This window comes from Thioalkalivibrio sp. ALE23, assembly GCF_000378545.1.
Taxonomy (GTDB): Bacteria; Pseudomonadota; Gammaproteobacteria; order Ectothiorhodospirales; family Ectothiorhodospiraceae; genus Thioalkalivibrio.
The window spans coordinates 228927-284331 of sequence record NZ_KB900034.1; the positions used below are offsets into that span (position 1 = coordinate 228927).

Below are 55405 nucleotides of genomic sequence, written 5' to 3' on the forward strand. Positions count from 1 at the left end.
GGGCTGTTCCCTGTGCTGCTGGAGGCCCTGGCCGGGCGCGAGGGGTGGCGCGTGGAGTACCGGGGCTGCCAGTGGGCCGAATGCCTGGCGCAGCTGGAGCAGGGCGAACTGGATCTGATGCCGGATGTGGCCCTGACCGGGGAGCGCGAGCATCGGTTTCGTTTCCACGAGGTGCCGGTGGCGCAGTCGTGGAGCCAGGTGTACGCCCCGCGCGAGGCTTCGGTGCGCTCGCTGGAGGATCTGGTGGAGCGGCGGGTGGCGGTGCTCGAGGACTCGGTGCACGAGGACTGGCTGTCGTCGGCGGCAGAGGGGGCACGTCTGGTGCGGCGCGAATCCCTGGACGGGGTGCTGGCAGCGGTGGGCGAGGGGGCCGCGGATCTTGCAGTGAGCAACAATTTCCACGGCGGACGGCACGCGGCCCGGCATGGTCTGTTCGAAACGCCGCTGTCCTTCGACCACACCGGGCTCTATTTCGCCGCCTCGCCCACGCTGGACCCGGCCGTCCTGGAGGCCGTGGACGGCCATCTGGCGACCTGGAAGGGTACGCCCGATTCGCCCTATCACCGTGCCATGGCGGAAACGCTCAGCCCCGAGGTGCGGGGTGTGTTGCCGGCCTGGGCCCTGCCGATGCTGGGTGTCTTCGCGGGCGTGGCGGTGGCCCTCGGGGGGCTGGTGCTGACCCTGCGCTGGCAGGTGCAGCGGAGCACGCGCGAGCTGGAGCGCGCAAGCCGGCGCTTCCGGCACCTGCTGGACAGCTCCCCGGTGGTCATCTATTCGCTGCCTCCCGACACGCGCGACCTGACCTGGGTCAGCGGCAATCTTGCGTCGCTGTTCGGGTGTTCGCCGGAAGAGGCCCTGCAGCCCGACTGGTGGCGCGAGCATGTCCACGCGGAGGACCGCACGCTGGCCCGGCGGGCGCGCGAACAGGCGCGGGAACAGGGGCATGCAGTGGTCGAGTACCGGTTGTTCGATGCACAGGGGCGGGTGCGACGCGTGCGCGACGAAATGCAGCGGGTCCCTGTGCACAACGGGCGCGGGGAGGCCCGCGAGGAGATCATCGGCAGCTGGACCGATCTGACCCAGACCTTCGAACAGCGCGAGCAGCTGCGGCTGCTGAGCCATTACGACAGCCGGACCGGTCTGCCCAACCGGGCCCTGCTGCATGACCGTATCGGGCACAGCATCGAACTGGCGATGGGCCTGGACGGTGCGACCCGGTTGCTGGTGCTGCTGGATCTGGACCGGTTCAAGGGACTGAACGAGACCCTTGGCACGGCGCTGGGGGACCAGCTGCTGCTCGGCGTGGCGCAGCGGCTGTCGCAGTATGTGGCGGCGCAGGATACGGTGGCGCGCTCCGGGCCCGACGAATTCGGTCTGTTGCTGGAAGCCCCGGCCGCGGGCGCGGCGCGGGAAGAATGGCTGAATGGTCTGCTGGCCGAGCTGCGCCGGCCCTTCGAGCTGGCCGGGCGTGCGCTGCGGATCACGGTCAGCGCGGGCTGCGCCGAATTTCCCCGCGACGGCGCGACCACCGAGGAGCTGTTCACGGCCGCGGAACTGGCGCTGGACGAGGCGCGGCGTGGCGGCGGGGATCGCTGGGAGGTCTATGTCACCGGGCTGGGCGAGCGGACTTCGCGACGCACGCTGCTGGAGCACGACCTGCGCGAGGCCCTGGTGCGCGAGGAGTTCGAACTTTTCCTGCAGCCGCAATACGGTCTGGATCCGTTCGTCCTGACCGGGGTCGAGGCCCTGGTGCGCTGGGAACATCCGGAGCGGGGAAGGCTCTCGCCCGGCGAATTCATCCCTCTGGCCGAAGAGACCGGGCTGATCGGAGCGATCGACCGCTGGGTACTGGACCGGGCCTGTGCGCATCTGGCCACGCGCGATGCCGAGGGAAGCCACGTGCCGCGCATCGCCGTCAACCTGTCGGTGATGGAGCTGGAGGGCGGCGAGCTGACGCCGGTGGTGCGCGAGGCGCTGGAACGCCATGGCCTGCAGCCCCATCGGCTGGAGCTGGAGGTCACCGAGACCATGCTGATGACCAGTCCGGAGGCCGCGATGGCCGAGCTGGGCCGGCTCAAGTCCCTGGGCGTGGCGCTGGCGATGGACGATTTCGGCACCGGCTATTCCAACCTGGCGCTGCTCCACCGCATGCCGCTGGACCGGCTCAAGCTGGATCAGTCGCTGGTGCGGGAAATCGGCCGTTCCGCTTCCAGCGAGGACATCATCCGCGCCATCATCGCACTGGCGCGAACCCTGGATCTGGAGGTGCTGGCCAAGGGCATCGAGACCGAGGCGCAGCGCGATTTCCTGCTGCGGGTCGGGTGTCGCGAGGGGCAGGGGTATCTGTGGTCCCCTCCGGTGCCGGCCGAGCAGTGCCCCTGCCGTGACTGAGCCAGCCCGCGCTGGCTTGTAATGGGGCCGGGAAGGCCGTATGGTGGCGGATTACCGAACGCCCCGCCCGTCAGCGTCCGTTCACTTGATCGTTTCGATCCCCCCGATGTCGTCTTCCCCGATGGGTGCCCCTTGGCCGAGCGTTGAGCGGCGGGTTGCGCTGGAGCACTCATGTCTGACCAACCGACTTTTGCCGGCCTGAATCTGGCCGAACCCCTGCTGCGCGCGCTTTCCGCCGCCGGCTACACCCATCCCACGCCGATCCAGGCCGGGGCGATCCCCGAAGTGCTGGCCGGTCGTGACCTGCTGGCCGCGGCCCAGACCGGAACCGGCAAGACCGCCGGCTTCACCCTGCCGATCCTGCAGAAGCTCGCGGAAAATCCGCCGGCGCGCGCCGGCAACGGCCGTCCGCGCGCCCTGGTGCTGACCCCGACGCGGGAGCTGGCTTCCCAGGTTCACGATTCGGTGAAGACCTACGGCCAGCATCTGGAGCAACGCTCCATGACCATCTTCGGCGGGGTGGGCATGAATCCGCAGATCCGCGCGCTGCGCAGCCGCATGGACGTGGTGGTGGCCACGCCCGGGCGCCTGCTGGATCACGCGAACCAGAAGACGATCGACCTGTCCGGGGTGGAGATCCTGGTGCTGGACGAGGCGGATCGCATGCTCGACATGGGCTTCATCCGCGACATCCGCAAGCTGATCGCGATGCTGCCGAAGAAGCGGCAGAACCTGATGTTTTCGGCCACCTTCTCCAATGACATCCGCAAGCTGGCCGATGGCCTGCTGACCGACCCGGCCTGCGTGGAAGTGGCGGCACGCAACACCGCCTCGGAAAGCGTGGAGCAGAAGGTCCACCTGGTGGAAAGCCATCAGAAGCGGGATCTGCTGAGCCATCTGATCCGCAGCAACGACTGGGAGCAGGTGCTGGTGTTCACGCGGACCAAACACGGGGCCGATCGCCTTGCGGACAAGTTGACCAAGGACGGGGTGCAGTCCGCCGCGATCCATGGCAACAAGAGCCAGAACGCCCGCACCCGGGCACTGGAGCAGTTCAAGTCCGGCCGCGTGCCGGTGCTGGTCGCCACCGACATCGCCGCGCGCGGGCTGGACATCGACCAGCTGCCGCAGGTGGTGAATTTCGAACTGCCCAACGTGCCCGAAGACTACGTCCACCGCATCGGCCGAACCGGCCGCGCGGGCTGTGAAGGCTCGGCGCTGTCGCTGGTCGGCGGCGACGAGCTGAAGCTGCTGGCCGGGATCGAGAAGCTGATCCAGCGCCCGATCGAGCGCATGGAGACCGAAGGCTATGCCGCGCCGCAGCCGGTGGCGGATGACCAGCCGCGCCGCGGCCGCGGCAAGGGCGGTGGTGCTCCCCGTGGCAAGGGCAACGGAAATGGCGCCGGCAACCGTTCCGGACGCGGCGGCGGTGGCCCGCGTCAGGGGCAGGGCCGCCGTGCCGAAGGTCGGGGTCGCGGTCAGGCCGCCTCCGGGCGCCGCTGACACGGCTTCCCCGGTGTCGCGGCGCGGCACCGGGGAATGCGGGGCGAGCGTCTTCCGTCCGCTCCCGAAGAAATGTGAAGTAGTACACGAAACGCACCTCCCGGGGTGCGTTTTTTCGTGGGCCTCAAGGCGGCTGGAGATTGGCCGTCAAAGGGATCAGGAACCGGAGGATGACGATGAAGATAAAGGGCCTGCGCCTCAAACTGATCCTGCTGGTGATCGCGGTCAGCACCATCCCGCTGTCCATCATGGGCGGGGTGACCTTCCACAGCATGAAGGGCCAGCTGCAATCCAGCCTGGAACAGACGCTGGTGAATGTCGGCGAGCAGGTGCAGGCGGCAGTCGACCGGCGGGTGCTGGATTATGGTCGGGCCCTGCGCAGCGTGGCCCGGGCGGATATCGACGATCCGGCCGATGCACAGGCCGCGCTGGAGGGCATGCGCGAGGAATATTCCGGCTTCCGCTGGGCCGGCCTGCTGGATGAAGACGGCGAGGTTCTGGCGGAAACCGGTGATGCGGGCGAGCTTCCGGGGGTTGGCAGCGAGGGTACCCGCGACGAAATCCTTGCCGCGGCGCGGGCCGGTGAACGTCTGCTGGATGTGGACGTCGAGGCGGATACGGCCGACGGGCGCTTTATCACCTACCTGGAGTCCCTGAACGACGGTCGGGTGCTGGCGGCCCAGCTGCCGATGGACGTGATCCGCGAAGTCTCCGATCGGGTCACGATCGGCGAGACCGGCCGGGTCACGCTGTTCAATGGCGACGGACGGCTGATCGGGCACCGCGACATGGGCCGCTTCGGCTATGACATGAGCGACTACGCCATCATGGAGTCGCCGGTGCACCACCGCGAAGGCGACCCGGGCGGGGAGTTCCTCAGTGGCGACGGGGACCGCAAGTGGGGTCTGACCGTGATGCTGCCGGAGATGGCGCAGGAGTATGACGTCCACTGGGGCCTGATCGTCGACCAGACCCTGGGCGAGTTGTACGCCCCGGTGAACATGCTGTGGTGGCTGTTGTGGGGGCTCTGGGTGGTGGCCTTCCTGGTCGCCCTGGCCATTGGCTGGATCTATGCCGGGGTGCTGACCCGGCCGCTGGAGCGCCTGGCCACCGGCCTGGAAGCGGTAGGCAGCGGTTCGGCGGATCTGGGGTATCGCGTGGATATCGCCACGCGCGACGAGATCGGCCGCACCGGCAGTGCGTTCAACCAGGTGATGGAACGGCTGTCCGCCCTGATCGGCCAGGTGGCGGACGCCGCCGACGGCATCGCCGCGTCGGCGCGTCAGCTGGAAGGCCGCAGTGCGGAACTGAGCCGGGCGACCGGTGAGCAGCGCAGCGACGTGGAGCAGGTGGTCACCGCGATGAACCAGATGTCGGCCACCGTGCAGGAGGTCGCGAACAACACCCAGAGCACCGCGGAGCAGGCCGATCAGGCGACTCAGGCGGTGCATGGGGGGCGCGATGTGGTGACCGCCACGCAGGAGACCATCAATGCCCTGGCCGGGGAGATCAATCGTTCGCGCGATGTGATCGACGATCTAAAGGGGGACAGCGACAACATCGGCACCATCCTGCAGGTGATCGAGGAGATCGCCGACAAGACCAACCTGCTGGCGCTGAACGCCGCGATCGAGGCGGCGCGGGCCGGGGAGGCCGGGCGCGGCTTTGCGGTGGTGGCGGACGAGGTCCGGCATCTGGCGCAGCGCACCAACGACTCCACCGGCGAGATCCGCGCGATCATCGAGAAACTGCAGGGTGCGGCGGGGCGTGCGGTGGAGGCGATGGATGCCAGTCAGCGGCAGGCCGAGTCCAGTGTCAGCAAGGCCGACGAGGCCCGCAATTCACTGGACGCCATCGACCAGTCGGTCAGCACCATCGACGACATGACCCGGCAGGTGGCCAGCGCCACCGAGCAGCAGAGCCAGGTCGCCGAGGAAATCAACCGCAACGTGCACCATATCAACGATCTGGCGGCCCAGAGTGCCGATGGCGCGAGCGACATGCAGCAGGCGGTGGAGGCCCTGGAGGGCCTCGCCCGGCAGCTGCAGCAGGAGGTCGCCGGCTACCGCCAGCAGGGCTGACGGGCCGCTACTCCGCCCCCAGGGCCCGGGCGTTCTCCGGGCCCCAGCCCAGCCTCACGCGGCCGGCGTGTTCGATCACCGGACGGCGGATCAGGGTCGGTTTCTCCAGCATCAGGGCCAGTGCGCTGTCCTCGTCGAGGGCCTCGCGCTGTTCCTTCGGCAGCTGGCGCCAGGTCGCGCCGCGGCGGTTGATCAGGGCCTCCCAGCCCAGCTCCATGGCCCATTCCCGCAGCCGTTCGGGATCCAGGCCGTCCTTGCGGAAATCCACGAAGCGATAGTCCACGCCGGCCGCCTCCAGCGCCCGGCGTGCCCGCCGCACGGTGTCGCAGTTGGCGATGCCGTGGAGGACGACTTCAGACATCGCGCAGCAGTTCGTTGATGCCGACCTTGGCCTTTGTCTGCTCGTCGACGCGCTTGACGATGACCGCGCAGTACAGCGAGTACTTGCCATTCTCCGCCGGCAGGGTGCCGGGGACGACCACGGCACCGGCGGGAACACGGCCGCGGATGATCTCGTCGTTCTCGCGGTCGTAGATGCGGGTCGACTGGCCGAGGTAGACACCCATGGAGATCACCGCGCCTTCCTCGACGATCATGCCTTCGACCACTTCGGAACGTGCGCCGATGAAACAGTTGTCCTCGATGATGGTCGGGTTCGCCTGCAGCGGTTCCAGCACGCCGCCGATGCCGACGCCGCCGGACAGGTGCACGTTCTTGCCGATCTGTGCGCAGGAGCCGACCGTGGCCCAGGTATCGACCATGGTGCCTTCGTCCACATAGGCGCCGATGTTCACGTAGGAGGGCATCAGCACCACGTTGGGGCCGATGTAGCTGCCGTGACGGGCGGTGGCCGGCGGCACCACGCGTACGCCGCCTTCGCGGAAGTCGCGGCTGGAGGTGTCGGCGTATTTGGACGCGACCTTGTCGTAGTAGTTGGTGAAGCCGCCCTTGATGAACTCGTTCTCCGAGATGCGGAAGGACAGCAGCACGGCCTTCTTCAGCCATTCGTTGACCACCCACTCGCCATCCTTCTTCTCGGCGACGCGGGCGCGGCCGCTGTCGAGCATGTCCAGCGCCTCGTTTACGGCGTCGCGCACGCTGGTCTCGACGTTGCGCGGGCTGATCTCGGTGCGGCGCTCGAAGGCGGTTTCGATAGTGTTCTGCAGGTCCGACATGGTGACGTTTCCTTGTGGTCGATCGTAGGACGGAAAATTGTGATGCGAAAATCCTGGTGCGAAAGGGGGCCGTGACGGGCTCGGCGATCCGCCTCAGCGATACAGCGCGACGATTCGCTCGGCGGCCTCGACACAGGCCTCAGGTTCGGCGACCAGCGCCATGCGCACATGGCCGGCGCCCGGGTTGTAGCCGCTGTCCGCGTGGCTGCGGCCGAGATAGCGCCCGGGCAGCACGGTGACCCCGGCCTCGGCATACAGCCGGCGGGCGAAGGCCTCATCGTCGCCGTCTGGTACCCGCGGCCACAGGTAGAACCCGGCTTCCGGCGTGCTGACCTCCATCACCTCCTGGAGCTTCGGCACCACGCGGGCGAACTTCTCGGCATAGAGGTCGCGATTGGCCTCGACGTGGGCCTCGTCCGCCCAGGCCGCGCGGCTGACCGCCTGGGTCGGGGTCGGCAGGGTGCACCCGTGATAGGTGCGGTACAGCGCGAAGCGTTCGAGTATTCCGGCGTCGCCGGCCACGAAGCCCGAACGCAGCCCCGGCAGGTTGGAGCGCTTGGACAGGCTGTGGAACGCGATGCAGCGCCGGAAGGTGTCGTTGCCCATGCGCACGGCGGCGCCCAGCAGCCCCGGCGGTGGATGGCCGCGCGGATGGTAGATCTCGGAATAGCACTCGTCGGCGGCGATCACGAAGTCGTGGCGCTCGGCGAGTTCGATCAGGGTCTGCAGCTGGTCCTCGGGGATCACCGTGCCTGCGGGATTACCGGGGTTGCAGATATACACCAGCTGCACCGATTTCCATAGCGATTCCGGTACCTGCGAGAAGTCCGGAAGGCAGCCGCGCTCGGCATCCAGGTCGTAGAACGCCGGTTCGGCCCCGGCCAGCAGGGCCGCGCCCTCGTAGATCTGGTAGAACGGGTTGGGCATCAGCACGCGGGCCCCGGCGCGCGGATCGACCACCGCCTGGGCGATGGCGAACAGCGCCTCGCGGGTGCCCGCGACCGGCAGGATCTGGCGCTCCGGGTCGACCCCGTCGGGCAGGGTGAAGCGCTGCTGCAGCCACAGGGCGATGGTCTCGCGCAGGGCGGGCGCACCACGCGTGGTGGGGTAGTGGTTGTAGCCGCTGACCGCTGCCTGCAGCGTGGGTTCGACGAAGTCGGGCAGCGGGTGCCGCGGTTCGCCGATGGACAGCGCGATCGGATCCACGCCCCCGGGCAGCTCCAGATCGGCGAACAGTGCCCGCAGGCGTTCGAACGGATAGGGCTGGAGCCGGTCGAGGTCAGGATTCATCGCTTGCTCGCAGTGGGCCGGAAAACCGGTCAGTATACGGAATGAGGCCGGCACGTCCCAGTATTCCCCGCACCGGCCGGGGCCGGGTCGGGCGGGATCAGTAGACGGGCATGTTCACGTCCACCTCGCGGGCCCAGGCGTCCACGCCGCCGCGCAGGTTGATGACGTGCGGGAAGCCGGCCCGTTCGAGAAATCCCGCCACCTGCTGGCTGCGTACGCCATGGTGGCAGATGACGACGATCTCGGCCTGCGGATCCAGTTCGTCCCGGCGCGACGGGATCTGGCCCATCGGCAGCAGGCGTGAGCCCTCGATATGGCAGTGCTCGAATTCCCAGGGTTCACGCACGTCCAGCAGCAGCGGCGGCGGGTCCGCCGTGGCGAGGTAGTCGTTCAGTTCCGGCGCGGTCATCTGGCGCATGCGGTCTCCGCTATGGTTCCCGGCTTATCGGGGTGTTACGCGCAGGGTGTCCGCTCCCAGGGCCTGCATGCGACCGTCCACACGGATGGTCAGGGTGCTCTCGCCGGCTTCCAGCGCGGGGGCGCTGGCAACTCCTTCGGAGCGTGCCATCATCGGCTGCGGTCCGTGACTGCGCTGGCGGGTCAATTCCATCTCCAGCGGCCGCAGATGCGAGGCGCCGATGCTGCGCGCCATCGCCCGGGCCTGATCCGTCAGGTCGTCCACCGCATCGTCGATCATCTCGCGGCGTGCCTCCCGTTCGCGCTCGGCGGACACGCCGAAACGGATGCCGCTGACGGTGAGCTCGTGTTCCTGCTGCAGCTCGCCGACGCGCTCGGTGAGGCTGTCGAAGTCGCCGCCGCGCAGTTCCAGACTCTGGCGCACCTGCCAGGCGGTGATCCGGCTGCGGTCATTGCGGTCCTGGATCGCGCGGGTGCTGTAGTCGAGGGTCCGGGTGTCGATGTGTTCGAATGCCTCGAGGTGCGCCAGGGCCCCCTCCATTCGCTGATTGACCTCGGCGGCGGCATCACGCGCTTCGGGCGCGCGGGCCTCGGCCACGAAGGTAGCGATCATGCGGTCGTTCTCGACCTGACGCTCGGCGGTGCCGGAGAGCTTGAACACCGTGGCCCCGTCGCCGCCCGCGGCGGCCGGCGTGGCGGTGGCGGCCCCGGCAAGGACCAGGCCGCAGAGCAGGGTGGTGATGCGGGTCGGAACGGAAGTCGGGGCAGGCATGGCGGTTCCCTCTCGGACATTCGTCCGGTCGTTGTCAATCCGTGCGCTCGCGCACCAGGCGCACTCCGGCGAACACGTGGCGCTTCTCCGGGGTGAAGAAATTGCGCAGGCTGGGCCGGCACAGGATCGGATCGCTCCATTCGCAGCCGCCGCGCAGGACCCGGTGTTCCCCGTCGAACCACGGCACCGAGAACCCCTCATAAGGATAGGCCCGGAATCCCGGATAGGGAAAGAACGCGTTGTCGCACCATTCCCAGACCTGGCCGGTGGCCTGCAACGCACCTTCCCGCGCGGCGCGTTCCCATTCATGTTCGTGCGGCAGGCGGGCGCCGGCCCAGCGGGCGTGGGCGCGCGCGGCAAACCAGCACAGGCCCATCGCTGGCGCATCCGGGTCCAGCGGGGCCTCGCCATCCGGACGGGTCTGCCACCATTGCCCATCCCCTGCCCGCCACCATCCCAGCGGGCCGCGGGTACCCGATTGTCGGAGCCACTCCAGGCCGGCGCGATCCCAGAATTCGGGGCGCCGGTAGCCGCCCTGTTCGATGAACGCCGCATGATCGGCGTTGCTGACCGGGCGGGCGGCGATCTCGAAGGGTCCGGTGGTGGTTTCGTGGACGCCGCGTTCGTTGTCGAAGGCGTCGACGCCGGCGTAGCCGACGGTGTGGCGGGCGGCGTCGAACGGGATCCAGTCGCGGTCCGGCACGCGGGTGCCCGTGTCCGCGCCCGGCCGCGGCGGGGCGGGTGCCCGTCCTGGGTGGGCGCCATGCAGCCGTGCGAACCAGCGGACCTGTTCCAGGGTTTCCAGATGCATCGCATGGTGCTGGGCCAGGAAACCGGCGAGATAGTCGCCGACCATCAGCGGATGGTCCTGGATCGCGGGGTCCGCCAGCCATTCGCGGTGCAGGGTCTGGCGCTCGTGGCCCCAGGCCCGCAGCCGGCCCCGCGGGGGCAGACGACCGCCCCGGCGCCATTTGGGGCTCAGTTCGGGGAGGTACAGGTCGTGCCAGTCGCGCTGCGCCTCGGGCGGTTGCTGCGGCAGGCGCTCGCCCAGCCAGACCGCCTCGATGAAATGGCAGTGGGCATAGTGCCAGTCGACCGGGCTCAGATCGCGATGATACTGATTGCGGCCCGCGGCGGGCGGAGTACCGTCGAGGGCGTCGTTCAGGCGCGCATGCTGGGTGGCCAGGCAGTCACGCAGATTGAGGGGCGGGTTCGCGGACATGTCGGCAGGAGCACGTTACAGGGCGAGAAGTTCCGGCGGGCTCTCGGGCTCCACGCACAGCAGATGATGCGGCGGCACCGCCCGCCAGGCCTCGCGGTCGGTCAGGGGTTCCGAGGCGATCACCACGCTGCCGTCGGGGAACGTCTCGTCATCGGTGGTGTAGTAAAGGCTGGGCGAGTCGGCATTCACCGCGTGGCGACTGGCCACGATGCGCCGACCGTCGCCGATGATCACGTTGAGCAGGGCGTGTTCGTCCCCCAGCCATTCGGCCACGAGCGAGAAGGCCTCGCCCAGTGCGCCTTCCAGGGTGGTTTCCGGGTCGTCGGCCAGCAGCTGGCGGATCAGCGCGAACAGGTATTCGGAATCCGTGGTTCCCTGGATGCCCTCCTCGATCGCCGGTTCCAGGCGCTGCTGGATACAGCGGCGGATGCGCGGGAGGAAGCCCCGGATCAGGCCGTTATGGCTGTACAGCAGTCCGTCGCGCGCGAACGGCTGGGCATTGGCGGTGTCGCCGCCGAAGCCGGGCGTCGCGCTGCGGATGGCCGCCACCCACTGGGGCTGGTGCAGGTGTCCGGCGAGGGTCTGCAGGTTGGGGTCTTGCCAGATGGGGTCGGCACGGCGATAGTTCAGCGGTTCGCCGCGCTCGTCGAACCAGCCGAAGCCGAAGCCGTCGGCGTTCACCCGAGCGTAGACCAGTTCCTGCGGTCCGATGGCCTGCTCGGTCAGCGAATGCGGCGGATCCATCAGCAGGGCCCGCAGGGGCAGGGGAGGACCGAGATAGGCGAGGTGGCGGCACATGGGAGTCGGCGGTTCGGGGTGGTTCGGAGAAAGTCCCGGCGAAGCACTCCGGTGCTGGGAGCCGTCGCGGTTTTCATGCTAGCGTGCCGGAAAACCCAAGACGACGGAACCCCCGATGGCCGCATCTCCCGCCGAGCGCATTCCCGAGCGCTATTCCCGCCGCACCGTCGAGGTTCGCGACGCGCACGCCGAACTGCTCGCCGACTTCCGTGCCGGGATGCTGGAACCCCCGCGCAGCCTGCCGCCCAAGTATTTCTACGATGCCCGTGGTTCGGCGCTGTTCGACGCCATCTGCGATACCCCGGAATACTATCCCACCCGTCTGGAGGCCTCGCTGCTGGAGCGCAACGCCGAGGCGATCATCGCGGCGGCCGGGGCGTCCACGCTGGTGGAGCTGGGCAGCGGCACCTCGCGCAAGACCGAATACCTGCTCGCGCCACTGGAACGCGCGGCCGGCGAGCGGGCGCATTACGTCGCCAACGACGTATGTGCGGAGATCCTCGACGAGGCCGGTGCGCGGCTGGTGGAGCGCTTCCCGCAGCTGAGCATCCGGGCGCTGGCGGGTGATTACATCGCTGCCCTGGAGGCCCTGACCGATGACGAGGCGGAGAGCGGTCACGGCGAGGCCCGGCTGTTCACCTTTCTCGGCAGCAGCCTCGGGAACTTCGAGGATGCCGAGGCGATCGCGCTGCTGCAGACGATCCGCCGGACCATGGGGCCGGACGATCACCTGCTGCTGGGCCTGGACCGGGTCAAGCCGGTGGACGTGCTGGAGGCGGCCTATGACGATGCGGCAGGGGTCACCGCGGCCTTCAATCTGAACCTGCTGTCGGTGCTCAACCGCGAGCTGGGGGCCGATTTCGACGAGCGCGGTTTCGTGCACCGCGCGCCGTTCAATCATCAGGCCTCGCGCATCGAGATGCATCTGGTGGCGCAGGCCCCGCAGCAGGTGCGGGTGGACGCGTTCGACACCACCCTGGAGCTGACCGCGGGCGAAGTGATCCGCACCGAGATCTCGCGCAAGTTCGACGCGACGATGATCGACCGGCTGCTTGCCGGCAGCGGTCTGCTGCGGGATCGCGAGTGGCTGGCCGGCGACGGCTGGTATTCGCTGCTGATGCTGCGACCGGACTCGGAGGCCTGATCCCGTGAAGCGCCCCGATCTGGTATTGCTGCGCCACGCCCAGTCCGAGGATCCGTCGGCATTCGACGGCCCCGACCGCGATCGTCCCCTGACCCGTGAGGGTGAAGCGAGCGCGGCGGCCATGGCCCGTGCACTGGTGCCGCTGCTGGCGGAGCCGGCGCGGGTCTGGGTCAGCCCCTGGCACCGCGCGGCGCAGACAGCCGCGCCGCTGGCGCGGGCCCTGGCCTGCGAGGCGGAAACCGTGGACTGCCTGCGCCCGGGGCAGCTGGTGGGCCCCGAGCTGCAGGAGCGGCTGCAGACGGAGAAGGATGGCGGCAGCATCGTGCTGGTCGGGCACGAGCCGGATCTGTCGCGGCTCGCCGGCCGCCTTCTCGGGCTGTCCGGCGGCGCGGCACCGGTGGCCATGGGCAAGGGCGATGCCTGCGGCCTGGGCGGCCATCTGCCCGGCCCGCTGCATCTGGTGTGGCACCTGCCGCGCGGGGTGCTGGAACGCCTCGGCGGGGCCTGACCATGACGAACGAGGGGCAGGCTGGCCAGCCCGGGGAGGTCGAGACCGTCGCGGCGGTGGACCTGGGTTCCAACAGCTTTCACATGATCGTGGCACGCCGCCAGGGCAGCGAGGTCCTGATGCAGGACCGCCTGAAGGACATGGTGCGGCTGGCCAGCGGACTGGATTCGCGCGGCGGTCTCGACCCGGCGGTGGCGGAACGGGCGATCGCCTGCCTGGAACGCTTCGGCCAGCGCCTGCGCGGGCTGCCACACGGCAGCGTGCGTGCGGTGGGTACCAATACCCTGCGCCAGCTGCGCAATGCCGATCGTTTCCTGCAGCGCGCCGAGGCGGCGCTGGGTCATCCGGTGGAGATCATCGGCGGGCGCGAGGAGGCCCGCCTGGTCTATCTGGGGGTTGCTCACACTCTGGCGGACGAGGGGGACCGGCGTCTGGTGATCGACATCGGCGGCGGCAGCACCGAGTTCATCATCGGGGCGCGTTTCGAGACCGAGCGAGCCGAGAGCCTGGAGATGGGCTGTGTCAGCTTCACCCGCCGGTTTTTCCCGCGCGGGCGCCTGACCCGGCGTGCGTTTGAAGCCGCGGAGCTGCAGGCCGGACGCGAGCTGCAGCCGCTGGTCGGGACCTATCGCCGGCTCGGCTGGGCGCAGGCCCTCGGATCGTCCGGGACCATCCTGGCCCTCAGCCGGATCGTCGAGGGACTGGAGCTGGATCCCGAACCGGGGCTCACTCTGGCCTCACTGGAGGCCCTGCGCGAGCGCATGATCCGCAAGAAGCGCAGCGCGGATCTGGACGACCTCCCGGGGCTCAACGAGGACCGCCGACCGGTGATTGCCGGCGGGCTGGCGGTCCTGATCGGGGCCTTTCGCGCGCTGGGGATCGAGCGTCTGCATCCCTCGGACGGTGCGCTGCGCGAGGGCGTGGTGCACGACCTGCTGGGCCGGATCCGCCACGAGGACGTGCGCGGACGTACCATCCATCACCTGCGCGAGCGCTTCGCGGTGGACGCGGAACAGGCGCGGCGCGTGCAGGCCACCGCCGACTGGCTGGCAGAGCAGGTGGCCGACGAGCTGGGCCTGGGGGCGGAAGATCGCGATCGCCTCAGCTGGGCGGCGGAGCTGCACGAGATCGGCCTGGCGCTGTCGCACGCGAAGTACCACAAGCACGGGGAATACATCCTCGACTGGGCCGACCTGCCCGGGTTCTCGCGGCCGGAACAACAGGAACTGGCGCGCCTGGTGCGACTGCATCGGCGCAAGCTCAAGGCCTCGCTGCTGAAGGACCCGCGTCCCGGGGACGACGAAGGTTTCCGTCATCTCGTGGTGCTGCTGCGGCTGGCGGTGCTGCTGCACCGCCCGCGTACCGACGACCCGCTGCCGCTGGAAACGGTGCGCCCGCGCACGGCGGGCCTGGAACTGACCTTCACCGACGGCTGGCTGGACGCACACCCGCTGACCCGCGCCGATCTGGAGGCCGAGGCGGCGGAACTCAAACGGGTCGGGGTTCGCCTGGCCTTCGCCTGACCGGGATCCGGGCCCGGGCCGCGCGCCCGGGGGTTACCCGCTGGTGGTCTGGGTCCCCGAGAGCGTGTCCAGCAGCCACTGCTGCACCGACCACGGCGCTTCGCCTTCCGCCGGGGTCACGCGCTGGTAGCGACCGTCCGGCAGCAGGCGCCAGGCCGTGGCGGTATCCCGCAGATAGGCGAACAGCGACTCCTCCGCCACCCGCTCGCGCATGGCCGGATCGGTCACCGGGAACGCGACCTCGACGCGGCGGAAGAAGTTGCGCGGCATCCAGTCGGCGCTGGACAGGTACAGCTCCGGTTCGCCGTCGTTGCCGAACCAGAACACCCGCGAGTGCTCGAGGAAGCGCCCCAGCACCGAGCGCACCTCGATGTTCTCCGACAGTCCTTCCACCCCGGGGCGCAGGGCGCAGATCCCGCGCACGATCAGCTCGATGCGGACACCGGCCTGCGAGGCCTCGTACAGCGCCTCGATGATCGCCGCCTCGTTGAGCGAGTTCATGCGCGCGACGATGCGTGCCGGGCGTCCGGCGCGGGCATGTTTGGCCTCGCGGCGGATCTTTTCCAGCATCGCGTCGTGCAGCCGGAAGGGCGCCTGGATCAGCCGCCGCAGGCGGGACACCTGGCCCAGCCCGGTCAGCTGCTGGAACACCCGGTGGACGTCCTCGGTGATCACCGGATCGGCGGTCATCAGGCCGTAGTCGGTGTACGCCTTGGCGGTGCCGGAGTGGTAGTTGCCGGTGCCCAGGTGGGCATAGCGGTTGATGCCGTTCTCGTCACGGCGCACCACCAGCGCCAGTTTGGCGTGGGTCTTGTAGCCGACCACGCCATAGGTCACGTGCACGCCTTCGTCCTGCATGCGGTTGGCCAGCTCGATGTTGGCGGCCTCGTCGAAGCGCGCCCGCAGCTCGATCACCACGGTCACTTCCTTGCCGTTGCGCGCGGCCTCGATCAGGGTCTCGACCAGAGGCGAGCGGGTGCCGGTGCGGTACAGGGTCTGCTTGATCGCCAGCACGTCCGGGTCGCTGGCGGCCTGGCGCAGGAACTCCACCACCGGCATGAACGACTCGTAGGGGTGGTGCAGCAGCAGGTCGTGTTCGCGCACGCAGTGGAAGATCTGTTCGGCGCCCACGTGCGGGCGCGGCAGCGCGGGCACGAACGGCGGGAACTTGAGATCCGGGCGGTCGACCAGGTCGTGGACCGCCATCAGGCGATTGAGGTTGACCAGGCCGGTGACCTGGTAGAGGGCCTCTTCCGTCAGGTTGAACTGCTGCAGCAGGAAGCGGGCGACCTCCTCGGGGCAGTTGTCCGCGACCTCCAGGCGCACCGCGGCGCCGTAGTTGCGCTGCGGCAGCTCGCCCTCCAGCGCGTTGAGCAGGTCGTCGATCTCTTCTTCCTGCACGAACAGGTCGGAGTTGCGGGTGAGCCGGAACTGGTAGCAGCCGGTGGCCTGCATGCCGCGGAACAGCTCGCCGACATGGGCGTGCAGGATGGAGGAGAGCAGCACGAAATCGTTGTCGCCGGAGGCGACCTCCGGCGGCAGGCGCACCAGGCGCGGGAGCGAGCGCGGCGCCTGCACCACCGCGCGGCCGGATTCGCGACCGAAGGCGTCCTTGCCCTGCAGGGTCACGATGAAGTTGAGGCTCTTGTTGAGGATGCGCGGGAACGGATGGGCCGGGTCCAGGCCGATGGGCGTGAGCACCGGCTGCAGCTGCTCGCGGAAGTAGTCCCGCACCCACGCCTGCTGCTCCGGCGTCCAGTGGGTGCGGCGCACGAAGTGGATGCCCTCGGCGGCCAGCGCCGGGATCAGTTCGTCGTTGAGGATCGCGTACTGCTCGTCCACCAGCTGGTGCGCGGCCGGGCTGATGCGGCGCAGCTGTTCCTGCGCGGACAGACCGTCGGGGCCGGGCGCGCTGACGTTCAGTTCGACCTGCTGCAGCAGCGAACCGACGCGGACCTCGAAGAACTCGTCGAGATTGGTCGAGGAGATGCTGAGATAACGCAGGCGTTCCAGCAGAGGAAAGCCGGGCTCCCGCGCGAGTTCCAGCACCCGGCGGTTGAATTCCAGCAGCGAGAGTTCACGGTTGAGAAAACGGTCGTTGGCTTCCAAGTCGGTATCCTGCATCGGGGACGGGTACATCGCGGAATCTGCCCAGTCCAGCACGGCGATGTTACGTTGCGAAGAAAAGGTATCACGATGCCCGCACCCGCGGCCCGGCAAAGGTCGAGTGGTGTACTCGGGAATTGCATCGCCCGCCCAAGGTGACTATCGTTAGCGGGTTCGGGATCGCCCGTGAAGGGGCGGTCCCCGCGAGACATCACCACGAATAACGAACGAACGCGAAGAAGGAGGTCCCATGACCTACGAACTGCCCGATCTGCCGTACGCGAAGGACGCACTGGAGCCCCACATCTCCGCCGAGACGCTGGAATACCATCACGACAAGCACCACGCGACCTACGTGACCAAGCTCAACGGCCTGCTGCCGGGCTCCGAGTTCGAGAATGCCTCGCTGGAGGACATCATCAAGAAGGCCCCGGCCGGCGGCATCTTCAACAACGGCGCCCAGGTCTGGAACCACACCTTCTACTTCAACTGCATGGGCCCGAATGCCGGTGGCGAGCCCTCCGGCAAGCTGGCGGATGCCATCAACAGCGCCTTCGGTTCGTTCGACGCCTTCAAGGAAAAGTTCAACGAGATGGCGGTCGGCAACTTCGGTTCCGGCTGGACCTGGCTGGTGCAGAATGGCGACGGCTCGCTGGAGATCGTCAATACCTCGAACGCCGCGAACCCGATGCGCGACGGCCAGACCCCGCTGCTGACCTGCGACGTGTGGGAGCATGCCTACTACATCGATTATCGCAACGCGCGCCCGAAGTACCTCGAGAACTTCTGGAGCGTGGTGAACTGGGACTTCGTCGCCCGGCAGATGCAGTAAGATCGGCGACGAGCCCGGCGGGTTCCCGCAAGAGGGTTCCGCGCCGGGTGTCCGACCCGCATTCCGGAAGCCGGCGGCACCACCGCCGGCTTTCGCGTTTGGAGAACGGAACATGAACGATTTCCTGCAGCAGACCTACAATCGCCTGCCGGTCGCCTTCGAGCGCGGCGAGGGTGCCTGGTTGTGGGACACCGAGGGCCGGCGCTATCTGGATGCCCTGTCGGGCATCGCGGTCTGCGGCCTGGGACATGCGCATCCGCGGGTGGCCAGCGCGGTCTGTGATCAGGCCTCCACCCTGGTGCACACCTCCAACCTCTACCGGGTTCCGCTGCAGGAGAACCTGGCTCGGCGGCTGTGCTCGCTGGCCGGCATGGAGCGCGCGTTCTTCTGCAACTCCGGGGCCGAGGCCAACGAGGCCGCGATCAAGCTGGCGCGGCTGCACGGACGGGCGAAGGGCATCGAGCGCCCGCGCGTGATCGTGATGGACGGGAGCTTCCACGGGCGCACCATGGCGACCCTGTCCGCCACCGGCAATGCGAAGATCCAGGCCGGGTTCGAGCCGCTGGTCGAGGGGTTCGAACATGTGCCCTACGGCGATGCGGACGCGGTGGCGGCACTGGCCGGACAGGAAGACATCGTGGCCATCCTGGTCGAGCCGGTCACCGGCGAGGGCGGAATCCGCATCCCCCCCGACGGCTACCTGCGCCGCCTGCGGGAGATCGCCGATGCCAGCGGCTGGCTGCTGATGCTGGACGAGATCCAGGCCGGCATCGGTCGTACCGGCCAGTGGTTCGCGTTCCAGCATGAAGGCATCATTCCGGATGTGGTGAGCCTGGCCAAGGGGCTGGGCAACGGCATTCCCATCGGGGCGAATCTGGTGGCGGGGGCGGCCCGCGACCTGTTCCGGCCGGGGATGCACGGCACCACCTTCGGCGGCGGTCCGCTGGTGTCGCGCGCGGCGCTGGCGGTGCTGGACGTGATGCAGGAGGAGGCCCTGTGCGAGCAGGCCGAACGCCAGGGGCAGGCACTGCGCCGGCAGCTGGAGGATCGCCTGGGCCACCGGCCGGAGGTCGTGGAGATCCGCGGCCGCGGCCTGATGCTGGGGATCGAGCTGGATCGGCCGGCCGGCGAGCTGGTGGGACAGGCGCTGGAGGCCGGGCTGATCCTGAACGTGACGGCGGAGCGGGTGATCCGGTTGCTGCCGCCGCTGATCATTGACGACAAACAGGTCACGCAGATCGCGAACGGCGTGGCCGACCGGGTGGATGCGTTTCTGGCATCCGGGGCCACCAGGGAGGCTTCTGCATGAATCCGCGCCATTTTCTTTCCTTTCTCGATCTGTCCGCCGAAGAGACGCGCGCGGTGCTGCACCGCGCGATCGAGCTGAAACGCCAGCTGAAGGCGGGCGAACACCATGACGACCTGCTGCGAGGCAAGACCCTCGGAATGATCTTCGAGAAGTCGTCGACCCGCACCCGGGTGTCCTTCGAGGTGGGCATGCAGCAGCTCGGCGGCAACGCGCTGTTTCTGTCGCCGCGGGATACCCAGCTCGGGCGGGGCGAGCCCATCGAGGACACCGCACGGGTCCTCTCGCGCATGGTGGACTGCGTGATGATCCGCACCTACGAGCACGAAAAGGTGGAGCTGTTCGCGCGCCATTCCTCGGTGCCGGTGATCAACGGGCTGACCGATCTGGAACACCCCGCGCAGCTGCTGGCGGATCTGCAGACCTTCTTCGAATACCGTGGCGACATCCGCGGCAAGCGCGTGGCCTGGATCGGCGACGGCAACAACATGTGCCACAGCTACATGTACGCCGCCCATCTGCTGGACTTCGAGCTGGTGGCGGCCTGTCCCGAGGGTTACGACCCGGAGGCCTCGGTGCTGGAGGCGACCCGCGATCACGTGAGCGTGACCCGCGATGCCGGCGAGGCGGCCGCGGGTGCGGATCTGGTGGTGACCGACGTGTGGGCGAGCATGGGCCAGGAACAGGAGAAGAGCGCGCGGCGCCAGGCGTTTGCCGGGTTCTTCGTGGATCAGGCCCTGATGGATCGCGCGCAGCCGGATGCCCTGTTCATGCACTGCCTTCCGGCGCATCGCGAGGAAGAGGTGGCCACCGACGTGCTGGAAGGCCCGCAGAGCGTGGTCTGGGACGAAGCGGAAAATCGCCTGCATGCGCAGAAGGCATTGATGGAATTCCTGGTGCGCGCGGCGGACTGACGCATGCAGGAGACGACCGGGGAGGGGGAGCGAACGCCGCCGCAGGGCGCCGGCGGCGGTCCCGGACAGGATCACGGCGAATCCCCCGCCGGAAGCGCGCTGCGCGCGCGCATCGGTCTGTTCCTCGGGCCGCTGGTCTTCGTGGTCTTTCTGCTGGTCCCGCCGCCGGAGGCCTTCTCCCCGGAGGCCTGGCGGGTCCTGGGCCTGACCCTGTTCATGGCCGTGTGGTGGATCAGCGAGGCGCTGCCCATTCCGGTCACGGCCCTGCTGCCCATCGCGTTGCTGCCACTGACCGGCGTGGTGGCGATGGACGAGGCTACCGCACCCTACGCCAATCCCACCATCTTCCTGTTCATGGGCGGTTTCGCGATCGCCCTGGCGGTGCAGCGCTGGGGCCTGCACCAGCGGCTGGCGCTGGCGATCCTGTCGCGTTCCGGCCGCGGGCTGCACACCCTGGTGGGCGCCTTCATGCTGGCCACCGCCGGGTTGTCGATGTGGGTCAGCAATACCGCCACCGCGGCCCTGATGCTGCCGATCGCGCTGTCGGTGCTGGGGCTGATGGAGCGCGACGGGGGGCAGGGCCTGCAGGGCATGGCGCCGGACAGCCGCAGTCCGGGGCTGGCGCTGCTGCTGGGCATCGCTTTCGCGGCCAACATCGGCGGCATGGCCACCATCATCGGTTCCCCGCCCAATGCGCTGACCGTCGCGTTTCTCAATGACCGCTACGAGCTCGGGATCGGTTTCATCGACTGGATGCTGCTGGGCCTGCCGCTGTCGCTGACGCTGCTGCTCATTGCCTGGATCCTGCTGACCCGCTGGGTGTTCCCGGTGCACCGCATCCGTCTCAACGGGCTCGACCGCATGCTGCAGGAGCAGGTAGGCGATCTGGGGCCGTGGAGCCATGCGGAGTTGCGCGTGGCGACGGTGTTCCTGCTGGTGGCGCTGGCCTGGATGTTTCGTCCCCTGCTGGAGGCGTGGCTGCCGCTGGAACTGACGGACGCCGGGATCGCGATCCTCGGGGCCGGGCTGCTGTTCCTGATCCCTTCCGGGGCCTCGGGTCAGCGGCGGCTGCTGTGCTGGGACAACACGCGGGAGCTGCCCTGGGGGGTGCTGCTGCTCGTGGGTGGCGGTCTCAGTCTCGGTTCCGCCATCGAATCCTCGGGCCTGGCGGAACTGACCGCCGAGGCGCTGATGGGTGCGCAGGCGTGGCCGCTGCTGCTGGTGATCGCGGGGGTGGTGCTGGTCACGATGACCCTCAGCCACGTGACCAGCAATACCGCCACTGCCGCCACCCTGCTGCCACTGGTGGCCGCGCTCGCGCTGCGCATGGAAGTGCCGGTGGGGCTGATGACCCTGCCGGTGGCGTTCGCCGCGTCGGTTGCATTCATGTTGCCGGTGGCCACGCCGCCCAACGCCATCGTGTTTGCCTCCAATCGCCTGCGCGTGGTGGACATGATCCGCGGCGGGGCCCTGCTGTCGATGGTCGCCATCGTGCTGGTCAGCCTCGCGGTGTATGCGCTCGCCGAGCCGTTGCTGCTGCGGCACGTGGGCTGAGTGCGTGGGGAGGCGTGTGACCCGCGCGGCTCAAGTCAGGCCGCGGCCGGCCGCTAGCGGGGGCGAGAGACTCGCAGCATGGCGCCCGTAATCCCGGGCGCGAAGAAAGCTTCAAGGGAGAGAGAGATGCTCAGGAATATCCGGATCGGAACCCGCCTGATGGGCGGCGTCACCCTCGTGGTGGTCGCGGTCGTGGTGCTCACGCTGGTGGTGGTGATGAACAGCCTCGGCAACATGGCGGACCGCGCGGAACAGCGTGAACTCAACGACCTGAGTGAACTGCTGATCCGGCAGCTCGATCAGGAGGCCGATCGCGGGACCGCGATGGCACAGGCCGTGGCCGCCATTCCGGACGTGCAACAGGCCTTCGCCCGGCGGGACCGCGAACAGCTGCATGCGATGACCGTACCGGGTTTCGATCACCTCTACGAGGAATACGGCGTACGCCAGTATCAGTTCCATACGCCGCCGGCGACGTCCTTCCTGCGGGCGCACCGTCCGGATCGCTACGACGATGACCTCTCCGGGTTCCGCCAGACCGTGGTCGACACCAACCGCGACCGCCGGCCGATCTCCGGGCTCGAGGAAGGGGCGGCCGGCCTGGGCATCCGCGGCATCGTCCCGGTCTCCCACGAAGGTGAACATATCGGATCGCTGGAATTCGGCATGGCGTTCGACGATGCCTTCTTCGAGGACTTTACGGCGGATACGGAAGCCCCGGTGGCCCTCTACCTGCAGCGCGACGGGACCTTCGAGGCCTTCGGCAGCACCATCAACGGCGACTCGACCTTCAACCGTGAGGAAATGGAGCGGATTGCCGGCGGTGAGGAACTGGTGCGCCGGACCGAGCACGACGGCCGCCCGATGGCGGTGGTCGGGCGTCCGGTGGAGGATTTCTCCGGCGAGCCGGTGGGCGTGCTGGAGCTGATGGTCGATCGCAGCGATTACGTGGCGATGGCCCGCAATGCCACGGCTACCGTGGTGGGCGTGGGCGTGGTCGCCATCGGTCTTGGCCTCCTGCTGGCCTGGCTGCTGTCGCGCAGTATCGTGCGGCCGCTGCGCGATACGGTCGAGCGTCTGGACGACATCGCGTCCGGCGACGGGGACCTGACGCGCCGGCTGGAGGCCGACGGCAACAACGAGTTGGGGGATCTGGCGGCGGCGTTCAACCGTTTTGTGGGCAAGATCCAGGACCTGGTCAAGGAAGTCGCCGCCGGTGGCGATCAGGTGGCGGCCGCGGCCAATGAGCTGTCCGCAACCAGCGAACAGACCAACGGTCAGGTCACGCGGCAGAAGGACGAGGTCGACCAGGTGGCCACCGCGATGAACGAGATGACCGCGACGGTTGCCGAGGTTGCGCGCAACGCCTCGGATGCGGCTACCGCGGCGCAGACCACCGACAAGGATGCCGACGCCGGGCGCGAGCTGGTGCAACAGACGGTGCAGTCGATCAACCACCTGACCTCGCAGGTGGACAACACCGCCGAGGTGATCGAGCGGCTGTCGACCGATGCCGAGGAGATTAACAAGGTGCTGGAGGTGATCGGCGACATCGCCGATCAGACCAACCTGCTGGCGCTGAACGCGGCCATCGAGGCGGCGCGGGCCGGCGAGCAGGGCCGCGGCTTCGCGGTCGTGGCCGACGAGGTGCGGACCCTGGCGAGCCGGACCCAGGATTCGACCCAGGAGATCCAGGGTATGATCGAACGCGTCCAGAACGGCACGCGCGAGGCGGTTCAGGCGATGGAAGAAGGCAAGAACCGGGCGCATTCGAGCCGCGAGAAGGTGAACGAGGCGGGCGAGTCGCTGGAGTCGATCACGCAGTCGGTGACCACCATCTCGGAGATGAATACGCAGATCGCCAGCGCGGCCGAGGAACAGTCCTCGGTGGCCGAGGAGATCAACCGCAACATCTCCAACATCACCCAGGTGCTGGACGAGACGGCCAGCGGCTCGCGCGAGATCGCGAATGCCTCGGAAGAGCTGTCGAAGCTGGCTTCCGAACAGCAGCAGCGGGTGGGGCACTTCCGGGTCTGATCCGGTCCCGAGGGGGCGGGCACGTGCCGCCCCCTGTCATTTGCGGGTTCAGGAGCCCTCGGTATGGCGGTCGGCCGCGGCCCGGGCCGGATCAAAGCGCGACTCGAGGTAGTCGATGATCGCGCCCGATTCGTACAGCCAGCGCACGCTGCCGTCTTCTTCCTCGATCCGCAGGCAGGGGACCTGCAGCTTGCCGCCTTCCGTCTGCAGGGTTTCGCGGTGTTCGCCGGCCGGCTGGGCATTGCGCAGTTCGATGTCCAGTGACAGGCGCTGCATGGCACGGCGCGCCTTGATGCAGAACGGACAGGCGGGGAAGTGGTAGAGCGCGAGGGCGCGGGTCTGTTCGTCCACCCGTGCCTGTTCTTCGGGGTCACGCTGGATTCCGCGCGGGCGGGTCACCTTCTCGCCCACGAGCATGAAGGGCGTGAGAACCAGGCGCACGCCGCGGAAAAAGAGTCGGATCAGGGGTCGCATCCGCCAAGGATGCCACAGCTCCGGTTTTCGACCAATCCGGACGCAGCGGCGCTCGGTGGCCGGGGTCAGCCGGCCAGCTCGAAGTGCTCGTCGCCGTCGAGAACGATCATGTCGCCATTGTTGCGCGCGGCCAGCTGTTCACGGATGGTCTGTTCGTAGCCCGGCTTGAGGTGGGTCACCGCGATACGCGGGCGATGCCGCAGATGGTCGAGATCGCGCGCCAGCTGCAGCGGGGTGTAGTGGCGGGTGGCACCGGCGAGATGATCCATCTCGTCCGGCAGCCCGGTTTCGATCATCAGCAGATCGAGGCGGGGCAGGGCATTCAGGGTCTGCCACAGACCGCGGGTCGAAGTGGTGTCGCCGCTGAACGCAAAGGCCCCGGCATCCGGCCGGCTCACCGAATACCCTACCGCCGGGACGGTGTGCATCGCGGGAAGGGCCGTGACGGAGCGTCCGTCGATGTCCATCTGCTCGCCGGCATCCAGCGGGCGAAAGCGCAGCGCCGGTTGCTCGGGCGACGGCAGGGCGGTGAAATCGGGCCAGATCACCCAGTTGAAGATGTGGCGCTGCAGGGCTTCCAGGGTCTCCGGCAGGGCGTGCACCGTGACCGGCGGGGCATCCACCCGGAATACCGTGTCGATCAGCAGTGGCAGGAATGCCACGTGGTCGAGGTGCGAGTGCGTCAGGAAGACGTGGCGAATCGCCTGCAGTTCCTCGAGCTCGAGATCGCCCACGCCGCTGCCGGCGTCGATCAGGATGTCCCGGTCGATCAGGATGGAAGTGGTGCGGCGGCCCGGCCCGATGCCGCCGCTGGCGCCCAGGATACGCACGGAGAGGCTCATTCCGGGCTCCGGCGAAGGGGTATGGGGCCAGTCATCAAGGGAAGATGCGCGTTCATGAGCTGTGGCAAATGACTCGATCAGGGATCTCATTCTAGGCGGCTGCCTGTCCTGCCGCACGCGAAACGGCGCACGGATTGCGGCACGCGTTGCCGAAATGCGACCCGGTCCCGGGAGCACCCGGATGGTCGCCGGGGTTCCCGTGGGCTCGGGTCCCTGCTAGAATGCGCAGCATCTCGAGGGGCGGTAGCTCAGCTGGGAGAGCGTCGCGTTCGCAACGCGAAGGTCGGGAGTTCGATCCTCCTCCGCTCCACCAAACACCTCGCAAAAAGGCCCCGTCGGTCGTAACCGACGGGGCCTTTTTGTGTGTAATTGTCAGGTCTCGGTGGCCCGGGTGGTTATATCACCCCGTCGAGGCGGAGGTAGCCGATCAGGAACAGGATCGCCAGCACCCCGGCCAGGGCGTACAGCCAGTTGGACAGGGTCGGATTGTTGGGACGGCTGAAGAAGGCCGCCCACAGCGCCAGCAGGATCAGGACGAAGAAGAAGAACAGAAAGCGCATGCGTCAGGCCCCTTCGGAAACGTCGTAGGGGAGGTCGCACAGCGTCACCGGCGCGCCGTCCGGGGCGCCGCAGCGCAGTTCGGCCTCGGCCGCGTCCACCTTGAGCACCGCCAGCGCGGAGTACTGGCCGTCGGGGTGCAGTTCGGCGGCCACCAGTTCGCCATCGGCCTGGTCGGGCTTGCCATCGGCGCGGAATACCGGCATGCCCGGCGTCGGGCGCTCGCCATCCTGGATCGCCAGGCGGAACATGCGCCGCTTGAGCTTGCCGAGGTAGTGCATGCGCGCGACCACCTCCTGCCCCGGATAGCAGCCCTTGTCGAAGCTGATCGCGCCCAGGGCGTGCAGGTTGAGCATCTGCGGCACGAACATCTCGGTGGTGGCCTCGACCACGCTCGGGATCCCGGCGAGGATGTCCAGCAGCTGCCATTCGTGCGGGCCTACCGGGGCCCCGCGCACATTGAGGGCGTCCCACAGGCGGCGCATCGCGTCGAAGCCGCCGAACAGTTCGAAACGCGGGTGCACGCCGTGCACGCGCAGCGCCGTCACACCGTCCTTTTCCACGACCTCGTGGATCTCCGCGGGGCAGGCGCCCAGGGCGTCCTGAAGCTCCTTCTCGGCATCCGGGCCGGACAGGCCGAAGCGGATGCGGCTGTCGCCGGCCTGCTCGATGATCACGTCGGAGCGCAGGACGAACATCTGCAGTCGTTTGGCGACCGGCTCCACGCGATCCGCCGGCATCTCCAGCAGATAGCCGTCCTGAGTGCGCAGGACACGGAACACCGCATAGGTGCGGCCCTTGGGGCTGGCGTAACTGGACAGCTGGGCGTGGCGCTCGTCCACCTGCCGGATATCGTTGCCGAACTGGCCCTGGAGGAATTCGGTGGCATCGGCACCGCGAATCTCCAGCAGCCCGCGATGGGAAAGGTCGCAGATGACATCGCCGTTGACGGCCATCTGCCGTTCACGCTCCGGGTTGCCGTAGTGGACGAGCTCGTCGCCCTCGAATTCGGCACCGGAATCGACAAGGTGTTTCTTCCAGTCTTCGCGCATCACGCATCTCCTGTAGCCGCGGGGGCGGCATTTCCCTGGCGGCCCGATAGTAGACGAACGCCGTGTCGGGTGTCAGGATCCCTTATGTCGCCCATCAAGAGCGAGAGGTCGCATGCCCCGGTCACCGGTTCGTCCCGTTTTCCTCGATCTGCGCAGGATCCGGTTTCCGCTGAATGCCGTGGTCTCGATTCTGCACCGCGTGACCGGCGTGCTGCTGATTCTCGCGATCCCCGTGCTGTTGTGGCTTCTGCAGCTCTCGCTGTCCGGCCCCCAGGGTTTTGCCCGCGTGGCCGGCTGGGTCGGTCACCCGCTGGGCCTGCTGGTGCTGCTGGGTGTCCTGTGGTGGCTGCTGCATCACCTGTTCGCGGGCATCCGCTATCTGGCGATGGAATTCGGGATCGGCGAGGACCGCGAGGGGTCGCTGCGCACCGCGCGCCAGGCCCTGATTGCGGGGATCGTCGCCACCCTGATCGTCTGGGGAGGGCTGTGGCTGTGAGACTCCTGAGCGGACAGCGCGCCTGGCTGCTGCAGCGGATCACTGCGGTGTATCTGGGCGTGTTCACCGTGCTGATGCTGGGTTATTTCGTCTTCTTCGCGCCGGCCGATCATGCCCGCTGGCTCGCCTTTGTCGGGCATCCGCTGGTGGGCCTGCTGACAGCGGTGGGCGTGGTAGCCCTGCTGCTGCACGCATGGATCGGCCTGCGCGACGTGATCATGGACTACGTCCATCCCTTCGGCATCCGCCTGACGGTGCTGATCCTGTCGGCCACCGGCCTGCTGATCCTCGGCCTGTGGGCCTTCGCAATCCTGTTCAAGGCATGGCTTTCATGAACGTGACCCGGCGCAAGTTCGACGCCCTCATCATCGGGGCCGGCGGGGCCGGCCTGCGGGCAGCCCTGCAGCTGTCCAACGCCGAGGCCAAGGTGGCCGTGGTGTCCAAGGTGTTCCCCACGCGCTCGCATACCGTGGCGGCGCAGGGCGGGGTGAACGCCGCGCTGGCCAACGTGCTGCCCGATTCCTGGCACTGGCACATGTTCGACACGGTGAAGGGTTCCGACTACCTCGGCGACCAGGACGCGATCGAATACATGTGTCGCGCCGCCTCCAGGGTGGTCTACGAGCTGGACCACTTCGGCGTGCCGTTCTCGCGCCTGGACAACGGCAACATCTACCAGCGGGCGTTCGGCGGGCAGAGCCAGAACTTCGGTCAGGACCAGGCCGCGCGCACCTGCGCCGCCGCCGACCGCACCGGCCACGCGATCCTGCACTCGCTTTACCAGCAGAACCTGCGCGCGCGCACCCATTTCTTCGACGAATATTTCGCTGTGGACCTGCTGCGCGATGCCGAGGGCCACGTGCTGGGGGTGCTGGCGTTCGAGATCCTCAGTGGCGAGCCGATCGTGATCGAGGCCAAGACCACGCTGATCGCCACCGGCGGGGCGGGGCAGCTGTTCCGCACCACCACCAATGCGCTGATCAACACCGGCGACGGCATGGCGATGGCCCTGCGCGCGGGGATCCCGCTGGAGGACATGGAATTCGTGCAGTTCCATCCCACCGGGATTGCCGGGCGCGGGATGCTGATCACCGAGGGCGCGCGCGGCGAGGGCGGCTACCTGATCAATTCCGACGGCGAGCGCTTCATGGAGCGCTATGCGCCGAACGCGAAGGATCTGGCCTCGCGCGACGTGGTCTCGCGTGCGATCGCCACCGAGGTGCGCGAAGGCCGCGGCTGCGGGCGCAACGCCGATCACGTGTTCCTCGACCTGCGCCATCTGGGGGCGGACACCATCATGCAGCGCCTGCCGGGCATCCGCGAGGCCAGCCAGACCTTTCTCAACGTGGATCCGATCGACGCGCCGATCCCGGTGTTCCCGACCTGTCACTACAGCATGGGCGGGATCCCCACCAACCGCGACGGGCAGGTGGTCGCGCCGGTCAAGGACTCGCCCGAGGACCCGGTGCCGGGGCTCTACGCCGCCGGCGAGGCCGCCTGCGTGTCGGTCCACGGGGCGAACCGGCTGGGCGGCAACTCGCTGCTGGACATCCTGGTGTTCGGCCGCGCGGCGGCCAATCATATCCTCGAATACCTCGAAGAAAACCGCTATCACCGTCCGCTGGACGAATCCGCGGTCGAGGCGGCCATGGCCCGGCTCGCCCGCTGGGATCGGCGGGATTCGGGCACCGGCGAGATCGAGTCGGTGGACGGGCTCAAGCGCGAACTGCGCAAGGTGATGGAGGACCACTGTTCGGTGTTCCGCACCGACGAGGTGATGCGCGAGGGCGTGGAGAAGGTACGGGAGCTGCGCCGGCGCCTGGACCACGCGGTGATCCATGACCACACGCCCACGTTCAACACCGCGCGGGTGGAGGCGATGGAGCTGGAGAACCTGATGGACTGCGCGATCGCCACCATCCGCTCCGCGCTGGGACGCGAGGAGAGTCGTGGCGCGCATTCGCGCATTGATTTCCCGGAACGCGACGATCAGCGCTGGCTGCGTCACAGCCTGTACTCGCTGGAGGACGACAGCCTCGACTACAAGCCGGTGCGGACCCGGCCGAATACCGTGGCCTCGTTCCCGCCGAAGGAGCGCACCTACTGATGGAATTCTCGATCTACCGCTTCAACCCGGAGACCGACACGCTGCCGAAGATGCAGCGTTTCACCCTGCCCGACGAGCAGATGGAGCCGGGGATGATGCTGCTGGATGCCCTGCTGCTGCTGAAGGAGCAGGACGACTCGCTGGGTTTCCGGCGCTCCTGCCAGCACGGGGTCTGCGGTTCCGACGGCATGAACATCAACGGCACCAACGGGCTGGCCTGCGTGACGCCGCTGGAGGAGCTCGACACCCCGGTGACCCTGCGTCCGTTCCCGGGGATGCCGGTGATCCGCGACCTGATCGTGGACATGACCAATTTCTGGGACCAGTACCGGGCCGCCGAGCCCTGGCTGGTGAACGACAGCCCGGAGCCCGAGGTAGAGCGCAAGCAGGATCCGGCCGACCGCGACGAGCTGGACGGGCTGTACGAATGCATCCTGTGCGGCTGCTGTTCGGCGGCCTGCCCGTCGTACTGGTGGAACCCGGACAAGTTCCTCGGCCCCGCCGCGCTGCTGCAGGCCGCGCGCTTCATCAAGGACACCCGCGACGAGGCGACCGAGCACCGGCTGGAGCGGCTGGACGATGCCTGGAAGCTGTACCGCTGTCACACCATCATGAACTGCACGCAGGTGTGCCCCAAGGGCCTCAACCCGGCGAAGGCGATCAGCGACATCCGCCGCACCATGCTGAAGAGGTCGTTGTGAAACCGGAGTGCCCCGTAGGAGCCTGCTTGCAGGCGAATGAAGACCGGAACAGGCCGAGGACCGTTCGCCTGCAAGCAGGCTCCCACAGGGGTTGCGGGAAGTAATGGGGTGGCAGGAAGCATCCGCGGAAGGGCGTATGATGGAGCCTGACAGCCGCACTCGATGGCGCTGCCGTCGCGGCATGCTGGAGAATGACTGGCTGCTCGGGGAGTTTCTCGCGCAGGGATATGCGCAACTGGACCAGGAGGGTCGCGATGCCTTTGAACGGCTGCTGGATTATCCCGACAACGTGCTCTACGAGGTGGTCATGGGCCGCCAGACCACCGCGGATGCCGGGATAGCCCGGCTTGCCCCGCTCATCCGCGCCGCCGCTGCGGCTGCGCCTGCACCCTGATCCGGGGCTCGCGCGCCGGATCCTCGCCGGTCAGGTGCTGCTGAGCACCGCGGTTTTGCTGTACGCCCTGGTCTACACCGTATGGTGGACATGGCCGGTGGCGGGCGTACTGGTGGCGGCCGCGTTCGGCTGGTCCCGGCGTGGCCGCCAGCCGCACTTCGACTGGCTGGGGTGCACCGCGTACGGACGCTGGTGGCTGGCCACCGCCGAGGGCCTGCGCCAGGAACGCATCCACGATATCGAGATCCTGCCGGACACCCGGGTGTTCGCGACCCGTGTGGTGCTGCGCTATCGCCCCGCGGGTGGGGGGCGCCCGGGGACCCTGTGGCTGTACCCGGGGCGGGTGGATGCGGACGACCTGCGCCGGTTGCGCATGCGCCTGCGCTGGCCCGCGCCGGGTCCGGCGGAATCCGGGGAGCCGGTGAGGCCTCGCGACGTGATCGCGCGCGGCGTTGCTATACTGACCGCACTGCGAGCTAGCGGAGGCCGGATCATGGCGGGAGATCAAACGCGTCCCGACAACGCACAGGTCATGGTGGACGTGTCGCACCTGCTGAAGGACGACCCCGATCACGTCTACAGCGAGGAAGAGCTGGACGCGATCGAGGAGCTCGATCCGGAGCTGGCGCTGCGCCTGGACCGGGCCCAGACCCATGCGGCCCGGGAACAGGCCGACGTGCCGGCCGACGGCCCCATCGACGAGGACGCGGTGCGCGAGGCCATCGAGGAGGCGCGGCGCATCATGATGCAGGATGGCGGCGACATCGAGTTCGTCGAGCTGGACGGGCGCACCGTGCGCGTGCGCCTGAAGGGGGCCTGCGTCGGCTGCCCGCGTTCCACCCTGGATCTCAAGAACGTGGTCGAACGCCTGGTGCGCTCGCGGGCGCCGGGCGTGGCCTCGGTGGCCAATACCTTCTGATCCCGCTGACCCCCCGCTCCTGACCCGGAGCCCCGCTCAGGCCCGGGTGTCGGCAGGCGTTTCCGCGTCCGTGTCCGTGGTCGGCCGGCGTCGCGGGATGCGGGCGAGGGCGGCCTTCAGGGCCTGGCCCTGTTCGTGCCGTCCCTGTCTGTCCAGCGGCGCGAAGCGCAGGGCGTTGTAGTGCCGGGCGAAGGCCTCCAGGGCCTCGCGGTCCTGTGGCCGGGCCGCGGCCACGCGCCGCACCCAGGCATCCACGCTCTCGTGCGGCTGGTGCGCCAGCCCCGCACCGCGCAGGCGCCGGGACAGCCGGTGGAGGGCGCGCTGCGCCGGATCCCGGCGCTCGCGTCCGCGCAGCAGCAGCCACAGCGCGACCCCGGCGGCCAGGGTGCCGAAGCTGACCCCCAGCGCGATCAGCACGCTGCGCCAGTCGCGCGGGTCCAGGCCAAAGCGCTCGAACAGCCGCTGCTGACGCTCGGGGGTGAACGCCAGCACCCAGGTCTCCCAGCGAAAGCCGATGAACTCCCGCCAGTCCTGCAGCTCGAAACGCGCCTGCTGCAGCCAGGAGAGGCCCTCGCGGCGCAGGAAGTCCGGTGTCTGCTCGCCTTCGGAGGGTGACAGGCCCTGCAGGCCCTGCTCGATGCGCTCGGGCGCGATCGCCGCGGTGGGGTCGACCCGCAGCCAGCCCTCGCCGTCGATCCAGACCTCGTTCCAGGCATGGGCGTCGGCGTTGCGCAGGCGCAGATAGCCACCGCGTTCGCGCCACTCGCCTCCGTGATAGCCGGTGACCACCCGCGCGGGGATGCCCGCCGCCCGCATCAGCACCGCGAACGCCGAGGCGTAGTGTTCGCAGTAGCCGGCGTGGGTATCGAACAGGAACGCATCGGTGTGATCGCCCGTCGTCTGCGGTGGTTGCAGGGTGTAGCGATAGGGTTCGCCGGAGAACCGCGTCAGGGCGGTTTCAACGATGGCGCGCGGGTCGTCGTGCGTGGCCGTCCAGAGTCCGGCCTGAGCGCGGGCCTGCGGCGCGGCGCCCGGGGGCAGCGCCAGCGCCCGCTCGCGGGTCTCGGGATCCAGGGCGGGAGTGTCGGCGTCGCTGCCCGGGGGACGCGTCAGATCGGCGCTGGCGGTGTACTGGATGCGTCCGGTGATGCGCTGGTCGCGGATGACCTGATGGTTCGCGCGCAGCTCGGCATCGTCGGGCAGGCGGGCGGGATATTCCAGAACCGGCAGGTAGCGGGAACGCGTGGGTTCCAGCGTGACGGTGTAGTCGACGGTATCGCCCTCCACCGCGGGCGGCTCGATCGAAGAATCTCCGCGATCGGCCCGCCACTGGCGGCCGTCGAAGTCGGTCATCACCATGCTCCGCCAGTACTGTGCGCGGGTCGGCGGGATCTCGCCGTCGAATTCGACCCGGGCGGCGACGGTTTCGTCCTGCAGCAGTTCGGCGATGTCGCCGGGGTTCATCTCGTCGGACAGGCCGGTCTGCGCGGTGTCGTCCCGGTCCTCGCGATCGCCCCAGAGCGGCCCTTCGATGCGCGGGAAGACGATGAACAGGATGAGCATGAACGGCAGGGCGTGTACCAGCATGGTCCCGGCGCGGCGGGCCAGATAACCGGGCGTCAGCGGGCGGGCGGCGTGCAGCTGCACCAGGGCCGCGGTCAGCAGCAGCGCCCCCAGTAGCGACCACAGCCCGATCCAGAAGGCCTGGTCGAAGAAATACGTGGTGACGATGACGAAATAACCCAGAAACAGCGCAATGACCACGTCGCGTCGGCTGCGCGCCTCCAGCAGCTTGAGCGCGATCATCACCAGCAGCAGCGCGCTGCCGGCCTCCTGGCCGAACAGGGTGCCGTAATGTGCCAGGGTCATGGCGCCGGCACCCAGGGCGAGGAGGCTCATCACCCACAGCGAGGGCGCGCGGGTCCCGCGCCAGTGCACCCAGCCGCGCAGCAGCACGGCCAGGGCCATCAGCAGGGTCACCCAGGCCGGCTGGTACCAGGCGTGCGGCAGCGCGGCCACGGGCAGGGCGATCAGCGCGATGCCCAGCCCGCGCAGTTCGTCGCGCGGCGGGCCCGGGCGGGTGAGCCAGCCCTCCCTCATGCTCCGTCCTCCAGCGGCAGGGGTGCCGGGGCGGTGCGAAAACGGGCGAGCGCCTGCAGGCAGTGGTCACGATGTTCCGGGCCCTGGCCGGGGTCGATGCGCTGGCCCGGCAGACGCAGGCCCCAGACGCGTTCCTGCGCATGGGCCTCCAGCACCTGATGGCAGAGCATCGACAGGCGGGTCTCGGTGTCGCCGTGGGGCAGCGCGTCGTAGTCGAACCAGAGGTCGTCCTGTACCCCGCCGGGGCTTTCGCGCACGTGCAGCTTGCCGCTGCGGGCATAGGCCTTCCAGATGATGCGGCCGGGCGGATCGCCGGGGCGGTAGGGCCGGATGTGGTCGGGCGGTTCCTCGGACTGTCCGCGGGCGCCGGTGTCCTCGTCGCCGTCGCCGTGTCCGGCCAGGGCCCGGCCCGGGTCCACGGGCGATGGATAGACCAGGATCTCGGCGTCCAGATTGAGCCAGCTCCAGGCCTCCAGGACCCCCAGCGGGAAGCGCGTGTCCACGCGCTGGCGCGGCAGGCGGTAGACCCCGCGCGGCACGGCCGGCAGCACGATGCGGGCATCGCTCCGGCCACCTGCGGGGATGGCGAGCGGTTCGCAAGCGTGTGCACCAACCCGCACGGTAATGGCTTCGCGCCCCCGGCCGTCGGTTTCATGGAGTCGCAGTTGCGCTTCGGGCGCGTTCCCGGCGAACACCGGGTCGATCGGCAGCGGGCGAATCTCCAGTCCCAGCAGGTTGCGATGGGTGTACCAGATGGCGTTGTGCCCGATCCCGGCCAGCAGGAAGGTCAGCAGGAACGCCATGTTGTTGGCGTAGTTGATCGAGCCCAGCAGCATGATCAGGATGATCCCGAGCAGGGTGTAACCGGCGCGGGTGGGCAGGATGTAGATGCGGTCGCGGCCCAGCCGCGCATGCTCGCCGTCGTGCGCGTGGCGGCGGTTGATCCAGCGGATCGCGTCGTCGCGCAGGCGCTGCCAGATGCCGCGCAGGCGTCGCCGGCGATTCAGCGGCTGGGCACGCATTCCAGCAGGGCCTCCACGGTGCGGGCGGGATCCTGCGGCTCGCGGGCGCGTACGCGGTGGCCGGCCACCGCCGGCAGGACCCGGGCGATGTCGTCGGGGGTGATGTAGTCGCGCGCGTCGAGAAACGCGTGGGCACGTGCCGCGCGCAGCAGGCCCACGCCGGCACGCGGCGACAGGCCGTGGGCAAAGCGGGCGGTATCGCGGCTGGCAGCCACCAGCTCCTGGAGATAGTCGAGCACCTTGGAATCGGCGTGCACGGCATCCACGGACGCCTGCCACTGGGCCAGCTGTTCCGGCGTGGCCATGGTGTCCGGGGCCGGGTGGCCGGTGTCCCCGCGGCGTTCCAGCAGGGCGCGCTCGGCTCTTGGGTCGGGGTAGCCGAGTTCGATGCGCATCAGGAACCGGTCCAGCTGCGACTCCGGCAGCGGATGCGTGCCGACCTGCTCCTCGGGGTTCTGGGTGGCGATCACGAAGAACGGATCGGGCAAATCACGGGTCGCGCCTTCCACGCTGGCCTGGCGTTCCTCCATGGCTTCCAGCAGGGCGCTCTGGGTCTTCGGCGGTGCGCGGTTGACCTCGTCGGCCAGCAGCACCTGGGTGAAGATCGGCCCGGGATGGAAGCGGAATTCGCCGCTGCCCTGTTCGAACACCGACACGCCCAGCACATCACCCGGGAGCAGGTCGCTGGTGAACTGGACCCGGCGATAGTCCAGGTTCATCGCCCGCGCCAGTGCGTGCGCCAGCGTGGTTTTGCCCACGCCGGGCAGGTCCTCGATCAGCAGATGGCCGTTGGCCAGCAGGCAGGTGAGCGCCAGACGGATGGCGCGGGGCTTGCCGAGCAGGATCTGGTTCAGGGCCTGTTCCACCCGCTGCAGGGCGTCCGTTCCCGAAGACATGGCGTTCTCGCGTTTTTGGGGGAGTTGCAGAAGAGTTTGTAGCGGCCGGATGGTTCCCCTGTATCTGCAGAGTGTCCCCCGCGCTCCGGCACGGCTACCATGGTCGCGCACGAGTCGGGAAAACGGCATGGACACAGCGTCAGGGGCCCAGCGGCCAGCCTTCCAACATGATGCCACAGACGGGCCGTTCCCCGGTCTGCGCCTTTCGGGCAGCCTGGACACCGCCGCGGTGGAATGGTCCTGGGGCCCGCTGCGCGATCGCGTGCGCCTGCTGGCGCGCGAGGCGGGGGGCGGGACCCTGCCCGTGGATGTCACCGGTCTGAGCTATTGTGACGGCGCCGGGGCCGCCCTGCTGCACGCGCTGGAACGCGATGCCGCGGTCGGGGGGGTGACGCTGGAGCTGGTCGGCGCCACACGCATGGTCGAGGAGCAGCTGGCTCCGTATCGTGAGCTGGATGCGGTGACGCCCGCGCGCGGTGAGGGCCGCAGCGACTGGCGCAGCCGCTGGACGGACGCGGTCGGACAGGTGGGACGCGCGGGCTGGGAGCAGATGGCGTTCATCGGCGAACTGGGCCGTGCTCTGGGGGCGGCGCTGCGCCATCCGCGGCAGGTGCGCTGGGGCGACACCTTTCGCGTGGCCGAGGTTGCCGGGTTCCAGGCTCTGCCCATCGTCTCTTTGATCGCCTTCCTGATGGGCGTGATCCTGGCGTTCCAGTCGGCGATTGCGATGCGTCAGTTCGGCGCGGAGATCTTCGTGGCCAATCTGGTCGCGGTGTCGCTGTTCCGCGAGCTGGGCCCGCTGATGATGGCGATCCTGCTGGCGGGGCGCTCGGGGGCGGCGTTCGCCGCCGAGATCGGGACCATGAAGGTGAACGAGGAGGTGAATGCCCTGCAGACCATGGCCCTGGATCCGGTGCGCTTCCTGGTGGTGCCCAAGGTGCTGGCGGGCATCCTGGTCGCGCCGCTGCTGGCGCTGTACGCCAATCTGATCGGCCTGCTGGGTGCGGCGCTGGTGCTGCAGGGCTTCGGCATCCCGTGGGTTGCGTTTCTCAACCAGGTGACCGGCGCGGTGTCGCTTTCGGATCTGTTCTCCGGATTGTTCAAGGCCGGGGTGTTCGGCCTGCTGGTGGCCAGCGTTGGCTGCCTGCGCGGTCTGCAGACCGGCAACGGCGCGGCGGCGGTGGGCGGCTCCACCACCAGTGCGGTGGTTACGGCGATCATCCTGATCGTGGTGTTCGACGGCCTGTTCGCGGTCCTGTTCTATCACCTGGGGGTGTGAGGCATGGCGCAGTCCGATACGGATCCGGTGATCCGGGTGGAAGGCCTGACCATGGGCTTCGACGATTTCGTGCTGATGCGGGATCTGAACTTCGAGGTCCGCCGTGGCGAGATCTTCGTGATCCTCGGGGGCTCCGGGAGTGGCAAGAGCACGCTGCTCAAGCACATGATCGGGCTGTATGCCCCGCAGGCCGGAAGGATCTGGATCGGCGACGCGGATATTGCCCACGCCGACGGCGAGCGTTTCGAGGCCATCCTGCGGGGCATGGGGGTGATGTATCAGATGGGGGCGCTGTTCGGGTCCATGACCCTGCTGGAAAACGTGCGCCTGCCGCTGGAGGTTCACACCGCTCTGCCGCGTCCGGCGATGGACGCAGTGGCCCGGGCGAAGCTGCAGCTGGTGGGGCTGGGCGCGTTCGCGGATTTCATGCCCTCGGAGATCTCCGGTGGCATGCAGAAACGTGCCGCCATCGCGCGGGCCATGGCGCTGGACCCCTCGGTGCTGTTCCTGGATGAACCCTCGGCCGGGCTGGATCCGATTACCTCGCGCGAGCTGGACCGGTTGATCCGGCGGCTCGCGCGCAGCCTGGGCATGACCATCGTGATCGTGAGCCACGAGCTCGCGAGCATTTTTGCCATCGCCGACCGCGTGATTATGCTCGACAAGGAAACCCGGGGCATCGTCGCCGACGGGGATCCGCGACGCCTGCGCGAGGAGTCGGCACACCCCTGGGTGCGGCGCTTTCTGGGCGGCGACCAGGACGAAGCAGCCAACGGCGAGGAGGCCTCCGCATGAGTGCCCGACAGCATTTCCGGCTGGGCCTGTTCATCCTCGGCGGGCTCGCCTCGCTGGTGATCATCCTGTTGATTGCGACGGCGGGGAATTTCTTCCGACCGTCGATGATGATCGAGACCTACATGGATTCCTCGGTGCAGGGATTGGAGGTCGGCGCCCCGGTGAAATTCCGCGGGGTCCAGATCGGCGAGGTCACCCGGCTGGGTTTCACCTCGGTGGAGTATGAACAGGATGTGCCCCCGGCGGAACGCAAGCGCTACGTGCTGGTGCGCGCGCGCCTGTGGCCGGACCGTTTTGCGACCACGCCGCAGGAAGCCCTGTTCGAGGACGATGTCCTGGAGCAGCTGGTCGAGGCCGGGCTGCGGGTGCGCATGGCGGCCCAGGGCATCACCGGCATGAACTACCTGGAGGCGGACTTCGCCGATCCCGCGGAACACCCGCCGCTGGACCACCCCTGGGATCCGGAGCACGCCTATCTGCCGTCGGCGCCCAGCATCGCCATGCAGTTCATCGAATATGCCGAGAACCTGCTGCAGCGTATCGACGAGATCAACATCGAGGGCGTGGTGGAGAACCTGAACAGCCTGCTGGTCAATCTCGACGACACCGTGTCGAGCATCGACGTGGAGGGCATAGCCGGACGGGCGGACGACCTGATCGGCGAACTGGAGACCACGGCCACCAGCGCCGAGCGCATCATGGAATCCGTCGAGAATCTCCTCGACCATCCCGATACGCAGGCCCTCCCGGGCGAGACCCGCGAGACCATGCGTCAGCTGAGGCGCACCGCGGAACAGGCCGAGATCGGCGAGCTGGTGGCCCGGATCGAGGGTATGGTGGAACGCCTGGATCGTGGCGTGGAAGTGAACGAGGCGAAACTGGCGGAGACCCTGGAAGAGCTGCAGAGCACCACGCGCAGCCTGCGCAGCCTTTCGGAGGACGTGCGGCGCAATCCGGCGGGTACCCTGTTCGGGGCACCGCCGCCGCGCAGTATCATGGACCGGGACAACCGGGGAGAGGAACGCTGATGACACGCGCGCTACTGCTGGCGGTGCTGGCCGCATTCCTGCTGGGGGGCTGCGGCCTGCTGGCCGAACGCGAACCGGTGGAGCGGGCGTGGTTCCTGCTGGAACTGCCGGAAGACACCGGGCCGCCCGCAGCCGATGCCGGGGCGCCCGTGGCGGTGGAGCTGGGCTCGGTGCGAGTGGCCCCCGCCTATGCCGAGAAGGGGCTGGTGTACCGCCTGGGGCCGCACGAGTACGAATCGGACTACTACAACGAATGGTTTCTGCGTCCGGCGGAACAGGTGGAACAGCTGCTGCGCGAACGCTGGGCCCGTGGCGACGGCGCCGTGGTTCTGGTGGACGACGCCCGCGCCGGGCGGGCGGCCGGGCAACCGGTGGTGGAACTGCACGTGCTGGTCACGGCCCTGTACGGTGACCTGGATACGCACAGCGGCCGCGATGCCGCACGCGTGGGGCTGCGGACCCGGCTGGGTGGTGCTGATCGGACCGAGCTGGCGCATTTCGAGGCCACCGAAGCCCTGCAACAACGCTCGCCCCGGGCCCTGGTGGCCGCCCTGTCCCGCGGCATGGCGGCCAGCCTCACGGACCTCGAGGCGGAACTCCAATCCTTCGCGCGACAGGAGGCGGACGGATAATGGCCGACCCGGACCCGCAAGCCACGGTGTATGACTTCGAAGTGACCCGCGCCGACGGCGGGCGGCAGCGGCTCGGCGAGTACCGCGGCGAGGTGCTGCTGATCGTCAACGTCGCCTCGCAGTGCGGTTTCACCCCGCAGTACGAAGGGCTGCAGGCGCTGCAGGATCGCTATGGCGAACGCGGCTTTCGGGTGCTGGGGTTCCCCTGCAACCAGTTCGGTCGCCAGGAGCCGGGCGATGCCGACTCCATCCGGGTCTGCGGTCTGCGCTTTGGCGTGAGCTTCCCGGTGTTCGCCCGCATCGAGGTGAACGGGGAGGGCGCCGATCCGCTGTTCCGCCACCTCAAGACGGCCGGCCCCGGTGCCCTGGGCACGCAGCGGATCAAATGGAACTTTACCAAGTTTCTGGTGGGGCGGGACGGCCGCGTGATCCGGCGCTTCGCCCCCACGCGGCGCCCGCAGGATCTGGCCAGCGCCATCGAACGGGCGCTGGACGAGCCCGCGCCCGCCAGCGCCGCATGAGCGAGCAGGATGACGTGCGCTGGATGGAACAGGCGCTCGCACAGGCCGAGGCCGCAGCCGCAGCCGGCGAGGTGCCCGTAGGCGCGGTGCTGGTGGATGCCGAAGGCAACGCCCTCGCGGCGGCCCACAACGCCCCCATCGCCAGCCGTGACGCCACCGCGCACGCCGAGATCCGCGCCCTGCGCGCGGCCGGGGAGCGTGTGGGCAACTACCGCCTCCCCGGCACCACCCTCTACGTGACCCTGGAGCCCTGTTCCATGTGCGCCGGCGCCATCATCCACGCCCGCGTGGCGCGGCTGGTGTACGCCGCGGCCGATCCACGCACCGGGGCCACCGGCAGTGCCATCGACCTGATCCACCATCCGGCCCACAACCACCGCGTGGCGGTCATCGGCGGCGTGCTGGCCGAACGCGCCGCGACCCAGCTGCGCGACTTCTTCCGCGCCCGTCGGCGCAACACGCCCGCCGTCGGGGACGAAGATGGCGCGCCGCCCGAACCCGATCCGCAAAGGAGAACTTCATGATCCGAATCCGCCACATGCTGCTGGCCCTGCCGCTGGCTGCGGGCCTGCTGGCCACGGCCGTTGCCGCGAACGAGATCCACAGCGTGGAAGCCCTGAACCAGGCACCGGAAGAGCTTGAGGGCGAGACGGTGCGCCTGGAAGGCATCATCGCGCAGGTCAACAAGGACATCATGGGCCGTAATTTCCTGCGACTGGTGGACGGCACCGGCGAGCCCGGCGACTTCATTACCCTCACCAGCCAACAGACCGCCGATCCGGGTGGCCGTGTGCGGGTGGAAGGGGTCTACGTGCTCGACCGGGATTTCGGTGCCGGCTACGTCTACCCGGTCCTGATCGAACAGGCCCGCCTGGAGGATATGGACGACTGAAAACATGCCACCGAGGCGGTGCTGACGCGATGTGACGGCATCGAACAACAGCGCTGTCGGAGTGCCTGGCGCTAAAGGCCGTTCCGGGCGAGCAGTTCCGGGAGCTGGCGCTTGAAGCGGAAGAATCCGTGGGTGGCATGTGGCCAGGCGAGGTCGTCCCAGGTCCGGCGCAGCGGAATGACTTCGATCCCGTCTTCCGCCAGCTCGCGGGCAACGTCATCCAGGGCGTCGGCTAGGGGGCCGACGGGCGTCTCCAGTGTGGCGATGGTGGTCACGCCCGCGGCGGCGCACTGCACCCGGAGTTGCTCTGCATGCAGTTGCGGGAGAACGGTTGCGGGCTGCTGCAGGGCCTCACCCGCGTGCCGCGCCGCATCCTCGGCCAGTGTGTCGACCCAGTGGGTGGTCGTGGCACCAAAGGGCCAGGGGATGTCGGGGTGGCCGCGCCGGGCGACGGCGATTGACGCCACGTCGGTTCCCGCCGGCAACACTTCCTGACCGCTGAAGTCGTCGCCATGCAACAGGAGGAGCACGCGCCGGCCGCGCGGCAGGGTGCGCGGGACCGGGAGGGCGCTGGCGGGAGGCGGGGTCTCGTCGCGGATCGCGGGCGCCTCGGACGCGAGATCCGTCGGGCCGAACCGATTGTCGGTAAAGCGGGCAATGTTGTCGGTCGTCGCGAGGTAGTTCTTGCCCGGCGTCTGGATGCCGGCGACCCAGCGCCAGCTCAGGGTGTTGGAGGCGGGGTCGGCGTCGAGCAGATGGCGCAGGAAGAAGTCCGCCCCCAGGGTCCACGGCAGCCTCAGGGTGAAGATCCAGATCGACGCGAACCACATGCGCGCGTGGTTGTGCAGATACCCTGTTGCGACCAGTTCGCGGGCCCAGTGGTCGAATCCTTCGACTCCGCTGTGTCCGGCCTCGGCCGCGGCAACGCGCTCGCGCAGGCCATCGTCTTCGGCAAGGCGTGACCGTTCGATGTCCCGTTCCGCCAGGAAGGCCCGCCAGACCCCGGGGCGCATCTGCAGCCAACCCTTCCAGTAGGTCCGCCAGAAGACCTCCTGAACGAACTTCTCGGCCGCCTCGGGTGAATGCCGGGCCAGCACCCGCGCGATCACCTCGTGTTCGCTGATGGCCCGGTGACGGATGTAGGGCGAAAGCAGCGACACGTTGTCGCGTTCACCGGGTCCGGGATCGTGGTTGCGCCGGGCCGCGTAGTGATGGCCCGCACGCGGGGCAAAATCCGACAGCCGCTCCAGGGCGGCTGCCCGCGACGGCGGGAAAAGGGCGGCGCGACCGTCCGGGGCTTCGCCGTCGGCGTCGACGACGCCGTTCACGAGCCACCCGTTCGCGGGTCGGGAAGGGTTTCCAGGACCGCGTCTGCGAGGGCCCGACCACTGTCGAATGCCGCCTCTACGCGTGGTCCCAGGGCCCAGTCGCCACAGGCACCCAGACGCTGCCCGGCGTCCCAGAGGCACGGCCGCCCGGCGGCCTGCTCGACCCGCGCGTACAGCCATCGGTGGACCTGATGGTGGAGCAGGCGGGCGGAGCCGAGCAGGGGCCGCAGAGCGGTCAGTAGCGGATGTGCCAGTTGATCCGGGTCTTGCTGGATGTGCTCGCGGGACCAGTCGGGACCGGCGTGGGCCACGAGGGTCTCGGTTTCTGCGTCACGGCCGGGTTTGGTGGCGTTCCGGGCAACCCAGGAAAGTGGCTGGCCGGACAATTCGCACGATGTTTCGTGCAGGTCGGTGGAGCCTTCGACGGCGGCCATCAACGCAATGCAGGGGGCATAACGAACGCCCGCGAGCGCCGCAAAGCCCGTTCCGGCGGTGGCCGACAGTTCGGCGGCCTGCGGTGCGGGCAGGGCGAGCAGGACTGCGTCGAACGGGCCCTCGAGCTCCGCATGTTCAGGCGTCGACTCGACCTGCAGATGCCAGGCACCGTCGGAACGTCGAAGCCGCTCGACCCGGGAGTTGCGCCGCACCTCCAGGGGCGCAGCCAGCGCGCCGGCCGGGGCCGTCATGTCGGGACGGCCGACGTACCGGTCCGTTCCCCACGCCGCCACCGCACCCTGGTCCTGCCAGGCGTGCACCTGGTGGCGAAAGTCTGTGCCACGAGCGGTGAAATACTGGGCCCCGTGATCGAAGCTCAGGCCATCCGTGTGCCGCGTGGCCATGCGTCCGCCGAGGCCCCGGCTCTTCTCCAGCACGAGACAGTCATGGCCGGCATCGTGCAGCCGTCGGGCGGCTGCGAGCCCGGAGATCCCGGCGCCTATGATGGCGATGCGTGCCACCATCCCTCAGCCGCCCGTCGGGACCATGGGGCGCACGCGGGCGAACCCGCCGTCCACCGACAGGACCTGGCCGGTGACCCATTCGGCCTCGTCGGACAACAGCCATGTGACGGCCCGCGCGAGGTCTTCCGCCTGCCCGTAACGCTGCAGCGGATACTGCGCTTCGATCTGCGCCTCGGCACGCGGGGAGGCAAACAGCCGTTCGGTGGCGCCCGTCCGTGTCAGCCCGGGGGCAATCCCGTTGACCCGGATGCCGTGGCCGGCGTAGGTCGCCGCAGCGGCCGGGACCAGGCTGGCGATCGCGCCCTTGGCCATCGCAATCGCCTCGTGATTGGAGACGCCGATCTGGGCGACGACCGAGCTGAACAGAACGGCGCTGCCCCGGGGTTCGTCCGTCTGGAGTCGGGCCTTCACCCAGGCGCGCAGGGTGTAGAAGGCGCTGTCCTGGTTGGCCGCCATGCAGTCGCGATACTGCGCCTGTGTGGTTCGGTGCAACGGGGCCAGCAAGGCGCTGCCGGCACAGTGAGCGAGTTGCGCGGGGGGCTCGCCGAAATGTGCGGAGGCCCGGACCACGGCCTGATCCGCGCCTTCCGCGGTGCTGACATCCGCGACGATGGTGCATGCCTCGAGGTCATCCGGAAGCTGCCCGCGAAGGGCGTCCAGTCCCTCGGCATTGCGCGAGACGAGAGCAACCCGGTCATGGGCGGGATCCAGCGATCGCACAAGCGCGCTCGCCACCCCGCCGGTTGCGCCGGTCACCAGTACTGTTCGTTTGCTCATCTCGCGTGGGTCCTTCGGGGTTTTTTCCGGGTCGATACACAGCGTTCGTCCCGGTTCCGACGGGCGAGTTCAACCGGGGTGTTTGGTGCTCGTCGCGCAGTGCAATCGCCCCGCCTGAATGCGGCGGGGCTGGCCGTCAGGTTCGGCCGATCAGGGCCGGTTCGCTGCCGCAATCGTCACCGATGTCGGTCCAGGCATGCCGCGCGCAGCACGATCCATGATTTCTTGATCCCGGGATTCCCGACTGGGCTCGGGTTCCGGACGCAAGCTTGTCACAGGGAGGCGGCGGTTCGATAAAGAATCGCATGGCGATCCGCCAGGGCCGTGATGTCGCGGTCGTAACCGCCGCCGATCACCGCTGCCACGGGCACGGCCCTCTCGCGACAGACCTGCAGCACATGCCGGTCCCGCGCCTCGAGGCCCGCATCGGTCAGCTCCAGATGCCCCAGCCGGTCCGCCTGGTGCACGTCGACGCCGGCGTCGTAGACCACAAGATCCGGGCGCACGTCGTCGATCAGGGTCGCCAGGGTATCCCGCAGGGTCGCCAGATAGGCATCATCGCCAGTGCCCCGGGCGAGTTCGATGTCGTGGTCGCCGGGCGTCTTGCGCGCCGGGAAATTGCTCCCCGCATGCATGGAGAAGGTCACCACCTCGGGGGTGTCCGCGAAGATGGCGGCGGTGCCGTCGCCCTGATGTACGTCGAGGTCGACGACCAGGACGCGTCGGACCCAACTCCTGGCCCGGGCGTGCGCTGCCGCCACCGCGATGTCGTTGATCAGGCAGTAGCCACTCGCGAATCCCGCGTGGGCATGGTGAGTGCCGCCGGCGGTGTTCAGGGCCAGTCCGTCGCTCAGCGCGGCCTCCACGGTCAGCAGGGTGCCGCCCGTCTCCAGCCGTACCCGCTCCACCAGCGCCTCCGACCACTGAAATCCGCTGCGCCTCTGGGCAGCCCTGCTGGTCTGGCCGGAGAGGAAGGCAGCCAGGTAGGTCGGTGTATGCACGCGGGACAGGGCGCTCCAGGAGACGATATCCGGTTGCACCCATTCGAACGCCGTGTCGGACAGCCCGGTTTCCAGCCGCTCCCGCAGGACCCGGAACTTGGCCATCGGAAACGGATGCCCATCCGGCAGTTCGATCGTGTACCCCGGATGATGGATCAGTTTGAGCGGCATACAGCGAACCGGGCCTTCAGTCGGCGGGCTTTCGTGCCAGCAGCATGTAGTTGACGCTCATGGATCGCGACAGCCACATCCGGCGGGTGAGCGGATTCACCTTCACTCCCGTCTGCGCCACGGGCTCCAGGTCGTCCCGGGCCAGCAGATCGCGTGTTTCGCGGGGCGTGACAAAGCGCTTCCACTGATGGGTGCCCCGGGGCAGGATGCGGAACAGGTACTCGGCGCCGACGATTGCCACCACGAACGAGACCGGATTGCGATTGATGGTGGCCACGAAGGTGTGGCCGCCGGGACGCAGCATGCGGTTGACGCTCGCCATGAACGCGGGCAGGTCCGCCACATGCTCGACCACCTCCATGTTCAGGATCACGTCGAAGGCTTCGCCACGCGCTGCGAGGGCCTCCGCGGTGTTTGTTTCGTACTCGATATCCAGGCCCTGCTCCGCGGCATGCAGCCACGCAGCGGCGATGTTGCGGTCGACGACGTCCACGCCCAGTACATCCGCGCCGTGGCGGGCCATGGCCTCGCTCAGCAGCCCGCCGCCACAGCCGATGTCGAGCATGCGCAGGCCGGCCAGGGGGCGCTCCGCCTCCGCGTCCCGTCCGAGCGAGCGGCAGAGCTGGTCCCGGATGTAATCGCTGCGCAGGCCATTCAGCACGTGGAGCGGCCAGAGTTTTCCGTCCGGTTGCCACCACATCTCGGCCAGAGCGCGGTAGCGTTCCACCTCGGCGGGATCAACGGTTCGGTCGTGTTCCGGATTGGGAGAAGTCATGGGCCGGGTTGCTCGTCATCGGCATCAAGGTCTCTGTCTGACCATATGACGACGGTTTTGATCGCATTCGCTCGTGCGCAGGGTACCCGGCCCGGAAAAAAGAGCGGATATCCGGGGTCTCGGGCGCCGACGTGCAGCCTGATCCGGGGTTTGCCGGTGAGAGCCCGGCCCGAGCGTTGAGGATTTCGTTGCCAGCCCTCGGACGGGCTTGCGAGCCGCCTGAGGTACTGAATAGATGGAGCCGGTGACAGGAGTCGAACCTGCGACCCTCTGATTACAAATCAGACGCTCTACCAGCTGAGCTACACCGGCCTGGTGCCGGGAGTGGGACTCGAACCCACAAGGCCGAAGCCAGCGCATTTTGAGTGCGCCGTGTATACCAATTCCACCATCCCGGCGTGCAGCGCTCGTAGTGTAGCGCACGCAGGGGGTGTGGCAATACGGCCGTGCGGTATCCCGCGAGCCGGGGCATGGTAGGATCGCGCGCCATGCGAGTTGCCGATTTTGATTACGAACTCCCGTCCGAGCTGATCGCGCAGGATCCGTTGCCGGAGCGCACCGGGTCCCGGCTGCTGGTCCTGGAGGGCGAGGAGCCGGAGGATGCCGTGTTCGCGGACATCGGGCGCTGGCTGCGTCCGGGCGATCTGCTGGTCCTCAATGACACGCGGGTGATCCCGGCGCGGGTGTTCGGGCAGAAGGCGAGCGGCGGCCGGGTGGAAGTGCTGTTCGAGCGGGTGCTGGAAGGCGGGCGCGAGGCGCTGGCGATGGTGCGTGCGAGCCGGGCACCCGCCGCCGGAACCCGGCTGCAGCTGGCGGACGGGGCCTTCGAGGTGGAAGTGACCGGGCGCGAGGGGCCGTTCTTCCGCCTGTCGCTGTGTGGCGAAGGAAAGGCGGGCGAGCAGGATCTGCCGGCCCTGTTCCATGCCCATGGTCAGGTGCCGCTGCCGCCGTACATCGAACGTGCGCCGGAGCAGGAGGACACCACGCGCTATCAGACGGTGTTCGCGCGGCGAGAAGGGGCGGTGGCGGCGCCGACGGCGGGGCTGCATTTCGACGACACCCTGCTGCGCGGACTGCGCGACAGTGGCGTGGAGACGGCAACGGTGACGCTTCACGTGGGCGCGGGGACGTTTCAACCGGTCAAGGTGGAGGACACGACGGACCACGAGATGCACGCGGAATGGCTGGAGGTCTCGCCCGAGCTGTGTGCGGCGGTCGCGCGCTGCCGCGAGCGTGGCGGCCGGGTGGTGGCCGTGGGCACGACCTGCGTGCGGGCGCTGGAGTCGGCCGCGGCAGGTGGCGAGCTGGAGCCGTTCACGGGCGATACCCGGCTGTTCATCCAGCCGGGCTATCGCTTCCGCGTGGTCGATCGCATGATCACCAATTTTCATCTGCCGCAGAGCACGCTGCTGATGCTGGTCTCGGCGTTTGCCGGGTATCGGCGGCTGTTTGCGGCCTACGCACATGCCGTGTCGCAGCGCTACCGGTTCTTCAGTTACGGGGATGCGATGTGGCTGGCACCCGGCGATCCGGACGATCAGCCACCGAGCGCGGAGGCTTCCGATGCAGTTTGAACATCTGGGCAGCGACGGGGCGGCCCGCCGCGGCCGGCTGACGTTCCCGCGGGGGGTGGTGGAGACTCCGGCGTTCATGCCGGTGGGAACCTACGGCACGGTCAAGGCGATGACCCCCGAGGAACTCACGGGGCTGGGGGCGCAGATCATCCTGGGCAATACCTTCCATCTGATGCTGCGCCCCGGGACGGAGATCATCCGGGCGCACGGCGATCTGCATGACTTCATGCACTGGGAGGGGCCGATCCTGACCGATTCCGGCGGGTTCCAGGTCTTCTCGCTGGCCGAGATGCGCAAGATCAGCGAGGAAGGTGTGCGCTTCCAGTCGCCGGTGGACGGCTCGAAGGTGCTGATGACGCCCGAGTCGTCGATGCAGGTCCAGCGCGAGCTGGGCTCGGACATCGTCATGATCTTCGACGAGTGCACTCCGTATCCGGCCACGCATGACGAAGCGCGCCGCTCCATGGAGCTCTCGCTGCGCTGGGCGGACCGCTCGCGTCAGGCCCACGGGGACAACCCGGCGGCGCTGTTCGGCATCGTGCAGGGGGGCATGATCCCCGAGCTGCGCCGGGAGTCGGCGGCCGGCCTGCGCTCGATTGGCTTCGACGGCTACGCGATCGGCGGGCTGTCGGTGGGCGAGCCGGAGGACGAGCGGCTTGCCACACTGGACGTGACCCTGCCGGAGCTGCCGGTGGAACAGCCGCGCTATCTGATGGGAGTGGGGCGGCCCGAGGACATCGTGGAGGCGGTGCGCCGCGGCGTGGACATGTTCGACTGCGTGATGCCGACCCGTAACGCCCGCAACGGTTTTCTGTATACCCGCGAGGGGGTCCTGCGGATCCGCAATGCACGGTTCCGCGACGATACCCGCCCGATCGACCCCGAGTGCGGCTGTTACGCGTGTCGCAACTACTCGCGGGCCTATCTCAAGCACCTCGACAAGTGCAACGAGATCCTCGGCTCGCGTCTGGCGACCACGCACAACCTGCATTACTACCAGGACCTGATGCGCGGGATGCGCGGGGCGATTGCCGAAGGGGCAATGGACGCCTTCGTGGCGGATTTCTACGGCCGGCGCGGCATGGACGTGCCTGCTGTGCCATAATTCGCGCCGCCTGTTTGACCGAACCGATTTGCTGAACGGAGAAGCTGCATGGATTTCCTGATTTCCGCCGCCCACGCGCAGGAAGGCCAGGCCGCCGGTGGTGGCCTGATCGAATTCCTGATCATGATCGTGATCTTCTTTGCGATCATGTACTTCCTGATCATTCGTCCGCAGAGCAAGCGGGCCAAGGAACATCGCTCCATGGTCGAGTCCCTGTCGAAGGGTGACGAGATCGTGACCAATGGCGGCATGGCCGGGAAGATCACGGAAGTCGGCGAAAACTTCATTCACGTCGATGTGGCCGATGGCGTGAACGTCGTCGTGCAGAAGCAGTCCGTGCAATCCGTCATGCCCAAGGGTTCCCTGAAAGACCTCTGAAGGCCCGTAGCCGATGCGCAACTCCTATCCGGTGTGGGTGTATGCCCTGATCGTCGTGGTCGTGACGATCGGGCTGCTTTATGCCGCCCCCAACCTGTTCCCCGAAGATCCGTCCGTGCAGATCGACAACCCCATGGCGGGGGAAGTCGAGGAGAACATGGAGGGCGTGATCGGTACCGTGCTTGGTGCCCAGGGCCTGACCCCGATGCGGGCCGAGCGCCGTGACGGCCAGCTGCTGCTGCGGTTCGAAACCGCGGACCAGCAGGCGCGGGCCGCGGAAATCCTGCGGAATTCGCTGGACGACAACCATACGGTTGCGCTCAACATGGCGCCGGCCACGCCCGACTGGCTGCGTGCCATCAATGGCCAGCCGATGTCGCTCGGGCTCGATCTGCGGGGCGGGGTGCACTTCCTGATGGAAGTCGACCTCAATGCGGTGATCGGTACGGCCATCGAACGCTACACCAACGAGCTGCGCCCCCGTCTGCGCGAGGAACGCCTGAGTTTCTCCGCGCTCGAGGATGGCGGTGACGAGTTGCGCATTCGCTTTGCCAGTGACGGCGAGCGCGACGAGGCCGAGAGCTGGCTGAGCAGTGAATACCGCGGCGAGCTCGAGTGGGCCCCGCGCCGGGAGGACGACGACTGGTTGCTGGTCGGCACTCTCGAGGAGGAGCACCTGACTGAACTGCGCCGCCAGGCGCTGCAACAGAACATCTCCACGCTGCGCACCCGCGTGGATGAGCTGGGCGTGGCCGAGCCGCTGATCGCCCAGCAGGGCGAGCATCGCATCGTGGTGCAGCTGCCGGGCGTGCAGGACACCGCGCGCGCCAAGGAAGTGCTGGGTGCGACCGCGACGCTGGAATTCCGCCTGGTGTCCGAAAGCGGGGACCCCATGGAGGCCCGCGAAACCGGCGAGGTGCCTTCCGGGACCCGGCTGTACGAAGAGCGTGACGGCACCCCGGTGCTGCTGCAGCGGCAGGTCATGCTCACCGGGGAGTTCATTACGGACGCCTCGTCCGGCATCGCCGACGATACGGGCGGGCCGGCGGTCTTCATCAATCTCGACGGCCAGGGCGCCCGCATCTTCTCGCGCGTGACCTCGGACAACGTCGGCCGGCTGATGGCCACGGTGTTCATCGAGACCACGATCGAGACCGAGGAAGAAGACGGCGAAATCGTGATGCGCAGCTCGCAGAGCGAGGAAGTGATCAACGTCGCGCGCATCAACGAGCCGCTGGGCGGGCGTTTCCAGATCACCGGGCTGGATTCCACCACTGAAGCGCGCAATCTGGCGCTGCTGCTGCGGGCCGGCGCGCTGGCTGCACCCATGTCGATCGTGGAGGAACGCACGGTCGGCCCGAGCCTGGGTCAGGAGAACATCGACCGCGGGATCCAGTCGGTCATCATCGGCTTCGTGCTGGTCATGCTGTTCATGATCCTGTACTACCGGGTGTTCGGCGTGATCGCCAACGTCGCGCTGGCGCTCAATCTGGTGTTCATCGTGTCGGTGCTGTCGATGCTGCAGGCCACGCTGACGTTGCCGGGGATCGCCGGGATCGTGCTTACGGTCGGCATGGCGGTGGACGCCAACGTGCTGATCTTCGAACGCATCCGCGAGGAGCTGCGCAATGGCATGTCGCCGCAGGCGGCGATCGCGTCGGGCTACGACCGCGCCGTGACCACCATCGCGGATGCCAACGTGACGACCCTGATCGCCGCCGTGGTGCTGTTCATCTTCGGGACCGGCCCGATCAAGGGCTTCGCCATCACGCTGTCGATCGGGATCGTCGCCTCGATGTTCACCGCCATCGTGGTGACTCGGGCCATCGTCAATCTGACCTACGGACGCCAGCCGCGGCTGGCCCGTCTGTCCATTTAAGTCCGGGAGCCGGGGAATGCTGCCGCATCTCAACTTCGCCGAGTCCAACTTCGACTTCCTGGGCAAGCGCCGGGTCACCCTGGTGATCTCGGTGGTGCTGATCCTGCTGTCGGTGCTGATGCTCGCCACCCGCGGGATCAATTTCGGCATCGACTTCACGGGCGGAACCCTTGTGGAGGTCGGTTACCCGGAAGCGGTGGAGCTCGATCCGATCCGGGAAACCATCAACGAGGGCGGATTCCAGGGAGCGCAGGTCCAGACCTTCGGGACCGCGCGGGATGTGCTGATCCGCCTGCCTCCGCGCGAGGACGAGCCGGACGAGGCGGCGCTGTCCAATCAGGTCATGCAGCTGCTGGAGGCCGGTGGCCCGGAAGGTGCCGAACTGCGGCGGGTGGAATTCGTCGGGCCGTCGGTGGGCGAGGAGCTGCGCGAGCAGGGCGGTCTGGCGATGATCTACGCCCTGGTCGGGATCCTGATCTATGTCGCCGTGCGGTTCGAGTGGCGCTTCGCCGCGGGGTCCGTGCTGGCGCTGGTACATGACGTTGTGATCACGCTGGGGATCTTCTCGGCACTGCAGCTCGAGTTCGACCTCGGGGTGCTGGCGGCGGTCCTGGCGGTGATCGGTTACTCGCTCAACGACACCATCGTGGTGTACGACCGCATACGCGAGAACTTCCGGATACTGCGCAAGCAGGGCACCGAGTTCGTGATGAACAATGCGGTCAACAAGACCCTCGCACGAACCATCGTGACCAGTATGACGACCCTGCTGGTGCTGTTCGCGCTGTTCTTCCTTGGCGGGGCGGCTCTGCAGAACTTCTCGGTGGCGCTGATCATCGGTGTCATCGTCGGGACGTACTCCTCGATCTTCATCGCGGCCACGGCGGCGCTGATGCTGGGGGTCGACCGCCAGGTGCTGCTGCCGGTGAAGAAGGAAGGGGCGGACGAGGAGGATGCGACGCCCTGAGAACGCCCTGATTCGGGGGAGGGCAGGGACGGACAAGGAAGCCCGCCCCCACAGGGATATGAGGGCGTGGCTGCGGGAGCAGAGTGGGGCCGATGACCGCCCCGGGCGATTCAGCCTTCGCCGTGCGGGCTTCCGGTCTTGCGTCCCTCCACCTCCGCAGCGTGCAGACGCTGCAGCATCGTTTTCAGGACCTTGGGGTTCCCGGCCACGACATCGCCCTTGCGAAAGATCTCGTTGCCACCCTGCCAGTCACTGGTCAGGCCACCGGCTTCCTGCACCAGCAGCAGTCCCGCTGCCATGTCCCAGGGCTGCAGGCCCATCTCCCAGAAGCCGTCAAAACGGCCGCAGGCGACCCACGCCAGATCCAGCGCCGCGGAACCCGGCCGCCGAATGCCGGCCGTGCCCGGGATCATGTGGCGCAGGGTGCGCAGATAACGTTCCAGGTCCTGCCCCTCGCGAAACGGGATGCCCGTGCCCAGCAGCGCACCTGACAGATCCTTGCGCTGCCCCACGCGGATACGCCGGTTGTTGAGGAAGGCGCCGCCACCGCGTGTTGCGGTAAAGAGTTCTTCCTTGATCGGGTCGTAGACCACCGCGTGTTCCAGGCGCCCCTTCTGTCGCAGGGCGATCGACACCGCGTACTGCGGGATCTCGCGCAGGTAGTTGGTGGTGCCGTCCAGCGGGTCGATGATCCACTCGTGTTCGGCGCCGGTGGCCCCGGGCTGGTTGCCTCCCTCCTCCGCGAGGATCGCGTGGTCGGGGTAGGCCTTCTTCAGCGTCTGGACGATCGCCTGCTCGGCGTTGACGTCGACATCGCTGACCCAGTCGTTGCGGGCCTTCTCGCGGGTGTTGACGCGGTCCGGTCGCCCCCAGGCGCGGGTGGTGATGCGTCCGGCCGCGCGGGCCGCCGATACCGCCGTGTTCAGCATGGGGTGCATGAGGGATCTCCGACATCGCTTGGGAAGGAATCGGGGCCGGCGCACGGACGCCCCCGAAGGTCGCGAACAATACACAACGCATCGGGCCTTTGGAAGTGGTCGGGCTTCCCGCGGCGCGGCGGTGTACAATCGCGCCCGCATGCGAGCGGGCAGGGGCGCCATGGAATCCAGGACAGACGAGCATCGACCGATCGATCCGGGCCCGGGGGCCGCCGCGCGGGTCCGGGTCGTGCTGGTGGGAACGACCCACCCGGGCAATATCGGATCCGCCGCCCGGGCGATGAAGGCGATGGGCATGCGCGACCTGGCGCTGGTGGCGCCGGAGCGCTTCCCGCATGCCGATGCCACCGCCCTGGCGTCCGGTGCCGATGACGTGCTTGCCGGGGCCACGGTGGTCGACACGTTGACCGAGGCGGTCGCCGACTGTCGTCAGGTGGTGGGGACCAGTGCCCGCACGCGCACCCATTCGGTACCCGTGCTGGAACCCGACGGGGCCGCAGCCCGTGTGCTCGGCGGGGCGACGGAGGGGCCGGTGGCACTGGTCTTCGGTCGCGAGCATAGCGGCCTGACCAATGAAGAGCTGGATCATTGCCACGCGTTCGTCCGTATCCCCACCGATCCCGATTTTTCCTCCCTCAATCTCGCCGGCAGCGTGCAGATCATGACCTGGACGGTGCGTCGGGCGGCACTGGCCGGGGCCGGGGAACCGGATGCTGCGGTGCGCCAGGCCTCGGCGGCGGAGCGGGATCCCGCGGCCACCCACGCGGAGCTGGAAGGTCTGTTCGAACATTACGAGAAGACCCTGGAGGCCATCGACGTGCTCGATCCGGAGAATCCGCGGCACACCATGCGCCGGTTGCGGCATCTGTACCTGCGTGCCGAACCCACGGCCTCGGAGGTGCGGCTGTTGCGTGGCATATTGACGCACACCCTGCGGGGCCGGTGAGCGCGGTGTTGCGGCTGTGATACCCTAGCGAATAACTCAGGAATGAGACCGTAACCATGTTCAAGACCCTGCGCGAGGATATCCGCTGCGTCTTTGCGCGCGATCCCGCCGCCCGTAATGCCTTCGAGGTGCTGACGGCGTACCCGGGTCTGCATGCGCTGTGGTTTCATCGTGGCGCGCACTGGTTGTGGAATCACCGCATGCGCTGGCTCGGACGGATCCTCGGTAACTTCGCGCGGCTGCTGACGGGCATCGAGATCCACCCGGGCGCGCGCATCGGGCGGCGCTTCTTCATTGACCACGGGATGGGCGTGGTGATCGGCGAGACGGCCGAGATCGGCGATGACTGCACGATCTACCACCAGGTGACCCTCGGCGGGACCAGCTGGGAAGGCGGCAAGCGCCACCCGACTCTGGGCAACGAGGTCGTGATCGGGGCCGGCGCCAAGCTGCTCGGCCCGATCCATGTCGGTGATCGTGCCCGGGTGGGTTCCAATGCCGTGGTCCTGAAGGACGTGCCGGCCGACGCGACGGCGGTGGGGATTCCGGCGCGGGTGCTGGGGCCGCGCCCGGAGCCGGATCCGCGTTTCCAGCAGGCGGCCAGTCGCATGGGTTTCGACGCCTATGGCGTCACCCGGGACATGCCCGACCCGGTGGCGAACGCCCTGCACCGCATCGTGGATCGCGTCCACGAGCTGGATGACCGCATGGAAAAGGCCTGTCAGGCGCTCAAGCGTGCGGGCATCGACCCGGGCGAGGCGATGGGCGAGGATACCGGCCATCCGCTGGAGCCCTGCGACCTGGAAGGGCTGGAACCGGATGACTGCGAAATCCCGCCCCGCAAACAGCAGGGTAATAGTTGACCTTTTTGATCAGGAATTGCTAGGCTCTCGAGCAACCTGAACAAGAAGGCGCATCGAGCCATGAAACTGACGACCAAAGGACGTTACGCCGTCACCGCCATGCTGGACGTGGCGACCCATACCCGCGAGGGGCCGGTCTCGCTGGCCGAAGTGGCGGGCCGGCAGAAGCTGTCCCTGTCCTATCTGGAGCAGCTGTTCTCGCGTCTGCGCAAGAAGGGGCTGGTGGTGTCCAGCCGCGGCCCCGGCGGCGGTTACGCGCTCAGCCGCGACTCCGCCGAGATCAGCGTGGCCGAGATCATCGTGGCGGTGGATGAGCCGGTGGACGTGACCCGCTGTGGTGGCAAGGCCAACTGCAACAAGCAGTCGCGCTGCCTGACCCACGATCTGTGGGCGGATCTGAGCGATCAGCTCTATGATTTTCTCAGCAATCGTTCGCTGGCCGAGGTGCTGGAGCGCCACGAGGCCAGCGTACAGGCGCGCGAACAGGGCGAACATCCGGTGACGGTGCACGGCTCGACCGGAAAAGAAAACGATCATGCGGGCGCCACGGTGGCGGCCGCGGACAGGAGCAATGCGTGATGAGTGACCTGAAACTGCCGATCTATCTCGACTATTCCTCGACCACGCCGGTGGACGAGCGCGTCGCCGAGGAGATGAAGAAATTCCTGACGCGGGACGGTCTGTTCGGTAATCCGGCCTCGCGGAGCCACAGCTTTGGCTGGGACGCCGAAAAGGCGACGGAAAACGCTCGGGAGCAGGTCGCGGCGCTGGTGGGGGCGGACCCCAAGGAGATCATCTGGACCAGCGGGGCCACCGAGGCCGACAACCTGGCGGTCAAGGGTGCCGCGCACTTCTATCAGCGCAAGGGCAAGCACGTCATCACGGTCAAGACCGAGCACAAGGCGGTCCTGGACCCGGCGCGCCAGCTGGAGCGCGAAGGCTTCGATGTGACCTATCTGGGGGTCGACGACAACGGCCTGGTCGACCTGCAGGAGCTGCAGGACGCCATGCGTGACGACACCATCGTGGTTTCGGTCATGCACGTGAACAACGAGATCGGCGTCATTCAGGACATCGAGGCGATCGGCAACCTGTGTCGCGAACGCGGCATCGTGTTCCATGTGGACGCGGCGCAGTCGACCGGCAAGGTGGCGGTCGACCTGTCGAAGCTCCCGGTGGACCTGATGAGTTTCTCCGCCCACAAGACCTACGGTCCGAAGGGCATCGGCGCCCTGTTCGTCCGCCGCAAGCCGCGCGTGCGGATCGAGGCGCAGATTCACGGCGGCGGGCACGAACGCGGCATGCGTTCCGGTACCCTCGCGCCGCACCAGATCGTGGGCATGGGCGAGGCCTTCCGCATCGCCGGCGAAGAGATGGGCAGCGAGCTGGAACGTATCCGCATGCTGCGCGACCGCCTGTGGGCAGGGCTGGATGACATGGAAGAGGTCTACCTCAACGGCGAC

General features: G+C 68.3%; 54 protein-coding genes and 3 tRNA genes (2 of these 57 only partly in view). 34 read left to right on the forward strand and 23 right to left on the reverse strand.

Going from position 1 to position 55405, the window contains the following annotated elements:
• The 3 genes from F573_RS0109780 to F573_RS15560 all read left to right on the forward strand — a co-directional run.
• Positions 1–2391, forward strand: the 3' portion of a protein-coding gene (locus F573_RS0109780) for an EAL domain-containing protein (protein WP_019022439.1). Its footprint begins 129 nt before the window's first position; 2391 of the gene's 2520 nt are visible here — the last part of the coding sequence; its start codon lies beyond the left edge, outside the window; it ends in the stop codon at positions 2389–2391.
• 171 nt (positions 2392–2562) lie between these two features.
• Complete coding sequence (locus F573_RS0109785) at positions 2563–3894, forward strand: DEAD/DEAH box helicase (RefSeq protein WP_019022440.1); 1332 nt, start codon at positions 2563–2565, stop codon at positions 3892–3894.
• A gap of 170 nt (positions 3895–4064) precedes the next feature.
• A complete protein-coding gene (locus F573_RS15560; protein WP_019022441.1) occupies positions 4065–5975 on the forward strand; it encodes a methyl-accepting chemotaxis protein in 1911 nt (636 codons plus the stop codon).
• A gap of 7 nt (positions 5976–5982) precedes the next feature.
• On the opposite strand, the gene F573_RS0109795 is transcribed toward F573_RS15560, so the two are convergent.
• The 7 genes from F573_RS0109795 to egtC all read right to left on the reverse strand — a co-directional run bounded on the left by F573_RS0109795 (position 5983) and on the right by egtC (position 11649).
• Positions 5983–6336, reverse strand: a complete 354-nt coding sequence (locus tag F573_RS0109795) for an ArsC family reductase (RefSeq protein ID WP_018870451.1) — start codon at positions 6334–6336, stop codon at positions 5983–5985.
• Positions 6329–7150, reverse strand: coding sequence for a 2,3,4,5-tetrahydropyridine-2,6-dicarboxylate N-succinyltransferase (gene dapD / locus F573_RS0109800; protein WP_018870450.1), 822 nt, complete (start codon positions 7148–7150; stop codon positions 6329–6331). Before dapD ends, F573_RS0109795 begins: the two co-directional genes overlap by 8 nt.
• Positions 7151–7243: 93 nt before the next feature.
• On the reverse strand, positions 7244–8440 hold the full coding sequence (gene dapC, locus F573_RS0109805) for a succinyldiaminopimelate transaminase (protein WP_019022442.1): 1197 nt from the start codon (positions 8438–8440) through the stop codon (positions 7244–7246).
• 97 nt (positions 8441–8537) lie between these two features.
• Positions 8538–8858, reverse strand: coding sequence for a rhodanese-like domain-containing protein (locus tag F573_RS0109810; protein ID WP_019022443.1), 321 nt, complete (start codon positions 8856–8858; stop codon positions 8538–8540).
• Between the two features lie 24 nt (positions 8859–8882).
• Complete coding sequence (locus F573_RS0109815) at positions 8883–9629, reverse strand: SIMPL domain-containing protein (protein ID WP_019022444.1); 747 nt, start codon at positions 9627–9629, stop codon at positions 8883–8885.
• 34 nt (positions 9630–9663) lie between these two features.
• The gene (locus tag F573_RS0109820; RefSeq protein WP_019022445.1) at positions 9664–10851 is read right to left on the reverse strand and encodes an SUMF1/EgtB/PvdO family nonheme iron enzyme; all 1188 of its coding nucleotides are present in this window, start codon (positions 10849–10851) and stop codon (positions 9664–9666) included.
• Positions 10852–10866: 15 nt separating this feature from the next.
• Complete coding sequence (gene egtC / locus F573_RS0109825) at positions 10867–11649, reverse strand: ergothioneine biosynthesis protein EgtC (protein ID WP_019022446.1); 783 nt, start codon at positions 11647–11649, stop codon at positions 10867–10869.
• 115 nt (positions 11650–11764) lie between these two features.
• On the opposite strand from egtC, the gene egtD reads away from it, so the two are divergent.
• Genes egtD through F573_RS0109840 form a run of 3 tightly spaced genes read left to right on the forward strand, consistent with a single transcriptional unit; the run spans position 11765 to position 14824 of the window.
• On the forward strand, positions 11765–12793 hold the full coding sequence (gene egtD / locus F573_RS0109830; protein WP_019022447.1) for an L-histidine N(alpha)-methyltransferase: 1029 nt from the start codon (positions 11765–11767) through the stop codon (positions 12791–12793).
• A gap of 4 nt (positions 12794–12797) precedes the next feature.
• Complete coding sequence (locus F573_RS0109835) at positions 12798–13301, forward strand: histidine phosphatase family protein (RefSeq protein WP_018870443.1); 504 nt, start codon at positions 12798–12800, stop codon at positions 13299–13301.
• Positions 13302–13303: 2 nt separating this feature from the next.
• The gene (locus tag F573_RS0109840; RefSeq protein ID WP_019022448.1) at positions 13304–14824 is read left to right on the forward strand and encodes a Ppx/GppA phosphatase family protein; all 1521 of its coding nucleotides are present in this window, start codon (positions 13304–13306) and stop codon (positions 14822–14824) included.
• A 33-nt stretch (positions 14825–14857) separates the two neighbouring features.
• Here F573_RS0109840 and ppk1 read toward each other — a convergent pair whose 3' ends face one another.
• Positions 14858–16948 carry a polyphosphate kinase 1 gene (gene ppk1, locus F573_RS0109845; protein WP_026300879.1) on the reverse strand — a complete coding sequence of 697 codons (2091 nt, stop codon included), beginning with the start codon at positions 16946–16948 and terminating at the stop codon, positions 14858–14860.
• A gap of 232 nt (positions 16949–17180) precedes the next feature.
• On the opposite strand from ppk1, the gene F573_RS0109850 reads away from it, so the two are divergent.
• The 5 genes from F573_RS0109850 to F573_RS0109870 all read left to right on the forward strand — a co-directional run bounded on the left by F573_RS0109850 (position 17181) and on the right by F573_RS0109870 (position 23573).
• Positions 17181–17762, forward strand: coding sequence for a superoxide dismutase (locus tag F573_RS0109850; protein ID WP_018870440.1), 582 nt, complete (start codon positions 17181–17183; stop codon positions 17760–17762).
• A gap of 112 nt (positions 17763–17874) precedes the next feature.
• Entirely contained in the window at positions 17875–19071 is a 1197-nt protein-coding gene (locus tag F573_RS0109855) for an acetylornithine transaminase (RefSeq protein WP_019022450.1), read from the forward strand.
• Entirely contained in the window at positions 19068–19982 is a 915-nt protein-coding gene (argF, locus tag F573_RS0109860) for an ornithine carbamoyltransferase (RefSeq protein WP_019022451.1), read from the forward strand. The genes F573_RS0109855 and argF overlap by 4 nt, the downstream gene beginning before the upstream one ends.
• Positions 19983–19985: 3 nt before the next feature.
• On the forward strand, positions 19986–21536 hold the full coding sequence (locus F573_RS0109865; protein WP_019022452.1) for a DASS family sodium-coupled anion symporter: 1551 nt from the start codon (positions 19986–19988) through the stop codon (positions 21534–21536).
• Positions 21537–21662: 126 nt separating this feature from the next.
• Positions 21663–23573 carry a methyl-accepting chemotaxis protein gene (locus F573_RS0109870; RefSeq protein ID WP_019022453.1) on the forward strand — a complete coding sequence of 637 codons (1911 nt, stop codon included), beginning with the start codon at positions 21663–21665 and terminating at the stop codon, positions 23571–23573.
• 48 nt (positions 23574–23621) lie between these two features.
• Here the strand turns inward: F573_RS0109870 and F573_RS0109875 are convergent, their stop codons facing one another.
• The gene (locus tag F573_RS0109875; RefSeq protein ID WP_019022454.1) at positions 23622–24047 is read right to left on the reverse strand and encodes a glutathione S-transferase N-terminal domain-containing protein; all 426 of its coding nucleotides are present in this window, start codon (positions 24045–24047) and stop codon (positions 23622–23624) included.
• A gap of 65 nt (positions 24048–24112) precedes the next feature.
• A complete protein-coding gene (locus tag F573_RS0109880; protein WP_018870433.1) occupies positions 24113–24889 on the reverse strand; it encodes an MBL fold metallo-hydrolase in 777 nt (258 codons plus the stop codon).
• Positions 24890–25126: 237 nt separating this feature from the next.
• Between F573_RS0109880 and F573_RS0109885 the strand changes: the two genes are divergently transcribed.
• A tRNA-Ala gene (locus F573_RS0109885) sits at positions 25127–25202 on the forward strand.
• Positions 25203–25284: 82 nt separating this feature from the next.
• On the opposite strand, the gene F573_RS15250 is transcribed toward F573_RS0109885, so the two are convergent.
• Positions 25285–25449: a hypothetical protein gene (locus tag F573_RS15250; protein WP_018870432.1), complete on the reverse strand. Its 165-nt coding sequence runs from the start codon at positions 25447–25449 to the stop codon at positions 25285–25287.
• 3 nt (positions 25450–25452) lie between these two features.
• On the reverse strand, positions 25453–26499 hold the full coding sequence (locus tag F573_RS0109895) for a folate-binding protein YgfZ (RefSeq protein ID WP_019022455.1): 1047 nt from the start codon (positions 26497–26499) through the stop codon (positions 25453–25455).
• A gap of 112 nt (positions 26500–26611) precedes the next feature.
• Here F573_RS0109895 and sdhC point away from each other — a divergent pair, with 112 nt between their 5' ends.
• From sdhC to F573_RS0109925, 6 genes are all read left to right on the forward strand, one after another.
• Positions 26612–26995, forward strand: coding sequence for a succinate dehydrogenase, cytochrome b556 subunit (sdhC, locus tag F573_RS0109900; RefSeq protein WP_018870430.1), 384 nt, complete (start codon positions 26612–26614; stop codon positions 26993–26995).
• Positions 26992–27330 carry a succinate dehydrogenase, hydrophobic membrane anchor protein gene (gene sdhD, locus F573_RS0109905; RefSeq protein ID WP_019022456.1) on the forward strand — a complete coding sequence of 113 codons (339 nt, stop codon included), beginning with the start codon at positions 26992–26994 and terminating at the stop codon, positions 27328–27330. Before sdhC ends, sdhD begins: the two co-directional genes overlap by 4 nt.
• Positions 27327–29102: a succinate dehydrogenase flavoprotein subunit gene (gene sdhA, locus F573_RS0109910; RefSeq protein WP_019022457.1), complete on the forward strand. Its 1776-nt coding sequence runs from the start codon at positions 27327–27329 to the stop codon at positions 29100–29102. The genes sdhD and sdhA overlap by 4 nt, the downstream gene beginning before the upstream one ends.
• Positions 29102–29803, forward strand: a complete 702-nt coding sequence (locus tag F573_RS0109915; protein WP_019022458.1) for a succinate dehydrogenase iron-sulfur subunit — start codon at positions 29102–29104, stop codon at positions 29801–29803. Before sdhA ends, F573_RS0109915 begins: the two co-directional genes overlap by 1 nt.
• 139 nt (positions 29804–29942) lie before the next feature.
• Positions 29943–30197: a succinate dehydrogenase assembly factor 2 gene (locus tag F573_RS0109920; protein WP_024329487.1), complete on the forward strand. Its 255-nt coding sequence runs from the start codon at positions 29943–29945 to the stop codon at positions 30195–30197.
• Positions 30151–31116, forward strand: a complete 966-nt coding sequence (locus F573_RS0109925; protein ID WP_019022459.1) for a NifU family protein — start codon at positions 30151–30153, stop codon at positions 31114–31116. Before F573_RS0109920 ends, F573_RS0109925 begins: the two co-directional genes overlap by 47 nt.
• 36 nt (positions 31117–31152) lie before the next feature.
• On the opposite strand, the gene F573_RS0109930 is transcribed toward F573_RS0109925, so the two are convergent.
• From F573_RS0109930 to F573_RS0109940, 3 genes are read right to left on the reverse strand one after another with little or no spacing between them, the layout of a single operon-like run.
• On the reverse strand, positions 31153–33216 hold the full coding sequence (locus F573_RS0109930; RefSeq protein WP_019022460.1) for a DUF3488 and transglutaminase-like domain-containing protein: 2064 nt from the start codon (positions 33214–33216) through the stop codon (positions 31153–31155).
• Entirely contained in the window at positions 33213–34238 is a 1026-nt protein-coding gene (locus F573_RS0109935) for a DUF58 domain-containing protein (RefSeq protein ID WP_019022461.1), read from the reverse strand. Before F573_RS0109935 ends, F573_RS0109930 begins: the two co-directional genes overlap by 4 nt.
• Positions 34220–35134 carry a MoxR family ATPase gene (locus tag F573_RS0109940; RefSeq protein ID WP_019022462.1) on the reverse strand — a complete coding sequence of 305 codons (915 nt, stop codon included), beginning with the start codon at positions 35132–35134 and terminating at the stop codon, positions 34220–34222. Before F573_RS0109940 ends, F573_RS0109935 begins: the two co-directional genes overlap by 19 nt.
• Before the next feature lie 127 nt (positions 35135–35261).
• On the opposite strand from F573_RS0109940, the gene F573_RS0109945 reads away from it, so the two are divergent.
• Genes F573_RS0109945 through F573_RS0109975 form a run of 7 tightly spaced genes read left to right on the forward strand, consistent with a single transcriptional unit; the run spans position 35262 to position 40281 of the window.
• Positions 35262–36413, forward strand: coding sequence for an MlaE family lipid ABC transporter permease subunit (locus F573_RS0109945; protein WP_019022463.1), 1152 nt, complete (start codon positions 35262–35264; stop codon positions 36411–36413).
• Between the two features lie 3 nt (positions 36414–36416).
• Positions 36417–37208: an ABC transporter ATP-binding protein gene (locus F573_RS0109950; RefSeq protein ID WP_019022464.1), complete on the forward strand. Its 792-nt coding sequence runs from the start codon at positions 36417–36419 to the stop codon at positions 37206–37208.
• The gene (locus F573_RS0109955) at positions 37205–38236 is read left to right on the forward strand and encodes an MlaD family protein (RefSeq protein ID WP_019022465.1); all 1032 of its coding nucleotides are present in this window, start codon (positions 37205–37207) and stop codon (positions 38234–38236) included. The genes F573_RS0109950 and F573_RS0109955 overlap by 4 nt, the downstream gene beginning before the upstream one ends.
• A complete protein-coding gene (locus F573_RS0109960; RefSeq protein WP_019022466.1) occupies positions 38236–38868 on the forward strand; it encodes a membrane integrity-associated transporter subunit PqiC in 633 nt (210 codons plus the stop codon). Before F573_RS0109955 ends, F573_RS0109960 begins: the two co-directional genes overlap by 1 nt.
• A complete protein-coding gene (locus tag F573_RS0109965) occupies positions 38868–39389 on the forward strand; it encodes a glutathione peroxidase (protein ID WP_019022467.1) in 522 nt (173 codons plus the stop codon). The genes F573_RS0109960 and F573_RS0109965 overlap by 1 nt, the downstream gene beginning before the upstream one ends.
• Positions 39386–39913, forward strand: coding sequence for a tRNA adenosine(34) deaminase TadA (tadA, locus tag F573_RS0109970; RefSeq protein WP_019022468.1), 528 nt, complete (start codon positions 39386–39388; stop codon positions 39911–39913). The genes F573_RS0109965 and tadA overlap by 4 nt, the downstream gene beginning before the upstream one ends.
• Complete coding sequence (locus tag F573_RS0109975; protein ID WP_019022469.1) at positions 39910–40281, forward strand: hypothetical protein; 372 nt, start codon at positions 39910–39912, stop codon at positions 40279–40281. Before tadA ends, F573_RS0109975 begins: the two co-directional genes overlap by 4 nt.
• A gap of 71 nt (positions 40282–40352) precedes the next feature.
• Here F573_RS0109975 and F573_RS0109980 read toward each other — a convergent pair whose 3' ends face one another.
• The 7 genes from F573_RS0109980 to F573_RS0110010 all read right to left on the reverse strand — a co-directional run bounded on the left by F573_RS0109980 (position 40353) and on the right by F573_RS0110010 (position 45690).
• Positions 40353–41609 (reverse strand): FAD-binding domain-containing protein, encoded by a 1257-nt coding sequence (locus tag F573_RS0109980; protein ID WP_019022470.1) that lies wholly within the window; start codon positions 41607–41609, stop codon positions 40353–40355.
• On the reverse strand, positions 41606–42565 hold the full coding sequence (locus tag F573_RS0109985; protein WP_026300880.1) for an NAD(P)/FAD-dependent oxidoreductase: 960 nt from the start codon (positions 42563–42565) through the stop codon (positions 41606–41608). Before F573_RS0109985 ends, F573_RS0109980 begins: the two co-directional genes overlap by 4 nt.
• A gap of 6 nt (positions 42566–42571) precedes the next feature.
• Positions 42572–43345, reverse strand: coding sequence for an SDR family NAD(P)-dependent oxidoreductase (locus F573_RS0109990; protein WP_019589443.1), 774 nt, complete (start codon positions 43343–43345; stop codon positions 42572–42574).
• Positions 43346–43617: 272 nt separating this feature from the next.
• Positions 43618–44517 (reverse strand): histone deacetylase, encoded by a 900-nt coding sequence (locus F573_RS0109995; RefSeq protein WP_019022473.1) that lies wholly within the window; start codon positions 44515–44517, stop codon positions 43618–43620.
• Positions 44518–44533: 16 nt separating this feature from the next.
• Entirely contained in the window at positions 44534–45292 is a 759-nt protein-coding gene (ubiG, locus tag F573_RS0110000; RefSeq protein ID WP_019022474.1) for a bifunctional 2-polyprenyl-6-hydroxyphenol methylase/3-demethylubiquinol 3-O-methyltransferase UbiG, read from the reverse strand.
• Positions 45293–45528: 236 nt separating this feature from the next.
• Positions 45529–45604, reverse strand: a tRNA-Thr gene (locus tag F573_RS0110005).
• 1 nt (position 45605) lies between these two features.
• Positions 45606–45690 (reverse strand) — tRNA-Leu (locus tag F573_RS0110010).
• A gap of 90 nt (positions 45691–45780) precedes the next feature.
• Here F573_RS0110010 and queA point away from each other — a divergent pair.
• The 5 genes from queA to secF are packed head-to-tail and all read left to right on the forward strand — an operon-like array spanning position 45781 to position 51195.
• Entirely contained in the window at positions 45781–46866 is a 1086-nt protein-coding gene (gene queA / locus F573_RS0110015; RefSeq protein WP_019022475.1) for a tRNA preQ1(34) S-adenosylmethionine ribosyltransferase-isomerase QueA, read from the forward strand.
• Positions 46856–47971, forward strand: coding sequence for a tRNA guanosine(34) transglycosylase Tgt (gene tgt, locus F573_RS0110020; RefSeq protein WP_019022476.1), 1116 nt, complete (start codon positions 46856–46858; stop codon positions 47969–47971). The genes queA and tgt overlap by 11 nt, the downstream gene beginning before the upstream one ends.
• 48 nt (positions 47972–48019) lie before the next feature.
• Complete coding sequence (gene yajC / locus F573_RS0110025; protein ID WP_018870412.1) at positions 48020–48349, forward strand: preprotein translocase subunit YajC; 330 nt, start codon at positions 48020–48022, stop codon at positions 48347–48349.
• 13 nt (positions 48350–48362) lie between these two features.
• On the forward strand, positions 48363–50228 hold the full coding sequence (gene secD / locus F573_RS0110030) for a protein translocase subunit SecD (RefSeq protein WP_019022477.1): 1866 nt from the start codon (positions 48363–48365) through the stop codon (positions 50226–50228).
• Between the two features lie 16 nt (positions 50229–50244).
• Positions 50245–51195 (forward strand): protein translocase subunit SecF, encoded by a 951-nt coding sequence (gene secF, locus F573_RS0110035; RefSeq protein ID WP_018870410.1) that lies wholly within the window; start codon positions 50245–50247, stop codon positions 51193–51195.
• 110 nt (positions 51196–51305) lie between these two features.
• Here the strand turns inward: secF and F573_RS0110040 are convergent, their stop codons facing one another.
• Positions 51306–52133: an inositol monophosphatase family protein gene (locus F573_RS0110040; protein ID WP_019022478.1), complete on the reverse strand. Its 828-nt coding sequence runs from the start codon at positions 52131–52133 to the stop codon at positions 51306–51308.
• 160 nt (positions 52134–52293) lie between these two features.
• On the opposite strand from F573_RS0110040, the gene F573_RS0110045 reads away from it, so the two are divergent.
• The 4 genes in view from F573_RS0110045 to F573_RS0110060 are tightly spaced (at most 60 nt apart) and all read left to right on the forward strand, a layout consistent with a single transcriptional unit that may run on beyond the window.
• Positions 52294–53079, forward strand: coding sequence for an RNA methyltransferase (locus F573_RS0110045; RefSeq protein ID WP_019022479.1), 786 nt, complete (start codon positions 52294–52296; stop codon positions 53077–53079).
• 56 nt (positions 53080–53135) lie between these two features.
• Positions 53136–53942 carry a serine O-acetyltransferase gene (cysE, locus tag F573_RS0110050; RefSeq protein WP_019022480.1) on the forward strand — a complete coding sequence of 269 codons (807 nt, stop codon included), beginning with the start codon at positions 53136–53138 and terminating at the stop codon, positions 53940–53942.
• Between the two features lie 60 nt (positions 53943–54002).
• Positions 54003–54521 (forward strand): Rrf2 family transcriptional regulator, encoded by a 519-nt coding sequence (locus F573_RS0110055; RefSeq protein ID WP_018870406.1) that lies wholly within the window; start codon positions 54003–54005, stop codon positions 54519–54521.
• Positions 54521–55405, forward strand: the 5' portion of a protein-coding gene (locus F573_RS0110060) for an IscS subfamily cysteine desulfurase (RefSeq protein ID WP_019022481.1). It continues 339 nt past the right edge of the window; only the first 885 of its 1224 coding nucleotides appear in the window; the start codon lies at positions 54521–54523; its stop codon lies off the right edge, out of view. Before F573_RS0110055 ends, F573_RS0110060 begins: the two co-directional genes overlap by 1 nt.

Coding starts and splice junctions, on each gene's coding strand:
- F573_RS0109785 (WP_019022440.1), top strand. CDS start 2,563: ATGTCTGACCAACCGACTTTTGCCGGCCTGAATCTGGCCGAACCCCTG.
- F573_RS15560 (WP_019022441.1), top strand. CDS start 4,065: ATGACGATGAAGATAAAGGGCCTGCGCCTCAAACTGATCCTGCTGGTG.
- F573_RS0109795 (WP_018870451.1), bottom strand. CDS start 6,336: ATGTCTGAAGTCGTCCTCCACGGCATCGCCAACTGCGACACCGTGCGG.
- dapD (WP_018870450.1), bottom strand. CDS start 7,150: ATGTCGGACCTGCAGAACACTATCGAAACCGCCTTCGAGCGCCGCACC.
- dapC (WP_019022442.1), bottom strand. CDS start 8,440: ATGAATCCTGACCTCGACCGGCTCCAGCCCTATCCGTTCGAACGCCTG.
- F573_RS0109810 (WP_019022443.1), bottom strand. CDS start 8,858: ATGCGCCAGATGACCGCGCCGGAACTGAACGACTACCTCGCCACGGCG.
- F573_RS0109815 (WP_019022444.1), bottom strand. CDS start 9,629: ATGCCTGCCCCGACTTCCGTTCCGACCCGCATCACCACCCTGCTCTGC.
- F573_RS0109820 (WP_019022445.1), bottom strand. CDS start 10,851: ATGTCCGCGAACCCGCCCCTCAATCTGCGTGACTGCCTGGCCACCCAG.
- egtC (WP_019022446.1), bottom strand. CDS start 11,649: ATGTGCCGCCACCTCGCCTATCTCGGTCCTCCCCTGCCCCTGCGGGCC.
- egtD (WP_019022447.1), top strand. CDS start 11,765: ATGGCCGCATCTCCCGCCGAGCGCATTCCCGAGCGCTATTCCCGCCGC.
- F573_RS0109840 (WP_019022448.1), top strand. CDS start 13,304: ATGACGAACGAGGGGCAGGCTGGCCAGCCCGGGGAGGTCGAGACCGTC.
- ppk1 (WP_026300879.1), bottom strand. CDS start 16,948: ATGCAGGATACCGACTTGGAAGCCAACGACCGTTTTCTCAACCGTGAA.
- F573_RS0109850 (WP_018870440.1), top strand. CDS start 17,181: ATGACCTACGAACTGCCCGATCTGCCGTACGCGAAGGACGCACTGGAG.
- F573_RS0109855 (WP_019022450.1), top strand. CDS start 17,875: ATGAACGATTTCCTGCAGCAGACCTACAATCGCCTGCCGGTCGCCTTC.
- argF (WP_019022451.1), top strand. CDS start 19,068: ATGAATCCGCGCCATTTTCTTTCCTTTCTCGATCTGTCCGCCGAAGAG.
- F573_RS0109865 (WP_019022452.1), top strand. CDS start 19,986: ATGCAGGAGACGACCGGGGAGGGGGAGCGAACGCCGCCGCAGGGCGCC.
- F573_RS0109870 (WP_019022453.1), top strand. CDS start 21,663: ATGCTCAGGAATATCCGGATCGGAACCCGCCTGATGGGCGGCGTCACC.
- F573_RS0109875 (WP_019022454.1), bottom strand. CDS start 24,047: ATGCGACCCCTGATCCGACTCTTTTTCCGCGGCGTGCGCCTGGTTCTC.
- F573_RS0109880 (WP_018870433.1), bottom strand. CDS start 24,889: ATGAGCCTCTCCGTGCGTATCCTGGGCGCCAGCGGCGGCATCGGGCCG.
- F573_RS15250 (WP_018870432.1), bottom strand. CDS start 25,449: ATGCGCTTTCTGTTCTTCTTCTTCGTCCTGATCCTGCTGGCGCTGTGG.
- F573_RS0109895 (WP_019022455.1), bottom strand. CDS start 26,499: ATGCGCGAAGACTGGAAGAAACACCTTGTCGATTCCGGTGCCGAATTC.
- sdhC (WP_018870430.1), top strand. CDS start 26,612: ATGCCCCGGTCACCGGTTCGTCCCGTTTTCCTCGATCTGCGCAGGATC.
- sdhA (WP_019022457.1), top strand. CDS start 27,327: ATGAACGTGACCCGGCGCAAGTTCGACGCCCTCATCATCGGGGCCGGC.
- F573_RS0109915 (WP_019022458.1), top strand. CDS start 29,102: ATGGAATTCTCGATCTACCGCTTCAACCCGGAGACCGACACGCTGCCG.
- F573_RS0109920 (WP_024329487.1), top strand. CDS start 29,943: ATGGAGCCTGACAGCCGCACTCGATGGCGCTGCCGTCGCGGCATGCTG.
- F573_RS0109930 (WP_019022460.1), bottom strand. CDS start 33,216: ATGAGGGAGGGCTGGCTCACCCGCCCGGGCCCGCCGCGCGACGAACTG.
- F573_RS0109935 (WP_019022461.1), bottom strand. CDS start 34,238: ATGCGTGCCCAGCCGCTGAATCGCCGGCGACGCCTGCGCGGCATCTGG.
- F573_RS0109940 (WP_019022462.1), bottom strand. CDS start 35,134: ATGTCTTCGGGAACGGACGCCCTGCAGCGGGTGGAACAGGCCCTGAAC.
- F573_RS0109945 (WP_019022463.1), top strand. CDS start 35,262: ATGGACACAGCGTCAGGGGCCCAGCGGCCAGCCTTCCAACATGATGCC.
- F573_RS0109950 (WP_019022464.1), top strand. CDS start 36,417: ATGGCGCAGTCCGATACGGATCCGGTGATCCGGGTGGAAGGCCTGACC.
- F573_RS0109955 (WP_019022465.1), top strand. CDS start 37,205: ATGAGTGCCCGACAGCATTTCCGGCTGGGCCTGTTCATCCTCGGCGGG.
- F573_RS0109960 (WP_019022466.1), top strand. CDS start 38,236: ATGACACGCGCGCTACTGCTGGCGGTGCTGGCCGCATTCCTGCTGGGG.
- F573_RS0109965 (WP_019022467.1), top strand. CDS start 38,868: ATGGCCGACCCGGACCCGCAAGCCACGGTGTATGACTTCGAAGTGACC.
- tadA (WP_019022468.1), top strand. CDS start 39,386: ATGAGCGAGCAGGATGACGTGCGCTGGATGGAACAGGCGCTCGCACAG.
- F573_RS0109975 (WP_019022469.1), top strand. CDS start 39,910: ATGATCCGAATCCGCCACATGCTGCTGGCCCTGCCGCTGGCTGCGGGC.
- F573_RS0109990 (WP_019589443.1), bottom strand. CDS start 43,345: ATGAGCAAACGAACAGTACTGGTGACCGGCGCAACCGGCGGGGTGGCG.
- F573_RS0109995 (WP_019022473.1), bottom strand. CDS start 44,517: ATGCCGCTCAAACTGATCCATCATCCGGGGTACACGATCGAACTGCCG.
- ubiG (WP_019022474.1), bottom strand. CDS start 45,292: ATGACTTCTCCCAATCCGGAACACGACCGAACCGTTGATCCCGCCGAG.
- queA (WP_019022475.1), top strand. CDS start 45,781: ATGCGAGTTGCCGATTTTGATTACGAACTCCCGTCCGAGCTGATCGCG.
- tgt (WP_019022476.1), top strand. CDS start 46,856: ATGCAGTTTGAACATCTGGGCAGCGACGGGGCGGCCCGCCGCGGCCGG.
- yajC (WP_018870412.1), top strand. CDS start 48,020: ATGGATTTCCTGATTTCCGCCGCCCACGCGCAGGAAGGCCAGGCCGCC.
- secD (WP_019022477.1), top strand. CDS start 48,363: ATGCGCAACTCCTATCCGGTGTGGGTGTATGCCCTGATCGTCGTGGTC.
- secF (WP_018870410.1), top strand. CDS start 50,245: ATGCTGCCGCATCTCAACTTCGCCGAGTCCAACTTCGACTTCCTGGGC.
- F573_RS0110040 (WP_019022478.1), bottom strand. CDS start 52,133: ATGCACCCCATGCTGAACACGGCGGTATCGGCGGCCCGCGCGGCCGGA.
- F573_RS0110045 (WP_019022479.1), top strand. CDS start 52,294: ATGGAATCCAGGACAGACGAGCATCGACCGATCGATCCGGGCCCGGGG.
- cysE (WP_019022480.1), top strand. CDS start 53,136: ATGTTCAAGACCCTGCGCGAGGATATCCGCTGCGTCTTTGCGCGCGAT.
- F573_RS0110055 (WP_018870406.1), top strand. CDS start 54,003: ATGAAACTGACGACCAAAGGACGTTACGCCGTCACCGCCATGCTGGAC.